48 protein-coding genes and 1 pseudogene (1 of these 49 cut by a window edge) are annotated in these 56,526 nt (G+C 72.4%); 14 read left to right on the top strand and 35 right to left on the bottom strand.

Annotated elements, in window-relative coordinates; translation table 11 throughout:
• Positions 1–226: 226 nt before the first annotated feature.
• Positions 227–2,035: a sulfoacetaldehyde acetyltransferase gene (gene xsc, locus ACIGXO_RS27940; protein WP_399792273.1), complete on the bottom strand. Its 1,809-nt coding sequence runs from the start codon at positions 2,033–2,035 to the stop codon at positions 227–229.
• A 198-nt stretch (positions 2,036–2,233) separates the two neighbouring features.
• Between xsc and ACIGXO_RS27945 the strand changes: the two genes are divergently transcribed.
• From ACIGXO_RS27945 to ACIGXO_RS27955, 3 genes are read left to right on the top strand one after another with little or no spacing between them, the layout of a single operon-like run.
• On the top strand, positions 2,234–3,049 hold the full coding sequence (locus tag ACIGXO_RS27945; protein WP_399792275.1) for an IclR family transcriptional regulator: 816 nt from the start codon (positions 2,234–2,236) through the stop codon (positions 3,047–3,049).
• Between the two features lie 38 nt (positions 3,050–3,087).
• On the top strand, positions 3,088–4,050 hold the full coding sequence (locus ACIGXO_RS27950) for an AAA family ATPase (protein ID WP_399792277.1): 963 nt from the start codon (positions 3,088–3,090) through the stop codon (positions 4,048–4,050).
• Positions 4,047–5,747 carry a cobalt chelatase gene (locus ACIGXO_RS27955; RefSeq protein WP_399792279.1) on the top strand — a complete coding sequence of 567 codons (1,701 nt, stop codon included), beginning with the start codon at positions 4,047–4,049 and terminating at the stop codon, positions 5,745–5,747. Before ACIGXO_RS27950 ends, ACIGXO_RS27955 begins: the two co-directional genes overlap by 4 nt.
• A gap of 6 nt (positions 5,748–5,753) precedes the next feature.
• Here ACIGXO_RS27955 and ACIGXO_RS27960 read toward each other — a convergent pair whose 3' ends face one another.
• Entirely contained in the window at positions 5,754–7,292 is a 1,539-nt protein-coding gene (locus tag ACIGXO_RS27960) for a PLP-dependent aminotransferase family protein (protein ID WP_399792281.1), read from the bottom strand.
• A 331-nt stretch (positions 7,293–7,623) separates the two neighbouring features.
• On the opposite strand from ACIGXO_RS27960, the gene ald reads away from it, so the two are divergent.
• From ald to ACIGXO_RS27975, 3 genes are all read left to right on the top strand, one after another.
• Complete coding sequence (ald, locus tag ACIGXO_RS27965; RefSeq protein ID WP_399792283.1) at positions 7,624–8,739, top strand: alanine dehydrogenase; 1,116 nt, start codon at positions 7,624–7,626, stop codon at positions 8,737–8,739.
• Positions 8,740–8,855: 116 nt separating this feature from the next.
• On the top strand, positions 8,856–10,226 hold the full coding sequence (locus ACIGXO_RS27970; protein ID WP_399792285.1) for an aspartate aminotransferase family protein: 1,371 nt from the start codon (positions 8,856–8,858) through the stop codon (positions 10,224–10,226).
• Positions 10,227–10,755: 529 nt separating this feature from the next.
• A complete protein-coding gene (locus ACIGXO_RS27975) occupies positions 10,756–12,294 on the top strand; it encodes an amino acid permease (RefSeq protein ID WP_399792287.1) in 1,539 nt (512 codons plus the stop codon).
• A gap of 52 nt (positions 12,295–12,346) precedes the next feature.
• Here ACIGXO_RS27975 and secD read toward each other — a convergent pair whose 3' ends face one another.
• Both secD and ACIGXO_RS27985 read right to left on the bottom strand, forming a co-directional pair.
• The gene (secD, locus tag ACIGXO_RS27980; RefSeq protein WP_399792289.1) at positions 12,347–14,707 is read right to left on the bottom strand and encodes a protein translocase subunit SecD; all 2,361 of its coding nucleotides are present in this window, start codon (positions 14,705–14,707) and stop codon (positions 12,347–12,349) included.
• Positions 14,708–14,862: 155 nt separating this feature from the next.
• The gene (locus tag ACIGXO_RS27985) at positions 14,863–15,276 is read right to left on the bottom strand and encodes a hypothetical protein (protein WP_399792291.1); all 414 of its coding nucleotides are present in this window, start codon (positions 15,274–15,276) and stop codon (positions 14,863–14,865) included.
• A 180-nt stretch (positions 15,277–15,456) separates the two neighbouring features.
• Here ACIGXO_RS27985 and ACIGXO_RS27990 point away from each other — a divergent pair, with 180 nt between their 5' ends.
• Entirely contained in the window at positions 15,457–16,041 is a 585-nt protein-coding gene (locus ACIGXO_RS27990) for a pyridoxamine 5'-phosphate oxidase family protein (RefSeq protein WP_399792293.1), read from the top strand.
• A gap of 107 nt (positions 16,042–16,148) precedes the next feature.
• Here the strand turns inward: ACIGXO_RS27990 and ACIGXO_RS27995 are convergent, their stop codons facing one another.
• The 6 genes from ACIGXO_RS27995 to ACIGXO_RS28020 form a co-directional block, all read right to left on the bottom strand.
• A complete protein-coding gene (locus ACIGXO_RS27995; RefSeq protein WP_223733759.1) occupies positions 16,149–16,688 on the bottom strand; it encodes an arginine repressor in 540 nt (179 codons plus the stop codon).
• 8 nt (positions 16,689–16,696) lie between these two features.
• Positions 16,697–17,917 (bottom strand): acetylornithine transaminase, encoded by a 1,221-nt coding sequence (locus ACIGXO_RS28000; RefSeq protein WP_399792295.1) that lies wholly within the window; start codon positions 17,915–17,917, stop codon positions 16,697–16,699.
• On the bottom strand, positions 17,914–18,837 hold the full coding sequence (gene argB, locus ACIGXO_RS28005) for an acetylglutamate kinase (protein WP_399792297.1): 924 nt from the start codon (positions 18,835–18,837) through the stop codon (positions 17,914–17,916). Before argB ends, ACIGXO_RS28000 begins: the two co-directional genes overlap by 4 nt.
• Positions 18,834–19,985, bottom strand: a complete 1,152-nt coding sequence (gene argJ, locus ACIGXO_RS28010) for a bifunctional glutamate N-acetyltransferase/amino-acid acetyltransferase ArgJ (protein ID WP_399792299.1) — start codon at positions 19,983–19,985, stop codon at positions 18,834–18,836. Before argJ ends, argB begins: the two co-directional genes overlap by 4 nt.
• Entirely contained in the window at positions 19,982–21,010 is a 1,029-nt protein-coding gene (argC, locus tag ACIGXO_RS28015) for an N-acetyl-gamma-glutamyl-phosphate reductase (RefSeq protein WP_399792301.1), read from the bottom strand. The genes argJ and argC overlap by 4 nt, the downstream gene beginning before the upstream one ends.
• A 121-nt stretch (positions 21,011–21,131) precedes the next feature.
• On the bottom strand, positions 21,132–21,707 hold the full coding sequence (locus tag ACIGXO_RS28020) for a CGNR zinc finger domain-containing protein (protein ID WP_399792303.1): 576 nt from the start codon (positions 21,705–21,707) through the stop codon (positions 21,132–21,134).
• 103 nt (positions 21,708–21,810) lie between these two features.
• Here ACIGXO_RS28020 and ACIGXO_RS28025 point away from each other — a divergent pair, with 103 nt between their 5' ends.
• Positions 21,811–22,983, top strand: a complete 1,173-nt coding sequence (locus ACIGXO_RS28025; RefSeq protein ID WP_399792305.1) for an epoxide hydrolase — start codon at positions 21,811–21,813, stop codon at positions 22,981–22,983.
• Between the two features lie 137 nt (positions 22,984–23,120).
• Here the strand turns inward: ACIGXO_RS28025 and ACIGXO_RS28030 are convergent, their stop codons facing one another.
• Together ACIGXO_RS28030 and ACIGXO_RS28035 are read right to left on the bottom strand one after the other, a co-directional pair.
• The gene (locus tag ACIGXO_RS28030) at positions 23,121–23,678 is read right to left on the bottom strand and encodes a GNAT family N-acetyltransferase (protein ID WP_399792307.1); all 558 of its coding nucleotides are present in this window, start codon (positions 23,676–23,678) and stop codon (positions 23,121–23,123) included.
• Between the two features lie 89 nt (positions 23,679–23,767).
• Positions 23,768–24,991 (bottom strand): beta-ketoacyl-[acyl-carrier-protein] synthase family protein, encoded by a 1,224-nt coding sequence (locus ACIGXO_RS28035; RefSeq protein ID WP_399792309.1) that lies wholly within the window; start codon positions 24,989–24,991, stop codon positions 23,768–23,770.
• Between the two features lie 196 nt (positions 24,992–25,187).
• On the opposite strand from ACIGXO_RS28035, the gene ACIGXO_RS28040 reads away from it, so the two are divergent.
• Both ACIGXO_RS28040 and valS read left to right on the top strand, forming a co-directional pair.
• Positions 25,188–26,147 carry a D-2-hydroxyacid dehydrogenase family protein gene (locus ACIGXO_RS28040; RefSeq protein WP_399792311.1) on the top strand — a complete coding sequence of 320 codons (960 nt, stop codon included), beginning with the start codon at positions 25,188–25,190 and terminating at the stop codon, positions 26,145–26,147.
• A 63-nt stretch (positions 26,148–26,210) separates the two neighbouring features.
• Positions 26,211–28,808, top strand: a complete 2,598-nt coding sequence (gene valS / locus ACIGXO_RS28045; RefSeq protein WP_399792313.1) for a valine--tRNA ligase — start codon at positions 26,211–26,213, stop codon at positions 28,806–28,808.
• A 48-nt stretch (positions 28,809–28,856) separates the two neighbouring features.
• On the opposite strand, the gene ACIGXO_RS28050 is transcribed toward valS, so the two are convergent.
• From ACIGXO_RS28050 to ACIGXO_RS28065, 4 genes and pseudogenes are all read right to left on the bottom strand, one after another.
• Complete coding sequence (locus tag ACIGXO_RS28050) at positions 28,857–29,426, bottom strand: histidine phosphatase family protein (protein ID WP_399792315.1); 570 nt, start codon at positions 29,424–29,426, stop codon at positions 28,857–28,859.
• A 180-nt stretch (positions 29,427–29,606) separates the two neighbouring features.
• Positions 29,607–30,017 (bottom strand): annotated as a pseudogene (locus tag ACIGXO_RS28055) (GNAT family N-acetyltransferase); the annotation flags it as partial.
• Positions 30,018–30,154: 137 nt separating this feature from the next.
• The gene (locus tag ACIGXO_RS28060) at positions 30,155–30,352 is read right to left on the bottom strand and encodes a DUF1918 domain-containing protein (protein WP_399792317.1); all 198 of its coding nucleotides are present in this window, start codon (positions 30,350–30,352) and stop codon (positions 30,155–30,157) included.
• A 192-nt stretch (positions 30,353–30,544) separates the two neighbouring features.
• Positions 30,545–31,855 carry a glycoside hydrolase family 10 protein gene (locus ACIGXO_RS28065; RefSeq protein ID WP_399792319.1) on the bottom strand — a complete coding sequence of 437 codons (1,311 nt, stop codon included), beginning with the start codon at positions 31,853–31,855 and terminating at the stop codon, positions 30,545–30,547.
• Between the two features lie 157 nt (positions 31,856–32,012).
• Here ACIGXO_RS28065 and ACIGXO_RS28070 point away from each other — a divergent pair, with 157 nt between their 5' ends.
• On the top strand, positions 32,013–32,870 hold the full coding sequence (locus tag ACIGXO_RS28070) for a 3-hydroxybutyryl-CoA dehydrogenase (protein ID WP_399792321.1): 858 nt from the start codon (positions 32,013–32,015) through the stop codon (positions 32,868–32,870).
• Positions 32,871–33,313: 443 nt separating this feature from the next.
• A complete protein-coding gene (locus ACIGXO_RS28075) occupies positions 33,314–33,571 on the top strand; it encodes a hypothetical protein (RefSeq protein WP_399792323.1) in 258 nt (85 codons plus the stop codon).
• 105 nt (positions 33,572–33,676) lie between these two features.
• Here the strand turns inward: ACIGXO_RS28075 and ACIGXO_RS28080 are convergent, their stop codons facing one another.
• From ACIGXO_RS28080 to infC, 10 genes are all read right to left on the bottom strand, one after another.
• The gene (locus ACIGXO_RS28080; RefSeq protein WP_399792325.1) at positions 33,677–34,189 is read right to left on the bottom strand and encodes an NUDIX hydrolase; all 513 of its coding nucleotides are present in this window, start codon (positions 34,187–34,189) and stop codon (positions 33,677–33,679) included.
• A gap of 68 nt (positions 34,190–34,257) precedes the next feature.
• Positions 34,258–35,595, bottom strand: a complete 1,338-nt coding sequence (locus ACIGXO_RS28085; RefSeq protein WP_399792327.1) for a transcriptional regulator — start codon at positions 35,593–35,595, stop codon at positions 34,258–34,260.
• A 91-nt stretch (positions 35,596–35,686) separates the two neighbouring features.
• Positions 35,687–36,847, bottom strand: coding sequence for a PP2C family protein-serine/threonine phosphatase (locus tag ACIGXO_RS28090; RefSeq protein ID WP_399792329.1), 1,161 nt, complete (start codon positions 36,845–36,847; stop codon positions 35,687–35,689).
• Positions 36,848–37,079: 232 nt separating this feature from the next.
• Complete coding sequence (pheT, locus tag ACIGXO_RS28095) at positions 37,080–39,587, bottom strand: phenylalanine--tRNA ligase subunit beta (protein WP_399792331.1); 2,508 nt, start codon at positions 39,585–39,587, stop codon at positions 37,080–37,082.
• Positions 39,587–40,714 carry a phenylalanine--tRNA ligase subunit alpha gene (gene pheS, locus ACIGXO_RS28100; protein WP_399792333.1) on the bottom strand — a complete coding sequence of 376 codons (1,128 nt, stop codon included), beginning with the start codon at positions 40,712–40,714 and terminating at the stop codon, positions 39,587–39,589. Before pheS ends, pheT begins: the two co-directional genes overlap by 1 nt.
• Positions 40,715–40,853: 139 nt before the next feature.
• Positions 40,854–42,005 carry an ATP-binding protein gene (locus tag ACIGXO_RS28105; RefSeq protein ID WP_399792335.1) on the bottom strand — a complete coding sequence of 384 codons (1,152 nt, stop codon included), beginning with the start codon at positions 42,003–42,005 and terminating at the stop codon, positions 40,854–40,856.
• Between the two features lie 36 nt (positions 42,006–42,041).
• Entirely contained in the window at positions 42,042–42,896 is an 855-nt protein-coding gene (locus ACIGXO_RS28110) for a TrmH family RNA methyltransferase (protein WP_399792337.1), read from the bottom strand.
• A 115-nt stretch (positions 42,897–43,011) separates the two neighbouring features.
• Complete coding sequence (rplT, locus tag ACIGXO_RS28115; protein ID WP_030251930.1) at positions 43,012–43,395, bottom strand: 50S ribosomal protein L20; 384 nt, start codon at positions 43,393–43,395, stop codon at positions 43,012–43,014.
• Between the two features lie 101 nt (positions 43,396–43,496).
• Positions 43,497–43,691 (bottom strand): 50S ribosomal protein L35, encoded by a 195-nt coding sequence (gene rpmI, locus ACIGXO_RS28120; protein WP_030251934.1) that lies wholly within the window; start codon positions 43,689–43,691, stop codon positions 43,497–43,499.
• A 122-nt stretch (positions 43,692–43,813) separates the two neighbouring features.
• Positions 43,814–44,461 (bottom strand): translation initiation factor IF-3, encoded by a 648-nt coding sequence (gene infC, locus ACIGXO_RS28125; RefSeq protein ID WP_399792339.1) that lies wholly within the window; start codon positions 44,459–44,461, stop codon positions 43,814–43,816.
• 410 nt (positions 44,462–44,871) lie between these two features.
• On the opposite strand from infC, the gene ACIGXO_RS28130 reads away from it, so the two are divergent.
• A complete protein-coding gene (locus ACIGXO_RS28130; RefSeq protein ID WP_351601721.1) occupies positions 44,872–45,261 on the top strand; it encodes a DUF1844 domain-containing protein in 390 nt (129 codons plus the stop codon).
• Positions 45,262–45,338: 77 nt separating this feature from the next.
• Here ACIGXO_RS28130 and ACIGXO_RS28135 read toward each other — a convergent pair whose 3' ends face one another.
• From ACIGXO_RS28135 to ACIGXO_RS28150, 4 genes are all read right to left on the bottom strand, one after another.
• Positions 45,339–46,085 (bottom strand): MIP family channel protein, encoded by a 747-nt coding sequence (locus ACIGXO_RS28135; RefSeq protein WP_399792724.1) that lies wholly within the window; start codon positions 46,083–46,085, stop codon positions 45,339–45,341.
• 103 nt (positions 46,086–46,188) lie between these two features.
• Entirely contained in the window at positions 46,189–46,923 is a 735-nt protein-coding gene (locus tag ACIGXO_RS28140; RefSeq protein WP_399792341.1) for an SseB family protein, read from the bottom strand.
• A gap of 112 nt (positions 46,924–47,035) precedes the next feature.
• Complete coding sequence (gene mycP / locus ACIGXO_RS28145; protein WP_399792343.1) at positions 47,036–48,187, bottom strand: type VII secretion-associated serine protease mycosin; 1,152 nt, start codon at positions 48,185–48,187, stop codon at positions 47,036–47,038.
• Complete coding sequence (locus ACIGXO_RS28150) at positions 48,184–49,449, bottom strand: hypothetical protein (RefSeq protein WP_399792345.1); 1,266 nt, start codon at positions 49,447–49,449, stop codon at positions 48,184–48,186. Before ACIGXO_RS28150 ends, mycP begins: the two co-directional genes overlap by 4 nt.
• A gap of 226 nt (positions 49,450–49,675) precedes the next feature.
• Here ACIGXO_RS28150 and ACIGXO_RS28155 point away from each other — a divergent pair, with 226 nt between their 5' ends.
• Entirely contained in the window at positions 49,676–50,890 is a 1,215-nt protein-coding gene (locus ACIGXO_RS28155) for an amino acid deaminase/aldolase (RefSeq protein ID WP_399792347.1), read from the top strand.
• A gap of 45 nt (positions 50,891–50,935) precedes the next feature.
• On the opposite strand, the gene ACIGXO_RS28160 is transcribed toward ACIGXO_RS28155, so the two are convergent.
• The 5 genes from ACIGXO_RS28160 to ACIGXO_RS28180 all read right to left on the bottom strand — a co-directional run.
• Positions 50,936–51,931 (bottom strand): DUF2510 domain-containing protein, encoded by a 996-nt coding sequence (locus tag ACIGXO_RS28160; RefSeq protein ID WP_399792726.1) that lies wholly within the window; start codon positions 51,929–51,931, stop codon positions 50,936–50,938.
• 28 nt (positions 51,932–51,959) lie between these two features.
• A complete protein-coding gene (locus ACIGXO_RS28165) occupies positions 51,960–53,267 on the bottom strand; it encodes a haloacid dehalogenase-like hydrolase (RefSeq protein ID WP_399792349.1) in 1,308 nt (435 codons plus the stop codon).
• Positions 53,268–53,367: 100 nt separating this feature from the next.
• On the bottom strand, positions 53,368–54,165 hold the full coding sequence (locus ACIGXO_RS28170; protein WP_399792351.1) for a 3-oxoacyl-ACP reductase: 798 nt from the start codon (positions 54,163–54,165) through the stop codon (positions 53,368–53,370).
• Position 54,166: 1 nt separating this feature from the next.
• Positions 54,167–55,546, bottom strand: coding sequence for an aldehyde dehydrogenase family protein (locus tag ACIGXO_RS28175; RefSeq protein WP_399792353.1), 1,380 nt, complete (start codon positions 55,544–55,546; stop codon positions 54,167–54,169).
• Between the two features lie 11 nt (positions 55,547–55,557).
• Positions 55,558–56,526: the 3' portion of a glutamine synthetase family protein gene (locus tag ACIGXO_RS28180; protein ID WP_399792355.1), read on the bottom strand. The gene runs 399 nt beyond the window's last position; 969 of the gene's 1,368 nt are visible here — the last part of the coding sequence; its start codon lies beyond the right edge, outside the window; it ends in the stop codon at positions 55,558–55,560.

The following is a 56,526-nucleotide window of genomic DNA, read 5'->3' on the forward strand; positions in this document are numbered from 1 at the left end:
CGCGCCCGCGCCGGCGCCCCCCCCCCCCCCCCGCCGCGCGCCCCCCCCCCCCCCCCCGGCGCCCCGCCCCCCCCCCCCCCCCCCCCCCCGCCGGGGGGGGCCCCCCCCCCCCCCCCCCCCCCCCCCGGCCGGGCCGTACCGGATGCGGCCGGTACGAGCAGGGGCCCCGTACGGGCACGGGCCCGTACGAGCAGGGGCCCGGTCGGACAACCGGTCGGGCAACCGATCAGACGTAGTCCTGGTACTTCTCCAGGTACCGGACCGGCTTCTGCAGCGCGTCACGGCGGAACGGGTCACCGAGTTCACGCGTGCACATGATCTCGATGACGGTGGTCTTCCCGTCGTTCATCTGCGCGTCCACCGCCCGCTGCAGCGCCGGGCCGACGTCCTCCAGCTTCTCGACGACGACGCCCTCGGCGCCCATCGCCTGCGCGATGCCGGCGAAGGACTCGCTCTCCAGCTCGCCCGCGACGAACCGGCGGTTGTAGAAGTCGACCTGGTTCTTCTTCTCGGCACCCCACTGGCGGTTGTGGAAGACGACGGCCGTGACCGGGATGTCGTGCCGTACGGCCGTCATGATCTCGACCATGGACATGCCCCACGCACCGTCACCCGCGTACGCGATCGCCGGGCGGTCCATCGCCGCGGCCTTCGCGCCGATGATGGTGGGGAGGGCATAGCCACAGTTGCCGAAGGACATCGGCGCGAAGAAGGAGCGCGGCTCCTCGAAGCGCAGGTAGCTGTGGGCGACGGAGTTGATGTTGCCGATGTCGGTGGAGACCATCACCCGCGGCGGCATGGCCTTCTCCAGCTCGCGCAGGACCTGGCGCGGGTGCAGCCAGTTGCCGTCCTCCTGCTCCTGCTCGGCGATCATGTCCAGGGAGTAGGGGTCCTTCTCGTGGGTCCACTCGGACAGCTCCTGCTCCCACGCGTCCTTCTCCGCCTTGGTGCGCGCGGCACGCTCCTCGCGGGTGGCGTCGCAGGCGAGGGTGCGGTCCGCCAGCCGGTCGGTCAGCGCCGCGGCCGCGGCCTTCGCGTCGCCGCAGATGCCGACGGTGATCTTCTTGACCAGGCCGAGCATCTTGTGGTCGGCGTCGATCTGGATGATCTTCGCGTTCTTGGGCCAGTAGTCCATGCCGTGCTGCGGCAGGGTGCCGAAGGGGCCGAGCCGGGTACCGAGCGCGATCACCACGTCCGCCTGCGAGATGAGCTTCATCGCGGCCTTGGAGCCCTGGTAACCGAGCGGGCCGCACCACTGCGGGTGGCTGGCGGGGAAGCTGTCGTTGTGCTGGTAGCTGTTGACGACCGGCGCGCCGAGGCGCTCGGCGAGCGCCTTGCACTCGTCCACGCCGTCGGCCATCACGACACCGCCACCCGAGATGATCACCGGGAATTCGGCGGTGGCGAGCAGCTCGGCGGCCTCGGCCAGGCTCTTCTCGCCGCCGGGGCCGCGGTCCAGCCGCTGCGGGGCGGGGATCTCGGTCTCGATCTCGCCGTAGAAGTGGTCGCGCGGGATGTTCAGCTGGGTCGGGCCGATCTCGGAGAGGGCCCGGTCGAAGGCGCGCGCGGTGTACTCGGCCATCCGCTTGGGGTTGTTCACATGCGCCTGGTACTTGGTGAACTCCTGGAACATCGGGAGCTGGTTGGCCTCCTGGAAGCCGCCCAGGCCCGTGCCCATGGTCCCCGCCTCGGGGGTGATCATCACGACCGGGCTGTGCGCCCAGTACGCGGCGGCGATCGCGGTGACGCAGTTGCTGATGCCGGGGCCGTTCTGGCCGATGACGACGCCGTGCCGGCCGCTGACCCGGGCGTATCCGTCGGCCATGTGGGCCGCGCCCTGCTCGTGGACCACCGGGACCAGGCGGATGCCGGCCGGCGCGAAGATGTCCATGGCGTCCATGAACGCGGAGCCCATGATGCCGAAGATGTCGGTCACCCCGTTGGCCACGAGGGTCTCGACGAAAGCCTCCGAGGGCGTCATCTTCTGCTGCCCGCTGACGACGGTACGGCCGTCACCCGTCTGCTTCTCGCTCATCGTTCCACTCCTTCGACATGCCCGCCATTGAGAATTGCGGAAATCGGTACGCCGCGTTCCTGAAATCAGGATCTGGCTGGACCATAGAGGGGGCGATCGACGCCGTCAACGGATCGTTCAGGAAAACGAGACGGTGATAGCTTGTTTCTGGAATCCGACCCGGATTGAGACTGGTACACGCACAGCCCTGGAGGTACCGTGATCCCGCCACGCGAGCCCGATCCCGGCGCGGTGAACGGCGATACGCCGACCATGCGCCTCTTCTCCCTGCTCGAACTGATCGCCGCCAAGGACCAGTTGGTCTCACTCCAGGGCCTGGTCGAGGAGACCGGGATGCCCAAGCCCACGCTGCATCGCATGCTCCAGCAGCTGGAGAGTGCCGGGCTGCTCGTACGGCAGAGCGACGGGCGGCACTACGGCACCGGCAACCGGCTCCGCAGGCTCGCCGAGAACCTGCTGCTCAACGCCACCCACCACGGGGCGCGCCACACCGTGCTGCGCAGCCTCGTCGAGGAGCTCGGCGAGAGCTGCAACATCACCACGCTCTCCGGCAACGAGGTGGTGTATCTGGACCGCGTGGAGACGCCCGAGCCGCTCCGGTTCTACCTCCGCCCCGGCTCGCGCGTCCCCACGCACTGCTCCGCCAGCGGCAAGATGATCATGTCCCAGATGAGCCCGGCCCAGCGCCGCAAGCTGCTCGCGCACGCCCCGCTCAAGCAGTACACGCCCAGCACCATCACCGATCTCGACGCCCTCGAAGAGGAGTTCAAGCGGATCCGCCGGGACGGCTTCGCGCTGGACGACGAGGAGTTCCTGCCGGGCCTGGTGTGCGTCGCGGTGCTGGTACCGGCCGTGGGCGGCGGGCGCTCCAACATGTGCGTCGCGGTCCAGGCGCCGGTCATGCGGCTGACCGCGGACAAGGCGCTGTCGCTGCTGCCCGCGCTGCAGCGCGCCGCGGAGGCGATCGGCCGCATCGAGGCGGAGGGCACGCCGGAGGACGCCGCGGCGTCCTGACCACCGCAAGAGGCGTCTCACCAGAGGAGTTCCCGCACATGACGACAGAGCCCGACACCACCGTCGCCGTCAAGGACGTCTTCGGCATCGACTCGCACCTCACGGTCCCCGCGTTCAGTGAGCCCACCGAGCACGTCCCCGAGGTGGACACCGCGTACCGCTTCCAGCCCGACGTCACGCTGGCCCTGCTCGCCGGCTTCGCGCGGGGCCGCCGCGTGCTGGTCCAGGGCCTGCACGGCACCGGAAAGTCCACCCATGTCGAGCAGGTGGCCGCGCGGCTCAACTGGCCCTGCGTACGCGTCAATCTGGACGGTCACCTCAGCCGCCTGGACCTGATCGGCAAGGACGCGGTGGTGCTGCGCGACGGGCAGCAGGTGACGGAGTTCCAGGAGGGCGTGCTGCCCTGGGCGCTGCAGCGGCCGGTCGCGCTGATCCTGGACGAGTACGACGCCGGGCGCCCGGACGTCATGTTCGTCCTCCAGCGCATGCTCGAACGCGACGGCAGGCTGACGCTCATGGACCAGAACCGGGTGCTGCGCCCGCACCCGGCGTTCCGGCTCTTCGCCACCGCCAACACCGTCGGCCTGGGCAATCTCAACGGCCTCTACCACGGGGCGCAGCGCCTCAATCACGCCCAGATGGACCGCTGGAACATCGTCGCCTCGCTCGACTACCTGCCCGCCCGGGAAGAGGCGGCGATCGTCCGCTCGCGCGTCCCCTCGTTCGAGGACGAGCGCGGGCGCGCAACGGTGGACGCGATGGTGGCGGTCGCCGAGCTGACCCGGCAGGGCTTCCGGGCCGGCGACCTCTCGACGCTGATGTCGCCGCGTACGGTCATCACCTGGGCCGAGAACACCGAGATATTCGGCGACCCGGCGCCCGCCTTCCGGCTCTCCTTCCTCAACAAGTGCGACGAGGCCGAACGGCCGCTGGTCGCCGAGTACTTCCAGCGGTGCTTCGGCCGCGAGCTCGCCGAGTCCTACGCGTCGGCGGCGGCATGAGGCCGCAGCACGCCGTCCGCCACCGGCAGCAGGCCGAGGAGCTGTGCGCGGCGGCCGTACGGGCGCTGAGCGCGCGGCCCGATGTGCACTACCGCGGCGGCCGCCCGTACCGCGACAGCCGCCCGCTCCCTCTCCATGCCCCGCACGCCCGCGTTGCCCCGGACGATTCCGACTTCGCTTCCCTGCGCGGCGCCTCGGACGGCCTGGCGCTGCGGCTGCGCGGCTCGGACCCCCGCCTGCACGCCGAGCTGTGCCCTGCGGACGATCCGGCGGCGCGCCTGGTCTTCGAGCTGCTGGAACAGTTCCGTACGGAGGCCACCGTCCCGGACTCGCTGCCCGGCGTCCGCGCCAATCTGCGGTACCGCTTCGAACGCTGGTCCGCGGAGTGCGGGCGGTCCGGGCTGACCGAGACGGCACGCGGGCTGCTGCTGTTCACCGTCGCGCACATGTGCCGCGCCCGGATCACGGCGGAGCCGGTGCCCGCGCACGCCGAGGACCCCATCGAGGCCACCCGTGCCGCGCTCGCCCCGCTGACCGGGCACGATCTGGCCGGGCTCCGCCGGCACCGCACCGACCAGCGGGCCTTCGCCCGGTACGCGCTGTCGCTCGCCCGTACGGTGGCGGAGCTGCTCGCCACGGCGGAGGGCCCGGACGACGGCACTACGGGCGAGGACGCCGACCAGGACGACCGGTACGTGGCGGCCCTGCTGGCACTCGACACCGAGACGGTCGAGGAGACCGTCACCGCGGGCTCCGGCGAGAGCCGGGTCCTCACCGAAGACGCCGACGGATACCGCGTCTTCACCACCGCCTACGACCGCGAGCGCCCCGCCGCCGCCCTCGTACGCCCCGAGCTCCTCAAGGACTTCCGCGACCGGCTGGACCGGCGCATCGCCGACCAGGGCGTGAACGTGCCCCGGCTGGCCCGCGAGCTGCAGCTGCTGCTCGCCGCCCCGGCCCGGGACGGCTGGGACGGCGGCCAGGAGGCGGGGTACGTCGACGGGCGCCTGCTGCCGCGGCTGATCACCTCCCCCACCGAACGGCGCCTCTTCCGTACCGAACGCACGGCTCCGGTGGCCGACGCGCTGGTCACCTTCCTCATCGACTGCTCGGGCTCGATGAAGGCGCACGCCGAGTCCGTGGCGATGCTGGTCGACGTCTTCGCCCGCGCCCTGGACCAGGCGGGCGCGGCCTGCGAGATCCTCGGCTTCACCACCGGCGCCTGGAACGGCGGCCGGGCCCGCCGCGACTGGCTCCGAGCGGGCCGCCCGCCCCACCCCGGCCGCCTCAACGAACGCTCCCACCTGGTCTTCAAGGACGCGGCCACCCCCTGGCGCCGCGCCCGCCGCGACATCGCGGCCCTCCTCAAGCCCGACCTCTTCCGCGAGGGCATCGACGGCGAGGCCGTGGACTGGGCCTGCACCCGAGCCGCCGCCCGCCCGGAAGGCCGCAGACTCCTCCTCGTCATCTCCGACGGCAGCCCCATGGACACCGCCACCAACCTCGCCAACGACCGCCACTACCTCGACCACCACCTCCGCGACGTGATCACCCGCCAGAGCACTGCAACGGAGATCCACGGCATCGGCGTCGGCCTGGACCTGAGCCCGTACTACCGCCACTCCCGCATCCTGGACCTCGCGGCCGATACCGGAAACGGGATCTTCCGCGAGGTGCTGGGGCTACTGGCCCGCTAGCCGGCGCTACTGGCCCGCCAGCTGGCGCTCCACCAGGCGGCCGAGGATCCGGATGCCCGGGTCGATGGCGTGCAGCGGCGGCGCGGCGAAGCCGATGCGGAAGTTGTTCAGGGGCGGCTCGTCGCCGAGGTGGTAGATGTCGCCGCGCTCGATGAGGACGCCGTGCCGCTGCGCGCGCTCCACCAGCCGCCGGCAGTCGAGCTGCTCCGGGCCGCTCATCCACAGACTCACCCCGCCCGGAGAGGGCGTCGTGTGCCACGGCAGGTACGTGTTGACCGCCGTGCAGGCCGCTTCCCACTTGCGCATGAGCTGGCCTCGGTAGCGGCGGACGGCGCGGTGGTACTCGCCGGACTGGATCAGGAGGGCCAGTGCGCGCTGGGTGTGGCCGGAGGGGTGGCGGACCGAGTAGCGGCGCAGGTCGCGGAGTTCGCGGACGAGTTCCTTGGCGCCGACGAGGTAGCCCAGGCGGAGGCCGGGGGCCAGGAACTTGGAGAAGGTACCGAGGTAGACGACCTGGTCGGTGGTGTCCAGGCCCTTCAGGGCGGGGGTCGGGCTGCCCTGGTAGCGGAATTCGCTGTCGTAGTCGTCCTCGACGATGACCGTGCCGCTCTCGCGGACGAGGGAGAGCAGTTCGCGGCGGCGGCCGATGCCGAGCGTGACATTGGTGGGGTGGTGGTGACTGGGGGTGACGTGCAGCAGGTCGACGCCGGCGAGGGTGGGCGGCGGGGTGAGCCCGGCGGCGGTGACGGGGAGCGGCATCAGGCGGGCGCCGGCGCGGACGAAGATGTGTCGGGCGTCGAGATAGCCGGGGTCCTCGACGGCGACGACGGAGCCGGTGCCGAGGAGGGCGCGGGTGAGCAGGTCCAGGCCCTGCTGGGAGCCGACGGTGACCAGGACCTCCTCGGGGGTGGCCTCGACGCCGCGGGCCGGGAGGAGGCGGCTGCAGACCATCTCGACCAGCAGCGGGTCGTCGAAGGCGATGCTGTCCTGGAGGCTGTAGCGGGCGTGCGGCTGGTAGAGCGCCTCGTTGAGCGCGCGGGACCAGTCACGGGCGGGGAAGGCCCGCAGGTCCACCTGGCCGGCGAGGAAGGGGTACGGATACTCCGCCCAGTCGGCGCGCTTCTCGATGTGCGGGAGGGTGTCCTCGGGGTGGCCGCGCAGCCGTGAGCTCCAGTCGAAGGGCTCGTGCGCGGGGCGCTGTTCGGCCGCGCAGTACGGCCGCATGTCGCGGTTGACGAAGATGCCCTGTCGCACCCGGCTCTCGACGAAGCCCTCGGCGACCAGCTCCTGGTAGGCGGCGTTCACGGTGTTCCGGGAAAGGCCCAGCTCACGGGCCAGTTCGCGGGACGAGGGCAGCCGGTTGCTGGCGTCGATGGTGCCGACGGCTATGCCGTGCTCGATGGCCTTGCGGATCTGTCGGTACAGCGGCTCGGCGGAGTCCCGGTCGATCTCGATCAGTGTGCGTGGAATGCCTGCCTCCTGCGATAGCGGACGGCGGGGGACGTGCTGCACCGACGCGTGCGGGCGGGCGGGGAGGGCCGGCATGAGGAGGCGGCACTGCCCCCATCGGATTGACCGGATTCGCCTTGTCGTGGGGTGCCAGCTGACGGGATCGTAACCGCGTCCGAGCCCCCGCCCAAGAGGCCGGACAGGAGAAATTGCCCGGCCCGGTCGGTTTCGGGGCTCCCGGCCCTGGACCCATCAGAAGCCGGAGAACTGGCGCTTACCCCCGGACCAGTTGGCCCCGCACGCTAGCGCCACAACGCATCACGGCAGCACGAATGCCACCACGCAGCACGACGGAGCGCCGCCGCCCCGGACACCGCATGTCACCGGGCGCCCTGCCCGCGCCCGCCCCTACCGATGGGAGTTCTTCGTGAAGATCGGAATCCCGCGCGAGATCAAGAACCACGAGTACCGGGTGGCCATCACCCCCTCGGGCGTCCACGAGCTGGTCCGCCACGGCCACTCCGTGTACATCGAGGAGGGCGCCGGCACCGGCTCCTCGATCCCGGACGCCGAATACGCAGCGGCCGGTGCCACCCTCCTGCGGGACGCCGATCAGGTCTGGGCCACCGCCGACATGATCCTCAAGGTCAAGGAGCCGATCGCCGAGGAGTATCACCGCATGCGCGAGGGGCAGCTGCTCTTCACGTATCTGCACCTCGCGGCCTCCAAGGAGTGCACGCAGGCGATGCTGGAGTCCGGGATCACCGGCGTCGCATACGAGACGGTGCAGCCCGCCGACGGCTCGCTGCCGCTGCTGTTCCCGATGTCGGAGGTCGCGGGCCGGCTCGCGCCGCAGGTCGGCGCGTACCACCTGATGCGTGCGGCAGGCGGCCGCGGCGTCCTGATGGGCGGCGTCTCCGGCACCTCCCCGGCCAAGGTCGTGGTCGTCGGCGCCGGCGTATCCGGCATGAACGCGGTGGCCGTGGCCACCGGCATGTGGGCCGACGTCACGCTGCTCGACCTGAACATCGAGAAGCTGCGCGCCGCCGACCGGATGTACCAGGGCCGGATCCGGACCGTCGCGTCCAACGCCTTCGAGCTGGAGCGGGCGGTACTGGAGGCCGATCTGGTCATCGGCGCGGTGCTGGTGCCCGGCGCCCGCGCCCCCAAGCTGATCAGCAACGACCTGGTCTCCCGGATGAAGGAGGGCTCGGTCCTGGTCGACATCGCCATCGACCAGGGCGGCTGCTTCGAGGACTCCCGCCCGACCACGCACGCCGACCCGACGTACCAGGTCCACGACTCGGTCTTCTACTGCGTCGCGAACATGCCGGGCGCGGTCCCGAACACCTCCACGTACGCGCTGACCAACGTGACCCTGCCGTACGTCCTGGCCATCGCAGACAACGGCCTCGCGGCCGCCGCCGAAGCCGACCCCGCCGTCAAGCGCGGCATCAACGTGGTGGGCGGCCAGCTCACCTACCGGCCGGTGGCCGAAGCGCACGACCTGAAGTACGTCGACGTCGACGAGGTCCTCGTCTGAGACGCGCGCCGGGCCCGCCCGCCCCACCACGGCGCGGGCCCGGACGGCGGCGCCGGCCGCCGGCCCGCCGCCTCCCGCACCTCCGCCCCACCCGCTCCCCCTCCGGAAGGATCACCGTGAGCACCGACTCCTCCCTCCGCGCCAAGGCGCAGGCCCACCTCGGCCAGCACTTCACCCGTCACGACGTCTGGCAGGACGAGGGCCTGCCGGTCTTCGTCCGCAGCGAGGGCTGCCACCTCTACGACGAGCGGGGCCGCCGCTTCCTCGACGGCCTGGCCGGGCTGTTCTGCGTCAACATGGGCCACGGCCGCGGCGACATCGTGACCGCCGCCACGAAGCAGATGGAGACGCTGCCGTACGCCACGAACTGGGGCGCGGCGCACCCGCCGGCCGTCGAGGCGGCGAGCCTGATAGCCGACCTGGCGCCCGGCGACCTGAGCGTCACCTGGTTCGTCAACTCCGGTTCGGAGGCCGTGGAGACGGCCATCAAATTCGCCCGGCAGTACCACAAGAGCCAGGGCGCGACGGAGCGTACGAAGATCATCAGCCGCAGCATGGCGTACCACGGCGTCACGCTCGGCGCGTTGTCGGTGACGGGCCTTCCGAAGATCCGCGACCCCTTCCTGCCGTTGTTGCCGGGTATCCGCCACGTCCCCAACACCCTTGGTTTCACGGGCGATTGCGGCCCGGCGGACCAGCTGGACTGCGTACGCGCCATCGAGCAGGCCATCGTCGAGGAGGGCCCGGAGACGGTCGCCGCGGTCTTCGCGGAGCCGGTGCAGAACGGGCGGGGCGCGCTGGTCCCGCCGGACGGGTACTGGCGCGAGCTGCGCCGCATCTGCGACAAGTACGGCGTGCTGCTCGTCGCCGACGAGGTCATCTGCTCCTTCGGGCGGCTCGGCGAATGGTTCGGCAGCGGGTACTTCGGGGTCGTACCGGACATGATCACCTTCGCCAAGGGGTCCACGTCCGGGTACGCGCCGCTGGGCGGCATGATCGCCCGGGAGCCGCTGGTGCGCGGCCTGTTCGAGTCGCCGAAGGGCGGTACGTTCACGCACGGCGCGACCTGGGGCGGCCACCCGGTCTCCACCGCGGTCGCGGTCGCCAACATCACCGCCATGCGGGACGAGAACGTCCTCGGCAACGTCCGCACCCTCGGCCCCGAGCTGCGGGCCGGGCTGGAGAGCCTCAAGGACCGCTACCGCGTCGTGAAGGACGTGCGCGGCATGGGCTTCTTCTACGCGGTGGAGCTGATGGCCGACAGCGAGACCGGCCGCGAGCTGACCGAGGAGGAGTCGACGAAGGTGCTGCGCGAGGTGCTGCCGACCGCCTTCAAGCGCACCGGCGTCATCCTGCGCCCCGACGACCGGGGCGCGACGATGCTGATGATCTCGCCGCCGCTGGTGGCCGACCGCGAGGTACTGGGCGAACTGCTGTCGGGCGTGGACGTGATGATCGCGGACGTACAGAGGAGCGTGCTGGGCTGAGGCGGCCGGGCGGCGGGCGGCCGCGCGCCGGGCGGGCGCCGGGCGGCGGCGGGCGGCGGGCGGCCCTGGCTGACGCCGGCGCTGCACATACGTGGCGGCTCGAACAAGCCCGTCCCCCCACCGGGGGGTTACCCAGCGGAGCCGGCGCGGACACGCTCGCTCCCCCGACGCCACTCCTCAAGCCACGCCACGCCTCAAGCCACGCCCCGGATCAAGCCATGCCCCCGAAGCCGCTGCGTATACGGGGCGGCTCGAACACCCCCGTCCCCCCAGCAGGGGGTTACCCAAGGGAGGCGGTGCGGACACGCCCGCCTTCCTTGGCGTAGCCGAAACCTGGGCGCACTCGAGCCCCTCTCGACGTACCCGAAATCCTGGCGCACCCGAGACGTGCCGCGCCCGGAAACGATCATCGTGCAATAAGTGTGCAACACCCACTTAACGTCCGCGTATTAGGCTCTCTCTGGTACCGCGATATCGCTGCTTTCTGGCGCTTTCTCAGGAGTTCACCGGACGGCCATCATCCCGGGCAATGCCGATTACCCAACGAAATGGGGAACCCGTGGGAGAGAATAACAAGGAAGCCGTCGAAGGGGCCGGCCTGCGCGGCGAACTCAAACAGCGCCATATGCGGCTCATCGCCCTCGGCGGAGTCATCGGCGCGGGACTCTTCGTCGGCAGCGGCGTGGTCATCGAGGACGCCGGGCCGGCCGCCATCATCTCGTTCCTGCTGGCCGGCGGGCTGGTCATCCTCGTGATGCGAATGCTGGGCGAAATGGCGGTGGCCCGCCCCTCGGTGGGTTCCTTCTACGCGTACGCCCGCCTCGCCCTGGGCAATTGGGGCGGATTCACCATCGGCTGGCTCTACTGGTATTTCTGGGTGAATGTCGTCGCGCTGGAAGCCGTGGCCGGCGCGAGCCAGCTGCACGTCTGGCTGCCCGGTATTCCGCTGTGGGTCATCAGCCTCTGCCTGATGGTCATCCTCACCGCGGTCAACATGTTCTCGGTGAAGTCCTTCGGGGAGTTCGAGTACTGGTTCTCCTCCATCAAGGTCGCCGCCATCACCGTATTTCTCGTCGTCGGCCTGGTATTCGTCCTGGGGATGTGGCCCGGCGCCCATGAGGCGGACGTCTCGAACCTGACCGCGCACCAGGGATTCGCGCCGCACGGCATCGGCCCGGTGCTCGCCGCCGTCATTCCGGCCGTCGGCTTCTTCACCGGCGCCGAGATCGCCGCGCTGGCCGCCTCGGAGTCCAGCGAGCCGCGCCGCAACGTCGCCAAAGCCACCAACTCCGTCGTCCTGCGCGTGCTCCTCTTCTACGTCGGCTCGATCTTCCTGGTCATCGCGATCGTGCCGTGGAACAAGCCGGACGTCGCCGAGGGCCCGTACGTCGCAGCCCTCCAGGAGATCGGTATTCCCGCCGCCGGCACGCTGATGCGGATTCTCGTGCTGGTCGCCGTGCTCTCCTCGCTGAACGCCGGGCTCTACAGCGCCTCCCGCATCGTCTTCGCGCTCACCAGGAATGGCGACGCACCGCGCGGCCTCACCAAGCTCAGCAAGCGCGGCGTGCCGCGCCGCGCGATCCTCCTCGCGACGACCCTCGGCTATGTCTCGGTGATCATCGCGTATGTCTCGCCGGACGCGGTCTTCTCCTTCATCGTGCACTCCTACGGCGCGGTGGCCCTCTTCGTGTACCTGCTCGTCGCCCTCTCCCAGCTGCGGCTGCGCCGCCGCCTGGAGCGCGAGGACCCGGGCGCGCTGCAGCTGAAGATGTGGTGGTACCCGTACCTGAGCTGGTTCACGGTGGCCGCGATGGCGGTCGTGATCGTCACGATGGCCGTACTGCCGTCCACCCGCATGGACTTCGCGGCCAGCGCGGTCACGCTCCTGGTGGTGCTCGCGGCGTACGGGGTGCGCGCGTACCGGAAGTGGGGGCCGGGCGGGGCCGCCGCCGAGGCGCCGGCGGAGGCGCCCGTCGGCCTGCCGGGCACGGGAGCCACGGCGGTGTCGGCGCTGGAGGCGGAGGAGAAGGCGGCGACGGAGACAAAGGCGAAGGCTCCCCGCGCCTGACCGGAGCGCGGGCCGTATCGCGTACGGCCCGCACCCCCGGCTGTCCGGCCCGTCAGACCACCGCCCCTGAGTCACCGGCCCGCCGGGCCCCCGCCCGGCGCCGGGGCCCGGTCGGTGACGGCGCCGACTTGGCCCGTCCGGCCGGCCGGGGCGGCGGCGCCGTGCTGCGTGCCTCCAGCGAGATCGCCAGCGGCATCGCCGTGAAGAGCGAGGAGTACGTGCCCACGCCGATGCCGATCAGCAGCGCCACCGCGAAGTCGGTGAGCGTGTCGCCGCCCAGGAACGCCAGCGCGGCCAGGATCAGGACGGCGCCGATGCCGGTGTTCACCGTGCGCGGCAGGGTCTGCAGGATCGCGGAGTTGGCGATCCGGTCGAACGGCGCCTTGCGGTTTGCGCCCCACAGCTCGCGCACCCGGTCGAAGACCACGACGGAGTCGTTGACGGAGTACCCGATGACGGTGAGCAGCGCCGCCAGGAACACCCCGTCCACGGGCTTGCCCAGCCAGGCGAAGACGCCGACCAGGATCAGCACGTCGTGGGCCATCGCGGCGACCGCCGAGACCCCGAAGGTCCAGCGGAAGCGGGCGGCCAGGTAGGCGAGCTGGGCGAGGAGCGCCACGCCGAGGGCGATGAGGGCGTTGCGGCGCAGTTCGTCGCCGAGGCTCGGGCCGATCAGTTCGTCCCGTACCTTCTCGGTCCTGCCGCCCAGTCCGGCGACGGTCTCGCGGACCTCGCTCTCCTGCGCGGCGGTCAGCTTCTCGGTGCGTACGGTGAGGTCGCCGTCGCCCGAGGAGTTGACCACGGCGCGCGGGAAGCCGGCGTCGGCGAGCGCCTTGCGGGCCGCGCCGGGTTCCACCTCGGTGGCGGTGGCGTACTCGACCATCCGGCCGCCGGTGAACTCCACGCCGAAGTCCAGGCCGCGCAGCCCGATCCCGCCCGCGGCCAGGGCGAGGACGAGCGCGGAGGCGGCGAGCCAGCGGCGCCGGTGGCGCATCAGGTCGTGGCCGCGGCGGGCGAGCCAGGTGCGGACCCGGCCCTCGTCGGCCAGTCCGGTGAGACGCGGCGTCGCCCGTACGAGGTCCCGGGCGAGGGCGAATTCGGCGAGGACCCGGGTGACGACCAGGGCGCTGATCATCGAGGCGAGGACGCCGATGGAGAGGGTGACGCCGAAGCCGCGGACCGGCCCGGAGGCGAAGAAGAACAGCAGTCCGGCGGCGAGCAGGGTGGTGATGTTGGAGTCCGCGACGGCGCTGAAGGCGTTGCGGAAGCCGGCGGTCAGGGCGGTGCGGACGTCCGTCCGCGCGCCGTTGGCCGCGCCGCCGCGCCGCTTCTTCTTGCGCCCGGCCGCGTACTCCTCCCTGGCGCGTTCGAAGACGAGGACGTTGGCGTCCACCGCCATCCCGATGGCCAGCACGAAGCCGGCCAGGCCCGGGAGAGTGAGGGTGGCGCCGAGCGCGAGCAGCGCGGCGTAGGAGATCAGCGCGTAACAGGCCAGGGCCAGCGCAGCGAGGCCGCCGAGCAGCCGGTAGACGACGGTGATGAAGAGCGCGGTGAGGGTGATGCCGATGACCGCGGCCTCGGCGCTGGCCTCGATGGCGTCGGCGCCCAGTGTCGGCCCGACGGTCCGCTGCTCGATCAGCTCGACCGGTACGGGCAGCGCGCCGCCCTTGATGAGCAGCGCGAGGTCCTGGGCCTCCTGCTGGGTGAAGTTGCCGGTGATCTGGGTGGCGCCGCCGGTGATGCCGGTGCCGCAGGCCACCGACTCGTTCACCTGCGGCGAGGAGATGACCTTGTCGTCCAGGACGATGGCGGCGCGGCGGGCCGGGTCGCCCAACGGCTTGCAGGCGGCGTCGCCGGTGAGCTTCGCCCACTTCTGTTCGCCGCTGCCGCGCAGGTCGACGGAGACGTACCAGCCGCTGCCGCGTTCGGCGTCGAAGCCGGCCTCGGCGCCGTCGACCTGTTCACCGGTGAGCGCGGCCGGGCCGACGCGCAGCGGCTGTCCGGATTCGTCGCGCAGGGTGCGCTTGTCCTTGGGTCCGGGGTTGCCGGGGCCCTGCGGGTCCGCGCCGAGCACGGGGTGGAAGGCGAGCTGGGCGGTGCGGCCGAGGACTTCGGCGGCCTCGCGGGGGTCTTGTACGCCGGGCAGTTCGACGACGATGCGGTTCTCGCCGGAGCGGGCGAGGTTCGGTTCGGAGACGCCGAGGCCGTCGACGCGGCGGCGCAGTACTTCGAGGGTGCGTTCCGTGGCCGCGCGGTCGGCCTTCGTGGTGGGCGAGTCCCGGGTCTCCAGGACGAGTTGGGTGCCGCCGCGCAGGTCGAGTCCGAGGCGAGGGGACTGGGTGAGGGAGAGGTAGAGCGAGAGGGCGAGGACGGCGAGCGCGAGCAGCGCGCGCAGCCTCGAAGCGCGTTTCATGGGAAGGGGCCTCCAGCAGGCGGTGCCGCGCGACGCGTTGCGTACGGGCGCGGCGGAGATCCGTGCCGGCACGCGCGGGCGTGCGGGCACGGCGGGAAGCACGGCGGACGCCCCCGCGGCCGGTGGCCGGGCCGGGGGTGCCGTGGTGGGACGTGTTACCTGCTGGAGAGCGGCGGGGCGCGGGCCGGCCGGAGGCCCGCGGAGAACTGCTGCCGGCCGGTGGTGTCCCGGCACACGGGAAGCCGGGACAAGGCGGGTGGCCGGGGTGCGTGGCGGTCGGCCGGGCCGAGGCCCGGGGCCGGGTGGGCCACGTGCTGTTCGGCCGGCGCGGTGCGGCCGCCGGTACGGAGGACGGCGTGCAGGTCCGCGGGGTGCGCGGAGCCGTCGTGCGCGCGCGGGGCGCCCGCCGGGCCCGGGGAGCCGTACGACACCCCGCCCTCGTACGCCACACCGCACCCGTACGGGCCCGTGGCGGCGGCCGCGGCCGTGGGCGTCAGCCCACTGACGACGAGCACGAAGACCGCGAGCAGCGCCCGTAGGGCGTCCGCCGGCCGCATCCGCCGGTCCATGCCGCTGCCTCCTCGTCCGGCTCGTCGCCGGATGTGCCGGCCTCATTGCCGCCACCCGGACGGGTGTCCGGCACACTCTGCCACGGCCGGGAGGTTTTGGAGAGCCTCGGGTGGCGGGCGTTTCCGGAGCGAAAGACCTCGGCCGCCCAACTCCGTTGTACCGGGCGGATACTGGCCCGTATGGGAAAGGTTCATGAACGCATCGACGGCAGGCTGCGCACGTTCATCGAAGCGCAGAAGATCTTCTTCACCGCGACCGCACCGCTCGCGGGGGACGGCACGGTCAACCTCTCACCCAAGGGCATGACGGGCTCGTTCGCGGTCCTCGACGAGCACACCGTCGGGTACCTCGACTTCGCCGGCAGCAACGCCGAGACCATCGCCCACCTGCGCGAGAACGGCCGCATCACGCTGATGTGGTGCGCCTTCGAGGGCCCGCCGAACATCGTGCGCGTACACGGCAGGGGCGAGCCCGTCTTCCGCGACGACCCGCGGTGGGGCGAGCTGCTCGCGCATTTCCCGGACATCGACGGGTCCGCGCACGGCCTGCGCGCGATCATCCTCGTGACGGCCGAGCTGATCCGGGACACCTGCGGCTACGGCGTGCCGTTCATGACGTACGACGAGGACCGGCCGCTGCACCGCTCGCGCTTCGAGCGCGAGACGGACGAGAGCCTGGACGCGTACTTCCGCAAGAAGGAGCACATCGCGCGGAGCATCGACGGGCTGCCGGGGCTTCCCTTGCCGCTGCCGCCGCTGCCGTAAAACCGCCCAGTGCTGCAAAGCCGTCCACTGCTGTAAAGCCGCCCTCTTGCCGTAAAGCGCACGGGCCCCGCCTCCCCCAGGGGAAGCGGGGCCCGTCCGTACCGGGGTCAGCCGTTGCGCTGTGCCAGCCGCAGCAGGTGGTCGGCGAGCGCCTGGCCGCCGTCCGGGTCGCGGCTGATCAGCAGCAGCGTGTCGTCACCGGCGATGGTGCCGAGGATGACGTGCAGCTCGGCCTGGTCGATGGCCGAGGCCAGGAACTGCGCCGCGCCGGGCGGCGTACGCAGCACCACCAGGTTCGCCGACGCCTCGGCCGAGATCAGCAGCTCGCTGGAGAGGCGGCGCATCCGCTCCTCCTTGGCGGACTCGCCCAGCGGCGCCTTCGGGGTGCGGAAGCCGCCCTCGCTCGGTACCGCGTAGATCAGCTCGCCGTTGGTGTTGCGGATCTTCACCGCGCCCAGCTCGTCCAGGTCCCGGGAGAGCGTCGCCTGGGTGACGCTCAGCCCGTCGTCGGCCAGCAGCTTGGCCAGCTGGCTCTGGGACCTGACCGGCTCGCGGTTGAGGATGTCCACGATCCGGCGGTGCCGGGCGGTCCGTGTCTGCGGTACGGCAGGGCCGTGCAGCGAATCGTTGTCCTGCGCCTCGGTCATCGTTCTGCTCAGTCTCCGGATCGTCGTTCCCCGTCGGCCGCCTCCTGGGCCGCGTCGAGGACACCGGGCAGCTTCTGGAGGAACACCTCCACCTCAGCGTCCGAGACGATCAGCGGCGGCGCGAGCCGGACCACGTCCGGCACGCAGGCGTTCACCAGGAGACCAGCGTCCTGAGCGGCCTGCTGCACCTTCGGCGCGTGCGGCCCCGTCAAGACGATACCCAGCAGCAGGCCGGCGCCGCGGACCGAGCCGACAAGCGGGTGCTCCAGCGCCCCGATCCCGTCCCGCAGCCGCTCCCCGGCCCGCTTCACGTGGTCGAGCAGCCCGTCCGCCTCGATGGTGTCCAGGACGGCCAGCGCGGCGGCGCAGACGACCGGGTTTCCGCTGAAGGTGGAGCCGTGCGCGCCGGGCGTGAGCAGCTCGGCGGCCTTCCCGTACGCGAGGGTCGCGCCGATCGGCAGTCCGCCGCCCAGCCCCTTGGCGAGCGTGACGATGTCCGCCTCGACGCCCTGGGCCTGTGCCTCCAGCCAGTGCCCGGTCCGGCCGATGCCGGTCTGGATCTCGTCCAGGACGAGCAGGGTGCCGGTGGCGTGGGTGATCTCGCGCGCTGCCTGGAGGTACCCGGCGGGCGGCACGATGACGCCGTTCTCGCCCTGCAGCGGCTCCAGGATCACGAACGCGGTCTCGTCGGTGACGGCCGCGCGCAGCGCCTCGGTGTCGCCGTACGGTACGTACGTCACGTCGCCGGGCAGCGGCCGGAACGGGTCCTGCTTGGCGGGCTGGCCCGTCAGCGCGAGGGAGCCCATGGTCCGGCCGTGGAAGCCGCCGACGGTGGAGACGATGTGGGTGCGGCCGGTCAGCCGGCCGATCTTGAAGGCGGCCTCGTTGGCCTCGGCGCCGGAGTTGGAGAAGTACACCCGGCCCGGGCGGCCGCCGGCGATCCGCAGCAGCCGCTCGGCGAGCGCGACGGTCGGCTCGGTGACGAAGAAGTTGGAGACGTGGCCGAGGGTGGCGACCTGGTCGGAGACGGCGCGGACGACGGCCGGGTGGGCGTGGCCGAGCGCGTTGACCGCGATGCCGCCGAGGAAGTCGAGGTACTCGTTGCCGTCGGCGTCCCAGACCTTGGCGCCCTCGCCGCGTACCAGCGGGACGCGGGGCGTGCCGAAGTTGTCCATCATGGCGCCCTGCCAGCGCTCCGTGAGGCCCTTGTTGCTCACGCCGTTCGTCATGCCGCCCCCTCGTCGTCCTCGTCCGCATCCGGCACGACCATCGTGCCGATGCCTTCGTCCGTGAAGATCTCCAGCAGGATCGAGTGCTGGACCCGCCCGTCGATCACCCGGGCGTTGTGCACTCCGTTCCGTACGGCGTGCAGGCAGCCCTGCATCTTGGGCACCATGCCGCTCGCGAGATCCGGCAGCAGCTTCTCCAGCTGCTTGGCGGTGAGCCGGGAGATGACCTCGTCGCTGTTGGGCCAGTCCTCGTAGAGGCCCTCGACGTCGGTGAGGACCATCAGGGTCTCGGCGTTCAGCGCGGCGGCGAGGGCCGCGGCGGCGGTGTCGGCGTTCACGTTGTACACGTGTCCGTCGTCCGCGCTCCGGGCGATCGAGGAGATCACCGGGATGCGGCCGTCGTCCAGCAGGGCCTGGACGGCTCCCGGGTCGATGGCGGAGATCTCGCCGACCCGGCCGATGTCCACCCGCTCGCCGTCGATGTCCGCGTAGTGCTTGGTGGCGGTCATCAGGTGGGCGTCCTCGCCGGTCATGCCGACGGCGAGCGGCCCGTGCTGGTTGAGCAGCCCGACCAGCTCCCGCTGGACCTGCCCGGCCAGCACCATCCGTACGACGTCCATGGCCTCGGGCGTGGTGACCCGCAGTCCGGCCTTGAACTCGGACTCGATGCCAAGAGTGGCGAGCTGCTTGCTGATCTGCGGGCCGCCGCCGTGCACGACGACCGGGCGGAGCCCGGCGTGCCGCAGGAACACGACGTCCTGCGCGAAGGCGGCCTTCAGCTCATCGTCGATCATGGCGTTGCCGCCGAACTTGATGACGACGGTCTTGCCGTGGTGCCGGGTGAGCCAGGGCAGCGCCTCGATGAGGATCCGGGCCTTGGGCAGCGCGGTGTGCTTGCGTGCGGTGGTCGGTTCGCTCATGAGGAGTACGCGCTGTTCTCGTGGACGTAGTCGGCGGTGAGGTCGTTGGCCCAGATGACCGCGGACTCGGCACCGGCGGCGAGGTCGGCGGTGATCCGGACCTCCCGGTACCGCATGTCGACCAGGTCGCGGTCCTCCCCCACCGAGCCGTTCTTGCAGACCCACACGCCGTTGATCGCGACGTTCAGCTGGTCGGGCTCGAAGGCGGCGGAGGTCGTACCGATCGCCGAGAGCACCCGGCCCCAGTTCGGGTCCTCACCATGAATGGCGCACTTCAGGAGGTTGTTCCGGGCGATGGACCGGCCCACCTCGACGGCGTCGTCCTCGCTCGCCGCGTTGATCACCTCGATGCGGATGTCCTTACTGGCACCCTCGGCGTCGCCGATGAGCTGCCGTGCGAGGTCGTCGCAGACCTCGGTGACGGCCGCGGCGAACTCCGCCGCGTCCGGGGTCACGCCGGAGGCGCCCGAGGCGAGTAGCAGCACGGTGTCGTTGGTCGACATACAGCCGTCGGAGTCGACCCGGTCGAAGGTCGTACGGGTCGCGGCCCGCAGCGCCGTGTCCAGCTCCTCGGCCGGGACATCGGCATCCGTGGTCAGCACGACGAGCATGGTGGCCAGCCCCGGCGCGAGCATGCCCGCACCCTTGGCCATGCCGCCGACGACCCAGCCGTTCTTCTCCGTGACCGCGGTCTTGTGCACGCTGTCGGTGGTCTTGATCGCGATGGCGGCCTTCTCGCCGCCGTGCGGGCTCAGCTCACCGGCCGCCTTCTCGACGCCGCTCAGCACCTTGTCCATCGGCAGCAGCTCGCCGATCAGCCCGGTCGAGCAGACCGCGACCTCGCCGGCGTTCTGGCCCAGCACCTCGGCGACCTTCTCGGCGGTCGCGTGGGTGTCCTGGAAGCCCTTCGGCCCGGTGCAGGCGTTCGCCCCGCCGGAGTTCAGCACGACGGCGCTGACCTGCCCGGCCTTGAGCACCTGCTGGGACCACAGGACCGGCGCCGCCTTGACGCGGTTGGCGGTGAAGACGCCGGCGGCGGCCAGTCGCGGACCGGTGTTCACCACGAGGGCGAGGTCCGCGTTCCCGTTCTCCTTGATCCCGGCGGCGATGCCCGCCGCCGTGAATCCCTTGGCTGCCGTAACCGTCACGGCGCGACTCCGATCGTGGAAAGTCCCGTGTCCTCGGGGAGCCCGAGGGCGATGTTCATGCTCTGTACGGCGCCACCGGCCGTACCCTTCGCGAGGTTGTCGATCGCGCAGATCACGATGATCCGCCCGGCGGCCGCGTCGTACGCGACCTGGACGTGCACCGCGTTCGACCCGTAGACGGCCGCGGTGGCCGGCCACTGGCCCTCGGGCAGCAGCTGTACGAAGGGCTCGTCGCCGAACGCCTTCTCGTACGCGGCCCGCAGGTCCTCCCCCGTCAGCCCCGGCTTCGCCTTGGCCGTGCAGGTCGCGAGGATGCCGCGCGGCATGGGCGCGAGCGTCGGCGTGAAGGAGACGCTGACGGGCTCGCCGGCCGCGGCGCTCAGGTTCTGGATCATCTCGGGGGTGTGCCGGTGCACGCCGCCGACGCCGTACGGGCTCATCGACCCCATGACCTCGGAGCCGAGCAGGTGCGGCTTGGCCGCCTTGCCCGCGCCCGAGGTGCCGGACGCCGCGACGATCACGGCCTCCGGCTCGGCCAGCCCCGCCGCGTACGCCGGGAACAGCGCGAGCGAGACGGCGGTCGGGTAACAGCCCGGGACGGCGATGCGCTTGGACCCCTCCAGCGCGGCGCGCGCCCCGGGAAGCTCGGGAAGCCCGTACGGCCAGGTGCCGGCGTGCGGGGAGCCGTAGAACTTCTCCCAGTCCCCCGCGTCCTTCAGCCGGAAGTCGGCGCCGCAGTCCACGACCAGCACGTCCGGCCCGAGCTCCTCCGCCACGGCGGCGGACTGCCCGTGCGGCAGCGCGAGAAAGACGACGTCGTGCCCGGCCAGCACCTCGGTGGTGGTCGGCTCCAGCACCCGGTCCGCCAGCGGCAGCAGGTGCGGCTGGAGCGCGCCGAGACGCTGTCCCGCGTTGGAGTTCCCGGTCAGCGCCCCGATCTCGACCTCGGGGTGCGCCAGCAGGAGACGCAGGACTTCCCCGCCCGCGTACCCACTGGCCCCGGCCACCGCCGCTCGTACAGTCATCGAACCCTCCTCATCGATGGCATGACTATACGGACGGCAGCACTTTTATGCAACGCGGTATGCGGAGGTCACACCCTCCCGGTCCACCCCGAGAGCCCGCTCGGATGCACCGAGGTAACGGCTACTCCGCCGATCCGGGGGTTTTACGCCGGCTGGCGTGGAAGCGTGCCTTCTTCTGGCGATTTCCGCAGGTGTTCATGTCACACCATTTGCGGGTGCGGTTCCGACTGGTGTCGAAGAAGGCGGCTCGGCAGGTCGGTGATGCGCACAAGGCCAGCTTTCCGTCCCGTTCGCCCGCGATGATGCTGATCGCGTCGGCGGCGATCACACCGAGGGCGTCTGCCACGCAGGAAGCCGAGCCGAGCTGCCATCGCCGCTTGCCGTCGGGCGTCAGGACCGCCGCGGCCCGGCCCTGAGCGCTGCAGTCATTGATGACTCGGACAGCAGCCGCGGGCAGAGCGTCCTGGAGCGCGGCCGCTGTCGCGGCGGCGTGAATCGCCTCCCTCAGCTCCCGGGCGCGGTCGAGCTGGGCAGGGGTGCAGGAATCCACGGCGAGGCCGTTCACCGCCAGCCAGTCGGCGAATCGGTGCGGCGTGGGAATGCGCTCCACAGCGTCGCCATGACGCTCCGACAGCGTCCCCGTGAAGCTGGTCGCCAGCACATTACCGAGGCGGAAATCAGGGAACGCGGCACGCATGGAACCACCTTAGCCGGTTGCCGCGTGGCTCGGAGGGCTGCTAGAACCGTCTTAGCCGGTTCGCGATGGGTCGTAGCCGGTTCCACGATGGCGAGGAGGTCTCATGCCCCGTCCGACCAGCGACGTGCAAGCGTGTGAAGCCCACGCGACCGACGCCGACCTCGACGATCTGCGCGCGCGGCTGGCCGCGGCTCGGCTTCCGGAGGCCGAGACGGTCCAGCGCGCCGCGCCCGGCCCCCGCCGTTGGGAGCAGGGCGTTCCGCTCGCCGACCTCGTCGATGTCGTGAACTACTGGCGCACCGGGTACAACTGGCGGGCCTTCGAAGAGCGGCTCAACGGCATCGGTCAGTTCCGTACGACCATCGACGGGCTGGGAATCCACTTCCTGCACCGCCGGTCCGCGCGCGCGGATGCCACTCCGCTGATCCTGACGCACGGGTGGCCGGACAGCATCGCCCGGTTCGTCGATGTGGTGGACGAGCTGGCCGATCCGGAAGACGCGGACGCGCCGGCGTTCCACGTCGTGGTTCCGTCGCTGCCGGGCTTTGGTTACAGCGACAGGCCGGCCACCACCGGGTGGGGAACCGAAAAGATCGCGGCCGCCTGGGTGGAGCTGATGGGACGGCTCGGCTACAGCAGGTTCGCAGCCCACGGCGGTGACTGGGGAGGCAATATCACCACGGTCCTCGGCGGCAGGTTCCCGGCGCACGTTCTCGGCATCCACACCACCTTCGCGGAGGGGCCGCCCGGGCTGACGACGGACGGGCTGACGGCGGCCGAGCGCGAGTGGGCCGAGGAGACCCGCGATTTCTGGCGCCACCGCGCGGCGTACGCGAAACAGCAGGCGACCCGGCCGCAGACCATCGGCTACTCGCTCGTCGACTCGCCGGTCGGGCTTCTCGCCTGGATCCTCGACAAGTTCGCCGAGTGGTCGGACACCGAAGACAGCCCGTTCGAGAGGATTTCCAGGGACCGCGTTCTGGACAACGTGACCCTGTACTGGCTGACGCGGACCGGCGCATCGGCGGCCCGCATTTACTACGAAAGCCACAACTCGCTGGACCCCGAACTCCGGGTCGACGTCCCGTCGGCGATCACCGCCTATCCCCGCGACGTCGAGAAGTGTCCGCGCCCCTGGGCAGAGCAGCGGTACCGGCAGATCGTCCGATGGGGGACGCCCGAAGTCGGGGGACATTTCGCGGCGCTGGAGGTTCCCGAAGTATTCGTCAAGGACCTGCGAGAGGGCCTCGCGGCAGTGCTGGCCGCTCATCGGTGAACGCGGCTCGGCGGCCGGCGCTTCCCGCCGCCTCTGTTGCGGGATCCGGGAGGCGATCGCCCGGCCCGCGGTGGTCCGCAGCCCGGAGACGTCCGCGGGACGGCGGCCACGGTCGTGCCGGCGCAGCGCCGGCTCCCTCAGAGACCGAAAGCCGCCGCGTACTGGATCACCCCCGCCGGGACCGGACGTGCGGGTTCCGTGTCGGGTGCGTCCAGGGGGAGGGCCATCAGCGCCTCGTCGGGGACCTCCATGGGGGCGCTGATGTTCCAGCGGGAGGCCGGGCGGAAGCCGAAGCGGGGGTAGTAGGTGGGGTGGCCGAGTACCACTACGAGGCGCTCGCCCCGGCCCCGGGCGGCGTCGAGGGCCGCGCGGATGGCCGCCGATCCGGCCCCGCGGCGCTGGTACGCGGGCAGCACCGCGCACGGGCCGAGCGCCAGGGCGGGCTGCCCGCCGATGTGGCAGCGGCTGAGCAGCGCGTACGCGGTCACCGTGCCGTCCGGGGCCTCGGCCACCCACGACAGGCCGTCGAGCCACGCGTCCCGGTCGGCGCGCAGCGCGTCGACGAGATCGGCCTCCTCGGCGAGGGGGAACGCGGCGAGGTTGACCTCCCGGACGGCGGCGGTGTCACCGGGCGCCTCGGGACGGGTGCGCCAGGAGAGGGAGGAGGCGGAGGTCGTGGGGGTGCGGGTCGTCATGGCCGCCATTCTTGGTGATGGGGGCCCCGGAGGCCACGGAGATTACGGGCGCGGCGCGGCTCCGCCGCCGCGCCGGTCCGGGGCGGGGATCAGGGCGCCGGGGTGAAGACCAGCGACGCGTTGTGGCCGCCGAAGCCGAAGGAGTTGGTGAGGGCGGCCGGGACGGCGGTCCGGCGCGGGGCGCCGGTGACGACGTCGAGCTTCACCTCCGGGTCGAGCGTCTCGAGGTTCGCGGTGGCGGGCACGACGCCGTCGCGTACCGCCAGGATCGTCGCGAGCGCGCCGAGGGAGCCCGCCGCGCCGAAGAGGTGGCCGGTCATCGACTTGGTCGCGGTGACGGCCGGGTGGGTGCCGATGGCCTCGGTGACCGACTGCGCCTCGGCGAGGTCGCCCTTGGGCGTGGAGGTCGCGTGGGCGTGCACGAGCCCGATGTCCTGCGGGCTGAGCCCGGCGGCGGCCAGCGCCCGGCGCATGGCCCGGACCTGGCCCTCCGGGTGCGCGGCCGTGATGTGGAAGGCGTCGGAGGTGACGCCGGCCCCCGCGAGGGTGGCGTGGGCGCGGGCCGCCCGGGCGGCGGCGAACTCCGCGCGTTCCAGCACCACCACGGCCGCGCCCTCGCCGATGACGAAGCCGTCCCGGTCCACGTCGAAGGGGCGGGACGCCCGCTGCGGCTCGTCGTTGCGCGTCGAGTGGGCCTTGGCCTGCGCGAATCCCGCCATCGTCAGCGCGCAGACGCACGCCTCGGCGCCGCCCGCGACGACCACGTCGGCGCGGCCGAGCCGGATCAGGTCCAGGCCCATCGCGATCGCCTCGGCCCCGGACGCGCAGGCGCTGACGGGGGTGTGGGCGCCGCCGCGGGCGCCGAGTTCGATGCTGACCCAGGCGGCCGGGCCGTTCGCCATCAGCATGGGGACGGTGTGCGGCGACACCCGGCGCACACCGGACGCCTCCAGCACGTCGTCCTGGCCCAGCATGGTGAGCGCGCCGCCGGTGCCCGTGCCGATCACCACGGCCAGCCGCTCCGGGTCGACCTCGGGCGTGCCCGCGTCGGCCCACGCCTCGCGCGCCGCGACGAGCGCGACCTGTTCGCAGCGGTCCATGCGGCGGGCCTGCACCCGGTCCAGTACCTCGGTCGGTTCGACGGCGAGCCGGCCCGCGATCCGGCCGGGCAGCGCGGCCGCCCACTCCTCCTCCAGCGGGCCGATGCCGGACTGCCCGGCCAGCAGCGCGCTCCAGGTCGACGCGGCGTCCCCGCCGAGCGGCGTGGTGGCGCCCAGGCCGGTGACCACGACGTTGTCGGTGTTCATGCTCATGGGCGAGTCTCCTTTGTAGTAGAGATACAACTCCCCGTGCGGCCGATGGGCCCAAGGACGGGGCGAGCCGTCGACTCATCAGCAACTCTGCCAAGTGAATTACGGAGCAACAGGTGGCGTGATCAACGGAGTCCCACGACGAGATGTTGTAGAGTCTCCACACAACCAAAAGCAAGATCGACATGGCGGGGGCGGGATGGGACTGCGGTGTGCGGTGCTCGACGACTACCAGGGCGTCGCGCTGTCCATGGCGGACTGGAGCGCGGTGGCCGAGGACGTCGACGTACGGGTGGTACGGGAGTACATCGGCGACCGGGAACGGCTGGTGGAGGCCGTCGGGGACTGCGAGATCCTCGTCGCGATGCGGGAGCGCACCCCGTTCCCCGAGGAGCTGTTCGCGCGGCTGCCCCGGCTGCGGCTGCTGATCACCTCCGGTATGCGCAACGCCGCGATCGACCTGGAAGCGGCGGCCCGGCACGGCGTGACCGTGTGCGGTACGGCCAGCAACACGGAGCCGCCGGTCGAGCTGACCTGGGCGCTGCTGCTCGGCCTGGCCCGCGGCCTCGTCCAGGAGAACACCGCGCTGCGGGAGGGCGGACCGTGGCAGAGCACGGTGGGCGCCGACCTCCACGGACGGCGGCTCGGTCTGCTGGGGCTGGGGAAGACCGGTACGCGAGTGGCAGCCGTCGGCCAGGCGTTCGGGATGGACGTGGTCGCCTGGAGTCAGCACCTCACGGACGAGCGGGCCGCCGCGGCGGGCGTCCGGCGCCTGCACACGAAGGAGGAGCTGCTGGAGAGCAGCGACTTCGTCTCCGTGCACCTGGTGCTCGGGGAGCGGACGCGGGGGCTGCTCGGCGCCGCGGAACTGCGGCGGATGCGGCCTACGGCGTACCTCGTCAACACCTCGCGGGCCGCGATCGTCGACCAGGACGCGCTCGCGGAGGCACTGCGCGGCGGGTGGATCGCGGGCGCGGGGGTCGACGTGTTCGACCAGGAGCCGCTGCCGGCCGACCATCCATACAGGTCGCTGCCCAATCTGCTGGCCACGCCGCATCTGGGCTATGTGACGCGGCGCAATTACGAGGGGTACTTCCAGCAGGCGGTGGAGGACATCGCGGCGTTCGTGGCGGGGACGCCGGTGCGGCAGCTGGGCTGAGTGCCAGGAGGGGGCGGAAAATGCCGGGCGGCGGGCGCGGGGCCGTCACTAGCATGGACCCGCATGACGCCCCCTCAGCTCCCCGAGCGCCCGCCGCATCCGCGCGGCATCCCCGAGCGGCCCGTCCTCGACGGGCTGGAAGAGAAGTGGTCCTCCCGCTGGGAGGAGTCGGGTGTCTATGCATTCGACCGGTCCGCCGAGCGCGGCCGGGTCTTCTCGATCGACACCCCGCCGCCCACGGTCAGCGGCTCGCTCCACATCGGCCACGTCTTCTCGTACACGCACACCGACGCGGTCGCCCGCTACCAGCGGATGCGCGGCCGGGAGGTCTTCTACCCGATGGGGTGGGACGACAACGGGCTGCCGACCGAGCGGCGGGTGCAGAATCACTTCGGGGTGCGGTGCGACCCGTCGCTGCCGTACGACCCGGACTTCACCCCGCCCGAGAAGCCCGGCAAGCGTCAACTCCCCATTTCCCGGCGGAACTTCATCGAGCTGTGCGAGCGGCTGACCGCCGTCGACGAGCAGGCTTTCGAGGAGCTGTGGCGGCGCCTGGGCCTGTCGGTCGACTGGACGCGGACGTATCGCACGATCGGGGACACGGCGCGGAGGGTCTCCCAGTACGCCTTCCTCCGGAACCTCGCGCGCGGCGAGGCGTACCTCGCCGAGGCGCCCACGCTGTGGGACGTCACGTTCCGCACGGCGGTCGCCCAGGCCGAACTGGAGGACCGGGAGCGGCCCGCCGCGTACCACCGGCTGGCGTTCGCCGGTACGGGCGAGGCCGCCGGCGCCCCGCTCCTCGTCGAGACCACGCGTCCCGAGCTGCTGCCCGCCTGTGTCGCGGTCGTCGCGCATCCGGACGACGCGCGCTATCAGGAGCTGTTCGGGAAGACCGTGCGCACCCCGCTCTTCGGAGTCGAGGTGCCCGTCCTCGCGCACCGGCTCGCCGACCCGGAGAAGGGCACCGGCGCCGCCATGATCTGCACCTTCGGCGACACCACGGACGTGACGTGGTGGCGCGAACTGGCGCTGCCGACCCGCCCGGTCATCGGCTGGGACGGCCGCTTCGCCGCGGAACCGCCGACCGCGCTGGAGAGCGAGCGGGCCCGGGCGGCGTACGCGGAACTGGCCGGGGCCACCGCCTTCACCGCCCGCGAGCGCGTCGTCGCCATGCTGCGCGAGAGCGGCGAGCTGATCGGCGAGCCGCGTCCAGTCAGCCACCCCGTGAAGTTCTACGAGAAGGGCGACAAGCCGCTGGAGATCGTCACCACCCGCCAGTGGTACCTCCGCAACGGCGGCCGCGACCGGGAGCTGCGCGAGGAACTGCTGCGGCGCGGCGCGGAGCTGCACTGGCACCCGGACCGGATGCGCGTCCGGTACGAGAACTGGGTCGGCGGCCTGAACGGCGACTGGCTGATCAGCCGGCAGCGGTTCTTCGGCGTGCCGATTCCCGTCTGGTACCCGCTGGACGGCACGGGCGCGCCGGACTACGACAAGCCCATCGTCCCGGACACCGCGGCGCTGCCCGTCGACCCGAGCGCCGAGGCGCCGCCCGGGTACACGGAGGCGCAGCGCGGCGCTCCGGGCGGCTTCACCGGCGACCCGGACGTCATGGACACCTGGGCGACCTCCTCCCTCACCCCGCAGATCGCGGCCGGCTGGCCCGCCGACCCGGACCTCTTCGAGCGGGTCTTCCCGATGGACGTCCGGCCGCAGGCGCACGAGATCATCCGTACCTGGCTGTTCTCCACCGTCGTCCGCGCGCACGCCGAGCACGGCACGCTGCCCTGGCGGCACGCCACGATCTCCGGCTGGATCCTCGACCCGGACCGCAAGAAGATGTCGAAGTCGAAGGGGAACACGGTCACCCCGCTGGACCTGCTGGCGCGGCACGGCTCCGACGCGGTGCGGTACTGGGCGGCGAGCGGGCGCCCCGGTACGGACACCGCGTTCGACACCGGGCAGATGAAGATCGGCCGCCGGCTGGCCACCAAAATCCTCAACGCGAGCCGGTTCGTGCTGGCGTTCCCGCCGGTCCCGGAGGGCAAGCCGGTCACCGAGCCGCTGGACCGGGCGCTGCTCGCCGCCCTGGCCACCACGGTCGGGGAAGCCACCGACGCCTTCGAGGACTTCGACTACTCCCGCGCCCTGGACCACACCGAACGGTTCTTCTGGCGTTTCTGCGACGACTACCTGGAGCTGGTGAAGGACCGGGCGTACGGGACGGCGGACGGTTTCCAGGGCGACGCGGGCGCCGGGGCGGCCTCGGCCCGGGCCGCGCTCACCCTCGCGCTGGACGCCCTCCTGCGCCTCTTCGCGCCGGTGCTGCCGTTCGTCACGGAGGAGGTCTGGTCGTGGTGGGCCGCCGGCTCGGTGCACCGCGCGTCCTGGCCGGAAGCCGGTCCGCTGCGCGCGCTCGCGGACGGCGCGGACCCCGCGCTGCTCGACACGGCGACGGAGGTCCTCACGGCGGTCCGCCGGGCGAAGTCCGCGGCCAAGGTGTCCATGCGGACGGCGGCGGCGGGCGCGGTGATCACCGGGCCGGCCCCGGCGCTGGAGGCGTTCGCCCTGGTCGCCGCGGATGTCCGCGCGGCGGGACGGATCACGCGTACCGAAGAACGCCCCGGACCGGCACCGCTCGCGGTCGACGTCACGCTCTGAGGCCGGACACCGGCTCGCAGGGCGACAGGGCTCTCAGGGTGACAGGGCTCAGGACGACAGGACGAGGGTCCAGGAGCCCGGGTGGCCGTGGAGGGCCGTGACGGAGAGCGGGAGGACGTCGAGGCGCCAGTAGGCGTGCGGCGGGACCTTCAGTGCGTAGATGAGGGCGGCGCGGATCACGCCCGGGTCGGCGACGGCGAGGGCGCTGCCGCCGTCGCCGACCGGGCGGGTGTCGAGCCAGTTGCCGACCCGGATGATGAACGAGAGCAGGGACTCGCCGCCGTGCGGGGCCGTGCGCGGGTCGGCCAGCCAGGCGTCCACGGCCTGCGGCTCGGCGGCCGCCACGTCGCGCAGGGTGCGCCCGCGCCACCGGCCCATGTCGCAGTCGCGCAGCGCGGGCTGCACCAGTGGGGTGAGGCCGAGCAGCTCGCCGGTCTCGCGGCTGCGGGCCGAGGGCGAGCAGTAGCGGAGCTCGGCGGCGGCCAGCGGGTTCAGCGCCGGCGCCGCCCGCTCGACCTCGTGCCACCCCATCGCGTCCAGCGGCCGGTCGTCGTCGAAGCGCGCTTCGAGTAACGAGGAGCTGCGCCCGGCGGCGACCAGCGTGAGGCGAACAGTCATTCGGTGATGGTAAGAGCGCTCTCGCCGCCGGGAACCCCTGAAGTCACATATTTACGGGGCATGTTCGGCATTGGCGGCCGGAGCGTGATGTTCCGCCCCGCGAGCGGGCTCTCCGGAGGAGGCGGACCGGCCGGAGGCCGCGGGCGGGCCGGATGCCGCGGGCTGCGCCCCTTCCGGCGCCCCGAGCGTCATCCACATCCCCGTGTCCGCGACCCGCCGGAAGCCGACGCGCTCATAGACGCCGTGCGCGTCCTCCGTGGCGAGCATGATCCGGCGCAGCCCGCTGGGCGCCAGGTGGTCGCGGACGGCGGCGGCCAGCGCGCCGCCCAGCCCCTTGCCGCGCGCGGCGCGGTCGATGTAGACGTCGCAGAGCCAGGCGAAGGTGGCGTGGTCGGTGACCACCCGGGCGTACCCGACCTGGCGGCCCGAAGCCGTCTCGTACACCCCGAAGTTCAGCGAACCGGCGAATGCCCGGTCCTGCTTCTCACGGGACCGGCCCAGCGCCCAGTACGCGTCCGTGGCCAGCCAGTGGTGGACCAGATCGCGGTCCAGGCGCGCGGGATCGGTGGAGATGACATAGCCCTCGATCATGGCCGGAGCCTGGCACACGGCCACCGGACCGTCGAGCGCATTTCCGGCGCCGCGGGGACATGCGCAGAGCCCGGCGGCCTCCCGCCGGGCCCTTCGCTCAGTCGCTATCGGTCCCTGTCAGTCGCTGTCGGTCGCTGTCAGCCGTCCGCCATCTTCTCGTGCTGTACGACGGTGTCGGGGCCTGGGGACATGATCGTTTCGTGGCCGTCCTGGAAGCGGACGCGGTACGGCGGGGTCCCACGTTCCCCGAGTACTTCGACGACCTCGGCGACCCGGTCGTGCTGGCCGACGATCCTGCCGTGCATCAGCAACCGGTCGCCTTTCTGGGCCTCCATCAGAGATGACCTCCGTCCGGATGGTCGGGATGCGCCCGGACACGCCGGCACGCAGTCGTCGCGGGCGCTGAGCCGTGCCGCTGGGGGGAGCCGCGCGCCCTTACGGCCAGTTTAGGCCCGGCGGCCGTTCCGGGCGCCGCCTGCGATCGGCCATCGGCGTACCGGCCGCCGGGCCGACCGGGTCCGGTCCGGTCAGCGCGGCGGCCGCACCCGTGACGGATAGTGGTCGGCCACCACCCGCGCCATCGCCCCCGTACGGTCCGTGGCCACCTCCTTGGCGGAGAAGTAGACGTTGCCGCGCACCTGCCGGTAGCCGGCGTCGAAGGTGAGATGGCGGGAGAGCTCTTTCGGGTTCTGCCAGGGGGCCGGCTGGGCCGGGTCGCCGGCCTTGTAGAGCGCCTCGCCGATGTAGAGGTGCACGCGGGTGCCGTCCACGGTCCGGGCCCACCAGGGCACGAGCTTGGCGTAGTCGGCGGCGGCGAAGCCGATGTTCCAGTAGACCTGCGGGACGACGTAGTCCAGCCACTCCTCGCGGACCCACTTCCGGGTGTCGGCGTACAGATCGTCATACGTCTGTACGCCCGCTCGGGTGTCGGAGCCCGTCGGGTCGGTGGCCTGATTGCGCCAGACCCCGAACGGGCTGACGCCGAAGCGGGCCGTGCGCCGGGTGGTGCGGACCCGCTCCCCCAGCTCGCGCACCAGCTGGTCGATGTTGTCGCGGCGCCAGCTCGCCCGGTCCGGGAAGCCGTCCCCGTACTCCTCGTACGCCGCGTCGTCGTCGAAGACCTGGCCCGCGACCGGATAGGGGTAGAAGTAGTCGTCGAAGTGGACGCCGTCCACGGGGTAGCGGCGCACCGCGTCCATGATCGCGTCGAGGACGAATGCGCGGACCTCCGGCAGGCCGGGGTTGTAGTAGAGCTTGCCGCCGTAGGGCAGCACCCAGTCCGGGTGGAGCCGGGCGGGGTGGGTGGGGACGAGCTTGGTGGGATCGGTGTGGTTGGCGACGCGGTACGGGTTGAACCACGCGTGCAGCTCCAGGTCGCGCGCGTGGGCCTCGCGGACGGCGAAGTCCAGCGGGTCCCAGCCGGGGTCGCGGCCCTGGACGCCGGTGAGGTACTGCGACCACGGCTCGTACGGGGAGGGCCACAGCGCGTCGGCGGTGGGGCGCACCTGGAAGATCACCGCGTTCAGCCGGGCCGCGGCCGCCTTGTCGAGGTAGGCCACCAGCTCGGCCTGCTGCTGGGCGGCGGTCAGGCCCGGCTTGGAGGGCCAGTCGCGGTTGGCCACGGTCGCCAGCCACATCCCCCGGAACTCCGGCCGGCGTCCGGCCGCGTCGCCCCTCCCCTGACCGTGACCTGCGCTTTCGACGGGGTCCCCGGCCCCGCCCGGGGTGCTCGCCGCCGCGCCCGGCGTCCACAGCAGCGAGGACGCCGCCCCGAGCGCCGCCACCGTGAAACCTCTCCGCGTGGCACCTCTCCGGGTGATTCTCCCTATTCGTCGCATACCACCACCCCTTCCGTCCGGTGCGTCCGGCTCTCCACGCTCAGAATGCCCGCCCCGCCCGCCCGTGCGCACCAGCGCGCGGAGTAACGTCGGGGCCGAGGCGGGCGTCGCACCCTTACGGCCCCCGCCGGTCCCGAAGATCAGCGAAAGGCACGATGTGACCGACATCGAACGCGTCGGAGTGGTCGGCTGCGGCCAGATGGGCGCCGGCATCGCCGAGGTATGCGCGCGGGCCGGCCTGGAGGTCATGGTCGCCGAGACCACCGGCGAGGCCCTGGAAATCGGCCGCACCCGCCTGACCAATTCCCTCGGCAAGGCGGCCGAGCGCGGCAAGATCACCAGCGCGGAGCGCGACGCGACGCTCGACCGGCTCAGCTTCACCACCGACCTCGGCGAATTCGCAGACCGCGACCTCGTCATCGAGGCGGTCGTGGAGAACGAGCAGGTCAAGACCGAGATCTTCCAGGTGCTCGACCAGGTCGTCACGCGACCCGACGCGATCCTGGCCTCCAACACCTCCTCCATCCCGCTGGTGAAGCTCGCCGTCGCGACCTCCCGCCCGGAGCAGGTCATCGGCATCCACTTCTTCAACCCGGCACCGGTGCAGAAGCTGGTCGAGATCATCCCGGCGCTCACCACCGGCGAGGAGACCATCAAGCGCGCCGAGGCGCTGGTCCACGACCACCTGGGCAAGCACGCCATCCGCGCCCAGGACCGCTCCGGCTTCGTCGTCAACGCGCTGCTGATCCCCTACCTGCTCTCCGCGATCCGGATGTTCGAGCAGGGCACGGCGAACCGCGAGGACATCGACAACGGCATGGAGCTGGGCTGCGCCCACCCGATGGGTCCGCTGAAGCTGGCCGACCTGATCGGCCTGGACACCGTCGCCTCGGTCGCGGCCTCGATGTACGAGGAGTTCAAGGAGCCGCTGTACGCCGCTCCCCCGCTGCTGCAGCGGATGGTCGACGCGGGCCGACTGGGCCGCAAGACGGGCTCGGGCTTCTACCCGTACTGAGCGCCGGGCTTGGGCTTGTGCCCGAGCTGAGCGCCCGGCTCGGGCTTTCGCCCGGGCTGAGCGCCTGATCCACGGGGGCGCCGGACGGCATCTGAAGGCGTGGGCCGTCCGGCCGTCCGCCGCCGCTCGGGGGGAAAGACGGCGGTCGGACACCGCCGGCGGGCGCCCGTTCCGCCGGCTGTCGCCCCCGTGGCCCTGCTGAGTCAACTCCTCGGCCGCCTTGGTCGGCACCGTGTGAAACGGCCCGGTTCGGGTGCGCGGTTCGCACCCCGTGTGAAGTCCGCGCACACCCCGCCGCGACAGCGACCGCACTCAATTCACACGGGGTGTGCGGCGTTGACACGCATATTCCTCCCGCACACTCTCCCGCCTTTCCCCACAAAGCAGTTCACTGTCTGTAGTACGAAAAACACCGAGTTTCCGAGAGGAATGAGGAGCGGACAGTGACCGCCCACCCTGATACCGAACTGGTCGCGACCGATGTGGCGGAGCTGCGGCGCTGCTGCGACGTGCGCACCGCACGCGTCGACGGCCAGCTCGCCCTGCTCGCGCAGCGCACCGAGAGTTACGAGCGGGACGCGGAGGAGCTCGCCAGCAGGCTCACGCGCATCGAACACGGACGGTGGCCACTGCCGTCCGTCGCCGCGCTCACCGGGCTCGCGGCCCTGGCGGTGGCCGTGTGGCAGGTGCTGACGAACTGACCGGTGCCCCGCGCCACCAGAACTGACCGGTGACCGTCGCCACCGGAACCGACCGGCGCCGGGCGGCGCCCGCCCAGGACCCTGACGGGCGCGCCCGGCCGGGGGTCAGCCCAAACGGAGGTGGTGCAGCATCAGCAGCGCCGCCGCCATGTTGGCGGCCGGCACCTCACCCCGCGCCACCATGTCCGGCACGAGCTTGAGCGGTACCCACTCCCGGCGGTCGGACTCGAAGTCGTCCTCGGGATGGCCGACGTACTCGGCCCGGTCGGTCCAGTAGATGTGGTGCACGGCGTCCGTGAGGCCGTTGGACGGCTCCACGGACATCAGGTGCTGGAGGGTGCCGGGCCGCCAGCCGGTCTCCTCCTCCATCTCGCGGGCGGCCGCGACGGCGACGTCCTCGCCGTCCTCGACCACCCCGGCGGCCAGCTCCCAGCCCCAGGTGTCGGTGATGAAACGGTGCCGCCACAGCAGCAGCACCTCGTTCGCCTCGTTGACCACCGTCGCCACCGCTACGGCCCGCATACGGATCAGGTAGTGGTCGAGGTGCCGCCCGTCCGGGAGTTCCACGTCAGCGAGGTTGACCCGGAACCAGCGGTTCTCGTACACGGTCTGCTCCATGAGATTTTTCCATCGCACGTGCCTGCCACCTTCCGCCGAAGAGATGGCACGTGGACACGAGCCATCCGTCAGAGCGGAACGCGCAGCGCCTCATCGATCAAGTCGGCCGCGGCGTCGGTGGCGCTGCTTCCGGTGCCGGCAAGGAGCTCGCGTACCGCCCGCAGGCGGTCCCGTAACCGCTGCGACTCCATGCCCCGTGCCTGTTCCGCCATTTGCGTCGCGCTGGCCACGGCCTTTTCGGCCTCTCCCTGTCTCAGCTCGATGTGCGCGAGCATGGCGAGCCGGTGCACCCTGCCGCGGTCGTGCGCGGGGGTGTCGACGGCGGCGGTGGCCTGTTCCTGTGCGGCCCGCAGGTCGCCCAGGCTGAGCAGCGCCTCCGCCACCTGTACGTTGACCAGGCCCGGCTGGACGTAGCCGGTCTCGTCCGGCTCCAGGCCCGGCCGGATCCGCTCCGCCGCGGCCTCGGCACGGCGGATGCAGGACAGCGCGCCGGCGCCGTCGCCCAGCCGCGCGTACGCCTTCGCCTGCATCGCGTACAGATCGGCGGCCAGCGCCGCGGTGATGTGCGGGCCCGCGGCGCGCAGCGCCGCCTCGGCGAAGGCCACCGCCTGGCGGTACTCGCGGGTGAACAGCGACTGGTTCACCAGCAGCGCGATGATGTACGCGCCGAGCCCCCGGTCGCCGCTCGCCTTGGCCAGCCGCAGCGCCTGGTGGAAGTAGCGCTGCGCGAGCCCGAAGGCGTCCGAGTCGTACGCGCAGATGCCGGCGACGGCCACCAGGCCGCCGGTGGCGCGGTGCAGCTGACGCCCCGTGGCGTCGGTGTAGCTGCCGCGCAGCAGCGGCGCCGCCTCGGTGTTGAGGAAGCCGACGATGCGCGCTCTGGTCGCGACGCCGCCGGCCTTGCGGTACATCTGCTCGTAGTGCGTGCGCGCCGAGCGCAGCATCTCGATGTCGGCCATGGACACCCGGGTCAGGCCGCTCCGCGAGACGTCGGAGTCCTCCGGTGGGTTCTCCCACTCCCATACGGGCATGACCGCCGACGTCCCGGTCAGCGCGGGCGCGCTGAGGACGTGCGGGCGCTGCTGCTCGTCGGAGCGCCACAGCGCCGTGGCGCGCTCGACGAAGCCGGAGAGCGGGGTGTCGGCGGCGCGGCGGGTGCCGGGCCGGCTCAGCCCGATGTCGTCCAGGCCGACCGGGCGGTGCAGCCGGTCGCTGAGGATCTCGCAGATCAGGTCGGGGACCTGGCCGCGCGGCCGCTGGCCCTTCAGCCAGCGGGCCACGGCGGTGTGTTCGTACCGCAGGGACAGGCCGCGCCGGCGGCCGAGCTGGTTGATGTGCGCGGCCAGCCCGGCGTGCGAGATGCCCGCCTCGTCCAGGATCGCATCGAGCAGGGTGTTGGGCTCCATGGCCCCCTCCTGATCCGCGCCCTCGCCCGTCGCGGGCGCGCTTCGCCTCATCATCAGCGTAATCAGGGGAAGTTCACACGGGGTGTGAACGTTACCGGGCCCCTGCGGCGTGCGCGAGGGCCAGCAGGGCCACGTCGTCGGTGAGCCGGCCGCCCGCGTGCCGGGCGATCCGGTCGCGGACGGCGGCGACGAGGACGCGAGGCGCGGGCGGGGCCGCGCCGGAGAGGCAGGTGAGCAGTTCCGTGTGGAGCGGGAAGAACGCCCCGTGCGCGTCGCGGGCGTCCTCGGCGCCGTCCGTGTAGCACAGCAGCCCCTCGTCCTGCCCCAACGGGCGCCCGTGCAGGGGCTGGAGGTGGGCGGGCAGGGGGAACAGGCCCAGCGGGGGCAGCGGTTCGGTGTCGGAGAGCGGGGCTGCCGTACCGCTGCTGAACCGATACGGCCAGGGGTGACCGCAGTTGAGGGCGGTGTACTCGCCGCCCTGGCCCAGTTGGAGCAGCAGTACGGTGACGAACTCCTCCGCCGTTCCCGCGTCTTCGGCGTCCGAAGCCCAGGACCGCTCTGCCAGGTGCCGGGCCAGCGCGCGGTCCAGGCGGCGTAACACCCCGGACAGCTCCGGCTCGTCGTGCGCGGCCTCGCGGAAGCAGCCGAGCATGGCGGAGACCGTGCCGACGGCCGCCAGTCCGTGGCCGCGCACATCGCCGATGACGACCCGCAGGCCGTACCGCGTCGCCACCGCGTCGTACAGGTCGCCGCCGATGAGCGCGCCCTCACCCGCCGACAGGTGCCCGGCGGCGACCCGGACGGAGCCGATCCGCTCCGGGAGCGGGCGCAGCACGAGCCGCTGCGCCGCCTCGGCCACGTCCCGGGTTCGCGCGAGCTCCCGGAGCAGCCGCGCCCGCCGCCCCGCCGTCAGATAGCTGGCCGCGACCACGACGAGGATGGCGGCGCAGGTGCCCAGCCGGGTCGCGGGAGCGGTGTCCTGGCCGGCGGCGCCGAGCGGCACGAGGGCGAGCAGCGCGCACAGGCCGCCGAGCACGACGCACTCCCGGCGGCCGGTGCCGGCGCAGGCGATCGCCGGTGCCGCCGCGAGCAGTTGGAGCGGCTGGGCGTGGCCGGTACCGGCCAGTTCCCAGGCGAGGATCGCGGCCACCCAGATGCCGGGGAGGACGAGGACGAAGAGCCGGCGGGCGAAACCGCCGGACGTTTCTCCCGCCACGGGCGGCAGCGGGCGCCACGCCCATGTGCGGTTCATCCGGATGGTCTCCCTCGGCCGTACCCTCGCGTGGTCGGGTGCCGACGCATAAATGCTCCACGGCGTGATCGATTCTGTCGATGCGCGGTGGTGCGCCTGCCGCCCACCGCCGCCATCTCACCCCATCGAGTGACATACGGAGTTGACGCCTCCGCGGCCTGAAAGCAGCCAGGAAAACACGAGGGCGGTGGCTCGACCGAGGTCGAGCCACCGCCCTTGCGGTGCCGCGTCGTTACGCGCGCAGGCTCGCGCCGGTCCGCTCGACGGCCGCCGCGACCGCCGCGTCACGGGCGGCGGACGCCTCGTCGGCGGTCAGCGTGCGGTCGGCCGCGCGGAAGCGCAGCGCGTACGCCAGGGACTTCTTGCCCTCGCCGACCTGCTCGCCGGTGAAGACGTCGAACAGCCGCAGGGATTCGAGGAGTTCGCCCGCGCCGGAGCGCAGGGCGGCCTCGACGTCCGCCGCGGGGACCGCCGAGTCCACGATCAGCGCGACGTCCTGGGTCGCGACCGGGAAGGTCGAGATCCGCGGCGCGGGCACCACGCCCGCACCGGCCCGCTCCAGGCGGTCCAGGTCGATCTCCATGGCGGCGGTCCGCTCCGGCAGGCCGAGCGCCTTGATGACGCGCGGGTGCAGCTCACCGGCGTTGCCGACGAGCACCTCCTCGCCCTCGACGACCGCGAGCAGCGCGGCGCAGCGGCCCGGGTGCCAGGGCGCCTGCTGGTCCTGGCGGACGATCAGCTCGACACCGGCCTCACGGGCCACCAGGCGGCCCGCCTCGACGGCGTCGGCCCAGGTCGCCGGGCGGCCCTTGCCCCACCAGCCGGCCTGCTCGCGGGCGCCCGCGAGGACCACGGCGGCGCGGCGCGGCTGCTCGGGCAGCGCGGCGTTCAGCGCGGCGATCTCCGCGTCGGTCGGGCGGCGGTCGACGGGCAGCCGGGCGGCCGGCTTCTCGTCACCGGTCGGCCGGAAGACCAGGCCGGTCTCGAAGAGCGCCAGGTCGTGCGTGCCCCGGCCGTCGTTGCGGCGCAGCGCGGACAGCAGGCCCGGCAGCAGCGTCGTACGGAGCGAGGGCTCCTCGTCCGAGAGCGGGTTGACCAGCTTCACCGTGCGGCGGCGCGGGTCGTCCGCCTCGATGCCGAGGTGGTCCAGGACCGCCTCGCCGATGAACGGGTAGTTCAGCGCCTCGACGTACCCGGCGCCGGCCAGCGCGCGGCCGACCCGGCGGTGCAGCCGCTGCCGCTCGGTCAGGCCGGTGCCCGCGGGCGGCGTCGGCAGCGTGGAGGGCAGGTTCTCGTAGCCCTCCAGCCGGATGACCTCTTCGGCGAGGTCGTTCGGGTCGGTGAGGTCCGGGCGCCACGACGGCACCGTGACCATCAGCTCGTCCTGGCCGTACACGTCGCAGCCGACCTGCTGGAGGCGGCGGACGACGGTCTCGCGGCCGTACGTCACGCCCGCGACCTTGTCCGGGTGGTCCGCCGGGATGGTGATCGTGTGCGGCCCGCTGGGCGCGATGATCTCCGTCACGCCGGCCTCGGCGGTGCCGCCCGCGAGCAGCACGAGCAGGTCGACGGTCCGCTGGGCCGCGGCGGACGCGGCCTCGGGGTCGACGCCGCGCTCGAAGCGCTTGGACGCCTCGGAGGACAGCTTGTGGCGGCGGGCCGTGCGCGCGATGGTCAGCGCGTTGAAGTGCGCGGCCTCGATGACGACCTCGGTGGTGCCCGCACCCTCCGCGTGGTCGGCGATCTCGGTGTTGGCACCGCCCATGACGCCCGCCAGGCCGATCGGCCCGCGGCTGTCCGTGATGACCAGGTCCTCGGCGTCCAGGACGCGCTTCGTCCCGTCCAGCGTCGTGATCTTCTCGCCGGGCTCGGCGCGGCGGACCCCGATCGGGCCCTCGATGAGGGAGCGGTCGTAGGCGTGCAGCGGCTGGCCCAGCTCGAGCATCACGTAGTTGGTGACGTCGACGGCGAGCGAGATCGGCCGCATGCCGGCCTTCTGCAGGCGGCGCTGCAGCCAGATCGGCGAGCGGGCCTCGGGCTGGAGGCCCACGACCGTACGGGCGGTGAAGCGGTCGCAGCCGATCGGGTCGGTGACCTTGACCGGGTAGCCGTAGCTGTTCGGCGGCGGCACGTCCAGCAGCGCCGGGTCGCGCAGCGGCAGGCCGTACGCGGTGGCGGTCTCGCGGGCGACGCCGCGCATGGACAGGCAGTAGCCGCGGTCCGGGGTGACGGCGATGTCCAGCACCTCGTCGACCAGTTGCAGCAGCTCGATCGCGTCGGTGCCGACCTCGTACTCCGGCGGCAGCACGATGATGCCGCCGCTGCCGTCGTCGCCCATGCCCAGCTCGTCGCCGGAGCAGATCATGCCGTGCGACTTCTTGCCGTACGTCTTGCGCGCGGAGATCTTGAAGCCGCCGGGCAGCGTGGCGCCCGGGAGGACCACGACGACCTTGTCGCCGACGGCGAAGTTGCGCGCGCCGCAGACGATCTCCTGCGGCTCACCGGTGCCGTTGGCCTGGCCGACGTCGACCGTGCAGAAGCGGATCGGCTTCTTGAAGCCCTCCAGCTCCTCGATCGTCAGCACCTGGCCGACGACCAGCGGACCCTCGATGCCGGCGCCCAGCTGCTCGACGGTCTCCACCTCCAGACCGGAGGCAATCAGCTTGGTCTGCACGTCACGACCGGACTCACCGGCCGGCAGGTCGACGTACTCCCGCAGCCAAGAAAGCGGGACCCGCATCAGATCTCCATCCCGAAAGGCCGGGTGAAGCGCACGTCACCCTCGACCATGTCTCGCATGTCCTCGACGTTGTGGCGGAACATCAGCATCCGCTCGATGCCGAACCCGAAGGCGAATCCGCTGTACTTCTCCGGGTCGACGCCGCAGGCGGTCAGCACCCGCGGGTTGACCATGCCGCAGCCGCCCAGCTCGATCCAGCCCTCGCTGGAGCAGGTGCGGCAGGGCGCGTCCGGATTGCCCACGGACGCGCCGCGGCACACGTAGCACACCATGTCCATCTCGGCGGACGGCTCGGTGAACGGGAAGTAGTTCGGGCGCAGCCGGGTCTCCATGCCCTCACCGAAGAGCGCCTGCACCATGTGGTCCAGCGTGCCCTTGAGGTCGGCCATGGTCAGGCCCTCGTCGATGGCGAGCAGCTCGACCTGGTTGAAGACCGGGGTGTGCGTGGCGTCCAGCTCGTCGGTGCGGTAGACGCGGCCCGGACAGATCACGTACAGCGGGGGCTCGCGGTCCAGCATCGAGCGGATCTGCACCGGCGAGGTGTGCGTGCGCAGCACCACACCGGTCTGCTTCTCGTCGCCGTCGGCGGCCGACTCGACGAAGAAGGTGTCCTGCATCGTGCGGGCCGGGTGGTCCGGGGCGATGTTCAGCGCGTCGAAGTTCAGCCACTCCGACTCCACCTCGGGGCCCTCGGCCACCGCGTAGCCCATGGCCACGAAGATGTCCTCGATGCGCTCCGAGAGGGTGGTGAGCGGGTGCCGGGCGCCGGCCTGCACGCGGTCGTACGGCAGCGTGACGTCCACCGCCTCCTCGACCAGCACGCGGGCGTCCCGCTCGGCCTCCAGCTCTTCCTGGCGGGCCTTGAGGGCCTGGTTCACGCGGCCGCGGGCCTGGCCGACGCGCTTGCCGGCGTCCGCCTTGGCGTGCGGGGGCAGGGCACCGATCTCCCGGTTGGCGAGCGCGAGGGGCGAGGTGCCGCCGGTGTGGGCGGTCTTCGCGTGGGCGAGCTCGTCGAGGTCGGTCGCGGCGGCGAACGCGGCGAGCGCCTCGCTCGTCATGCGTTCGATCTCTTCCGGTTTCAGGGCCTCGACCTCAACAGGGTCGTACGACTTATTGGGTGCGGACATCTCTTCCCGTGCTTCCGGTGGTCTTGGCGCGCGGCTTGCCCCCGACGCGTGAGTGCCAAAGGTGCCAAAGGTCAAGTCTAAGGGGCATCGCGGCCACGCCTCACCGACGCCCCAGGCAGGAGGCGCCCGTCGGTCCCGCTCAGGCCATGAAGGCCGGGGTGCCGACGGGCAGGGTAAATCGGAACTGCGCGCCGCCGGCCGGGGCCCGGCCGACCGTGATCGTGCCGCCGTGGGCCTCGACGATGCCCTTGACGATGTACAGGCCCAGGCCCGTGCCGCCGCGTTTGCTGCCCCGCCAGAAGCGGGTGAAGACGCGGCTCATCGACTCCTCGGGGATGCCGGGGCCCTCGTCGCTCACGGTGACGGTCGTTCCCTCCGTGCCGGTCGTCATGGGTGTCGGTGCCACCTCGATGGTGACCGTTCCCTCGCCGTGCCGCACCGCATTTTCCAGCAGGTTGCCCAGTACCTGATCGACCTTGTCCGGATCGGCCCACATCTCGGGGAGCGGTTCCAGCATGCGGATCAGGAAGCGGTCCGGGCGCTGGCCCGCCGTGGTCTGCGCCTGGACGTGCCGCCGCACCGCCGAGGCCATGTCGACCCGCTGCCGGCGCACCTCCAGCCGTCCCGAGTCGATCCGCGAGATGTCCAGCAGCTCGGCGATCAGCCGCGTCACGCGGTTCGCGTCCGCGTCCACGGTCTCCAGCATCAGCCGCTTCTGGTCGTCGGTGAAGCGCTCCCACTTCTGCAGCAGGGTCGCGGTGAAGCCCTTCACGGAGGTCAGCGGCGAGCGCAGCTCGTGCGCGACGGTGGCGATCAGCTCGGCGTGGCTCAGCTCCGTACGGCGCCGCGCCTCGGTGCCGCGCAGCGTGATGACCAGACGCCGCACCGGGCCCAGCGGCCGCTCGCGTACGTACCGTGCGGAGACCAGCAGCTCCCGGCCGCCGAGCAGCAGATTGCGCTCCGGCTGGCCGGTGCGGATGGCCAGCCCGCCGTACGGGTCGGTCAGCTGCCACCAGCGGCGGCCCTCCATGTCCTGCAGCGGCAGCGCGCGCTCCAGGGGCAGCCCGAGTGCGTCGCCGGGGTCGACGGCCGTCAGCCGCGCGGCGGCGGCGTTGAAGCACACCACCCGGCCGCTCTCGTCGGCCACCACCAGGCCGTCGGGGAGCTCGTCCGGATCCAGCCCGGCGGCCGGGCCGGCCGCGTCGTACGGCAGCGGAGGGTTCTCGCCGGGGTCGCCCGAGAGACAGATGTCCACCACGGACGCGCGTGTGCCGGAAGTCCGCACATTCATCCCGCTACCCCCTTCCGGTGTGGGCACGCCACCCTACTAGCCCGCGGCGGCGGAGCGGCACCCTCCGGGCGTGCGCTGGGCGCGCGCGGAGGCGTACAGGCACACCGCGGCCGCGGTCGCGAGGTTCAGGCTCTCGGCCTTGCCGTGGATGGGCACCCGCACGACCGCGTCGGCCAGCGCCCGGGTCTCCTCCGGGAGCCCCCACGCCTCATTGCCGAAGATCCAGGCCGACGGGGAGCCCATGGTGCCCGCGTCCAGCTCGGCGTCCAGGTCGTCCTCCCCCGCGCCGTCCGCCGCCAGGATGCGCACGCCCGCGCCCTTGAGCCCGTCGACCACCCGCTCGACCGGCACGCCGACGGCGACCGGCAGGTGGAAGATCGAGCCGACGGAGGCCCGTACCGACTTGGGGTTGTACAGGTCGACGGAGGCGTCCGTCAGCACCACGGCGTCGGCGCCCGCGGCGTCCGCGCAGCGCAGTACCGTACCGGCGTTCCCGGGGTCGCGGACGTTGGCCAGCACCGCGACCAGCTTGGGCCGGGCGGCCAGGATCTCCTCGAAGGGCGAGTCCAGGAAGCGGCAGACGCCGACCAGGCCCTGCGGGGTCACGGTCTGCGAGAGGTCGGCGATGGTGTCGTCGTCGGCGAGCAGGACCCGCACCCCGGCCTCCCGGGCCGCGGCCACGATGGCCTCGTGCCGCTCGGCGGCTTCGGGCGTGGCGAAGACCTCGATCAGCGTCGGCTCGCCGCCGCTGCTGTGCCGGACGGCCTCTCTGACCGCCTGCGGGCCCTCGGCGATGAACCGGCGCTCCTTGCCGCGGAAATTGCGGCGGGCCAGCCGCCGGGCGGCGGCGACGCGTGCGGAACGCGGGGAGATCAGCTCGGGGGTGCCCATGGGCGGCGGCTCACTTCGTCGTAAGGGGGTGTGGTGCGAAACGGTGGCGCAAAACGGCGGCGGACCCGCAGGCCGGGGCCAGCGGGTCCGCTCGACGACTTCCTCAGGCTGAGGTTCAGGCAGCCTTGGGAGCGTTCACGTCGCTCGGCAGCGCCTTCTGCGCCACCTCGACCAGCGCGGCGAACGCGTTCTGGTCGTTGACCGCGAGGTCGGCCAGGATCTTGCGGTCCACCTCGATGTTGGCGGCCTTCAGACCCTGGATGAAGCGGTTGTAGGTCATGCCGTTGGCGCGGGCAGCGGCGTTGATGCGCTGGATCCACAGCTGACGGAAGTCGCCCTTGCGCTTCTTGCGGTCGTTGTAGTTGTAGACGAAGGAGTGGGTGACCTGCTCCTTGGCCTTGCGGTACAGGCGCGACCGCTGGCCGCGGTAGCCGCTGGCCTGCTCGAGGATCGCCCGGCGCTTCTTGTGGGCGTTGACTGCCCGCTTGACGCGTGCCACTTGTTAACTCCTTGTAGCGGGGCCGTGGTGGTCGGCACACGGCCCGGTTCGAAATAGGTCCCGGTCCAGGTCCCGCGCCGCCTTCACAGGGGCGCGGCGACTCACTTGCCGAGAAGCTTCTTGATCTTCTTGGCGTCGCCCGGGGCCATCTCGGCGTTGCCGGTGAGGCGACGCGTCAGCTTGGACGACTTGTGCTCGAGCAGGTGGCGCTTGCCGGCGCGCTCGCGGAGCACCTTGCCGGAGCCCGTGATCTTGAAGCGCTTGCTGGAGCCGCTGTGCGTCTTGTTCTTCGGCATGCGCCGTTCTCTCCTCGTCAGTGGCGCTCCCGCCGGCCGGTGGGCCGGCATACGGGAGCGTCAGTTGTTTCGATCGGTGTCCGGGGCGATGACCCCGGCGCTCTCCGGGGCGCGCCCCTGGATCACGCCTCGGCGGGCTCCTCGGCGGCCTGCTCCTGCTCGGCAGGGGCAGTGCCCTGGCGCTCCGCCTTGCGGGCGGCCTGCGCCTCGCGGGCCTCGGCCATCGCCTCGGTCTTCTTCTTGTGCGGACCGAGGACCATGATCATGTTCCGGCCGTCCTGCTTCGGGTTCGACTCGACGAAACCGAGGTCCTGGACATCCTCCGCGAGCCGCTGCAGCAGCCGGAAACCGAGCTCCGGACGGGACTGCTCGCGACCACGGAACATGATCGTGATCTTGACCTTGTCACCCTGCTTGAGGAACCGGACGACGTGACCCTTCTTGGTGTCATAGTCGTGCGGGTCGATCTTCGGCCGGAGCTTCATCTCCTTGATGACCGTGTGCGCCTGGTTCTTGCGCGCTTCACGGGCCTTCATGGCCGACTCGTACTTGAACTTTCCGTAGTCCATGAGCTTGCAGACCGGCGGACGGGCGTTCGCCGCCACCTCGACCAGGTCGAGGTCGTACTCCTGCGCAAGCTCCAGGGCCTTGGCAAGCGGCACAATGCCGACCTGCTCGCCACTGGGACCGACGAGTCGCACCTCGGGGACGCGAATCCGGTCGTTGATGCGGGGCTCGGCGCTGATGGATCCTCCTCGGTTTAGCACCACGCGACCGCCTGGCGGACAGCCGCGTAACGTCTGTTCGGTGTGACCATCTCGCCGGAACACGCAAAAACGCCCCGGACGGGACACACGCGGGGCTCCTCAAAAAGATCGGGGAGCACCGCCGCGATGTCACCGCGGGGCGCAGCCTGACCGTGACCCGCCTGCCCTGGGGGCTGGAATCGGGTGGGAGATCGGAGCCTCCACTTGTGGGCCGGACACATAGGTGACCGGCCGGTCGAAGTCAATGGTACATGACCCGGACGGTGCGTGTACCGGCCTCCGCTCTTACGGCCTCCGGCGGGCACGCGGGCCGGCGCCCCACGCGCGGGCGCGGGCGCGCCGGGGCCTACTCTGAGGGCAGCGCACCGGCCGCACGGAGCGGGCGCACCGATCGTACGGACAGATAGAGAGCCATGAGCGACGCCACCCCTCCCTCCTCCGACCCCGCAGCCGCCCAGGACGCGCAGCCCGCGGACTTCGACGCGATGACCCGCGACATCGCGGACGTGCCGGCCGTCGAGGTGATCACGACGGTCGCGGTGCACCTGATGAGCTCGGCCGCGGTCAACCTCGGCCTCGCCGAGGAAGGCGAGCAGCACAAGGACCTGGACGAGGCGCGCAAGCTGATCCACGCGCTGGCCGGGCTGGTCACCGCGAGCGCCACGGAGATCGGCTCGTACCACGCGGCGCCGCTCCGGGACGGGCTGAAGTCGCTGCAGCTGGCCTTCCGCGAGGCGTCGGTGGTGCCGGACGAGCCGGGCCAGGGGCCGGGCGAGAAGTACACGGGCCCGGTGTTCGGCTGAGCGGCCCGCGCCGGAAACGTCATGACGGTGGCCCCCTGATCCGCGGATCGGGGGGCCACCGTCATGTCATGGGGCGCTCAGAGGGCCGAGCGTTCGTCGGCCGGCGGTTCCCTGTCGGCCGGGGGACGCAGTGGGCTGTACGGGGTGTGGGTGAGCCGGTGGGCCAGGGCCGCCAGCACGCCGCCGATCAGCGGCGCGACGATGAACAGCCACAGCTGGGAGAGCGCGCCGCCGCCCGCGAAGAGCGCCGGGCCGAAGCTCCGCGCCGGGTTCACGGACGTACCGGTGAGCGGGATGCCGATGAGGTGGATGGTGGCCAGCGCGATGCCGATGGCCAGGCCGTCGAAGCCGACCAGGGCCACCTTGTGGGTGACCGCGAGGACCACGAAGACCAGCAGGAACGTGAGCACGATCTCGGCGACGAACGCGCCGCCGAGATTGATGTGCACCGCCGAGCGGTCTTCGAAGCCGTTGCTGCCGAAGGCGCCGTCGGTCTTCAGGCCCGGCACCTGCTTGGCCACCAGGAAGAGCAGCGCGGCGCCGACGATGCCGCCCAGCAGCTGGGCGATCCAGTACTCGACGGCCGTACGGACGGTGATGCGGTGGGCCACCAGCATCCCGAGCGTCACCGCGGGATTGACGTGGCAGCCGGAGATGGGGCCGAGCGCGTAGGCCAGGGCCAGCAGTGTGAAGCCGAAGGACAGGGCGATGCCGAAGGTCCCGATGTACTCCCCGGCCAGCACGGCAGCGCCGACCGCGAAGAACACCAGGAGCAGCGTGCCGAGGAACTCGGCTACGACCGAGCGGGTCTCCGGGGTGTCCATGGAGGGGCCTTCCTCGAAGGGATCTTGCACCTGCTGCGATTGTGCGTCCGTCCCGAGGTCCCCGCCTGTTGAAGCGCCGCCCGAAGCGCCTGGTGGCGGCCGGTCAGCGGCTGAAGAGCGGCTCGCCCCGCGGGGCCGCGTCCGGCGCCAGGAGGGCCAGGTCGAGGCCCTTCACCAGGCGCTCGCGCAGCACGTCGTCCGAGGCCAGAGCGGTGGCCAGGCGCTGCGCGACCTCCCCGGCGGGGGCGTCGGGGGCGAGTCCGAGGGCGAGCGTGGCATCGGTGTCGGCGGACGGCGCCAGATGGGCGACCCGCACCCCCGGCTCGTTCGCGAGGACCGCGCGCAGCGCCTCGGTGACGGCGGGGTCGGCGAGCGGGTCGACGGTGGTCCGGCCCTCGGCGAGGGCGCGCAGGGCCGCGCCGGTCAGCGGGTACGTCACGGGGCCCGCGACGTCCACGACGATCGTGTCGGCCTTCTCGTGGGAGGCGGCGAGCAGCGCCTGCTGGAGCGGTACGGCGACGGGGCGGGCGTCCGGGCGCCAGCGGTGCAGGGACTCGATGGACGTGAAGGCGGGGAGCGCGCGGCGGCCGTCCGGGGCCTGCAGTGTCGGCACGGCCATGTCGCTGGTCTTCTCGCGCTGGAGCCCGTCCGGGCCGGTCTCCACCTCTCCCAGCAGGGCCACCACCGGTACGAGCAGCCGGGCGCCGCGGAGGGCCGCGAGCAGGCGCGGCTCGGCGGCGCGGTCGGCGGACCAGGCGGCGAGGGCCGCGGTCAGCTCGGGGTCGGCGGTGCCGTCGTCGTCGGAGAAGCCGGGGTCCGGGATGTTCTTCAGCGTCACGCTTTGAGCCTATCGGCAGGGGGCGGGCGGGCTTGGGCGGGTGCCCAGCGGTTCTGTGCGTCGGGGTGCGCCCCGGTGACGGTGTCCTCAATCGCCGGACGGGCTGGGTTTGTCAGGTGCGGCGCCGCCACAGGATCACTGCAGCCGCCACCAGGGCCGCGCCCGCGGCCGTGGCCGTCCAGGGGAGCCAGGAGCCGCCGGGGCCGCCGGGGGAATCGGTCGGGCCGGAGCCGAAGTAGCGCTTGCTGTACGTGGCGCGGTTGTCGGTCACGGGCTCGGCGGGGGCGCCCTTCTTGATGGCCGCCGCGGGGTCCACAAGGCCGGCGCCGAGGTCGTCGTTGCGGCCGTGGGCGGGGCTGTCCTGGGCGGTCTCGGTGAGGAGCTGCTTGATCTCGGCGGGCCGGAGGCCGGGGTGGGCAGCGCGTACCAGGGCGACCGCGCCCGAGACGTACGCGGCGGCGGCGCTCGTGCCCCAGCCCTCGTAGTACTTGCGGTCCGGGTTGGCGATGACGACGTCGACGCCGGGGGCGCTGACCGTGGCGTACCAGCGGCGGGTGGAGAAGCGGGCGCGGGTGCCGTAGCGGTCCACCGCGGTCACGGCGATCACGCCGGGGTAGGCCGCCGGGTAGGAGACGTGGTCGCCCTGCTGGCCGCCGTTGCCCGCCGAGGCGACGACCGGGACGCCCTTGCTCAGCGCGTACTGGACGGCGGCGTCCTCGCGCGGCTCCGGGTGCGCCGAGTCGCTGTCGTCGCCGAGGGAGAGGTTGATGACGTCGGCGCCGTGGTCGACGGCCCAGCGGATGCCGTCGGCGAGGGCGTTGGCGCGCTCGGTGCGGGCCCTCTTCCGCTCCGGGTCGGCGTCTTCGAGGATCACGCGGACGGGGAGGATCTTCGCCTCGGGCGCGATGCCGAGCACGCCGTCGGAGTGGCCGTGGCCGTGCCCGGCGATGATCCCGGACATCGCCGTGCCGTGGTCCGCCCAGGTCTTGTCGCCGCGCTCGGCGCCGAAGCCGATCAGGTCCTTGCCGGGGAGCACCTGGCCTTCGAGGTCGGGGTGGGTGGCGTCCACGCCGGTGTCGAGGACGGCGACCGTGATGCCGTCCCCCTTGGTGGTCCCCCAGGCATCCTCGACGTGCAGGGCGTCCAGCGCCCATTCCTGCGTGCGGATGCCGTCGGCCTGCGCGGGCGGGGCCGTGAGGGCCACCACGGCGGCGGTCAGGGCGACGGCGAGCGCGCGGGGCGTGTGACGGGAGGCGCGCGTCATCCGTCCGCCTCGCTGACCTTGGCCAGCTGCGTGCGGAAGGCGCGTTCGATGCCGTCCGCGACCCCGGCGGCGTCGTGGCCGAGCCCCGCCTGGGCGGGCGCCGAGGTGGCGCCGGTACGGGTGGCCTCGTCGGCCGGCCGCGGGTCGGGCACCGCGCGGCCGTCGGCGAAGCCGGCGACCGCGTAGACGACGAAGGGCGCGTCGGCCAGTACCTGGACGCTCCAGCTGGCGCGCTGGTCCGGCCCGAACTCCGCGGCGGGGGTGCCGGGGACGGTGTACGGGCGGGGCATCAGGTCGCGGCGGCCGGCCAGCCGCTCGGTGCTGAACCGCTTGTTCAGGGCGCGCATCCCGGTGAGGTCGGTCCTGGTGGTGACCACCCCGACGGTGATCACGCTGCTGTGGGTCGCGTCCACGTAGTCCGCGCGCAGCAGGCGCTTGCAGCCGGCCGGGGCCAGCGCCTTGGCCAGCAGCGGGTCGAACGCCTTGGTGCAGCCGCTGTCGGGCGCGACCGCGATCCGGTGCCAGGTGCGGTCGGCGCCGCCCGGACCGGCGGCCGTGCCGTGCAGCGTCTGAGGGAAGAGGGTGCGCACGGGGACGCTGTGCCACAGGTCGCGGGCGTCGGTGAACGCGGCGGCCGCCGCCTGGTCCCCGCCCGGTCCCCCGGCGAGCCAGCTGCCGGCCGCCGCCCCGCCGATGAGGCCGAGCCCGAGGACGAGGCAGGCAGCGGCGGCGGCCGTCCGCAGCGTGTGACGGCGCGACGTGGCGGGCACGGGCTGCCCGGGGACGGTCGGTGCCGCGGCGGGCTGCCCGGCGACGGGCTGCGGCGCGGCGGCCGGCGCGGGGACCCCGAGCGGCCCCTTCTCCGGGGGCAGCGGCGTGCGCGATGCGGCGCGCTGCTTCTGGGGGGACGTTTCCGCCGGCGACGGTCCGGCCGGCCGCGCGGTCGGTGCGGCCTTCTTGGCCGGTGCCTTGGCGCCCTTCGCCCCGTGCCAGCTGGCCGCGCCCTGGGCGAGATGGAAGGAGGCGGTGTCCCGGTAGCCGGGCGGCGCCGGACGGCTGGGCTTCGGCGGGACCGCGGGCCGGGGCGGGATGGCAGTGGTGTCGCTGTCCGGTGCGGATGCTCCGCGGGTGTCCGGTGCGGACTCTTCGCGGGCGGCGCCCGGAGCGGTGGTGCCCGAAGCGGCGACGGCCGGCCGGTACGGCGGTGGCGGAGGTATCGGGGGCAGGCGGCGCGGGCCGGCGTAGTTCGCTTCGGTGCTCACCCGCGCTCCCCCTCGCGCAGTTCGGCCCCGTGCCCGGGCGGCGTGCGGGGCGGGACGTATGTGGATCAGACCTGGTGCCGCGGGTTTGCGGGCCGCAGCCTGCGCCACTTTACGGGCACTCGCGCCCCAGGCCGCAACTCGTGTCCGGTACCTGCCCCCTCGGTGTGTCCGGTCTGTCGCGATCTCTCCCCTACCCTGCGGTAATGCGGTCTGGCAGGCTGCCGTCATGCACCGGCTGACCTCCGAACCCCATGCTCTCGGGGCCCGTTACGACCGGGCCACCGCTCATCTCGACGCACCGCTCGCCGTCGTGGACCTCGCGGCGTTCGATGCCAACGCCGCGGATCTCGTGCGGCGCGCGCACGGCAAGCCGGTGCGGGTGGCGAGCAAGTCCGTGCGCTGCCGCGCCCTGCTGGAACGCGTACTGGCCCGGGACGGGTTCGCCGGGATCATGAGCTTCACGCTCGCGGAGTCGCTCTGGCTGGCCCGCTCCGGCTTCCACGACGTCCTGCTGGCCTATCCGTCGGCGGACCGGGCCGCGTTCGCCGAGCTGGCGGACGATCCGAAGCTGGCCGCCGCGGTGACGGTACTGGTCGACGACGTGGCGCAACTGGAGTTGATCGACGCAGCGCGGGCCGGCGGCCGGGCGGAGATCCGGGTGTGCCTGGAGCTGGACACGTCCTTCCGGACGGGCGGCGGCCGGGTACGGGTGGGGGCGCGCCGCTCGCCGCTCCGCGACCCCGCACAACTGGCTGAATTCGCACGGCTGGTGGCGCGCCGACCGGGCTTCAAGGTCGTCGGCCTGATGGCGTACGAGGGGCATGTGGCGGGCGTGGGGGACGCGGTGGCGGGGCGGCCGCTCTTCTCCCGTTCGGTGCGCGTGATGCAGGCCGCGGCGCGCAAGGAGCTGGCGCGGCGGCGCTGGGAGGCGGTGCGCGCCGTCCGGGCCGAGGCGCCGGACCTGGAGTTCGTCAACGGCGGCGGGACGGGCAGCGTGCAGCACACCGCGGCGGAGGCGGCGGTGACGGAGGTCGCGGCCGGTTCGGGGCTGTACGTGCCGCGGCTGTTCGACAACTTCCGTTCGTTCAGCGGGCGCCCCGCTGCGCTGTTCGCGATGCCGGTCGTCCGGCGGCCGGGGCCCGGCGTGGTGACCGTACTGGGCGGCGGCTATCCCGCGTCCGGCGCGGCGGGCCCCGACCGGCTGCCGGAGCCGTACCTGCCGGAAGGGCTGGCGTACGACCCGCAGGAAGGGGCCGGCGAGGTGCAGACACCGCTGCTGGGCGCGGCCGCCGACCGGCTGCGGATCGGCGACAAGGTGTGGTTCCGGCACGCCAAGGCCGGTGAGCTGTGCGAGCGTTTCGACGCGCTGCGGCTGGTGGACGGTGACCGGGTGGTCGCGACCGTACCGACGTACCGGGGCGAGGGGCAGACGTTCCTGTAAGGCGCGGTACGGGGCGGTACCCGGAGACGGGCCGCCCCGTGCGCGTCACACCGTCGGCTTGATGCCGTCGAGGATCTTGTCCATGGCGGCGAGCGGCGGGGCCTCGCCGCCGACGTCGAAGTTGAAGCGGAGGACGACCATCGAGCCGGAGCCGCCGGGCGAGGGGAAGGCGACGGACTGGGCGATGCCGTCCGGGCCCTTCTTGTTGGTGACCTTCCAGCGCACCAGGTAGCCCTGCTGCCCCGCGACGGTCACCTTCTCCGACTTCAGCTCCTCGTGGTGCTCGATGCCGCCGTAGCGGTCCTTGTCGCCGTACGAGCCCTTGCCGTACGTCGCCTCGATGTTCTTCTCGATGTCGGCCTTGGCGACGCCCCGGGCCGTGGTCTCGGAGAAGCCGGCCGCGGTCTCGGAGAGGACCCTGCCGCGCAGGCACTGCTTGGACTCCTCGCCCTTGCAGTTGTAGGGCCCGGTGTAGAAGTCGGTCTCCCGGCTGAAGTCGTCCTTGTGCCAGCCGTCCGGCACCGGGATGGCGATGCTGTTCAGGGCGTCGAGGAGGGTGTTCTCGTCCTCGGTGGGGGCCGGCTCGGGCGCCGCCGAGGTGGTGGCGGGCTCGGGCGACGGCGTGTCGCTCGCCTTCGACGTCGGGGCGGGCTTCGGGTCGTCGTGCGGCGCGCCGCCGCCCGTGACGAGGGCGATGCCGACGACGGCGGCGGCCACGACGACCGCGGCACCGGCGATCGCGGCGATCATCGGGCCGCGCTTCCTGCCACCGCCGTCCTGGCCGGGACCGCCGGACTGTACGGGCCCGAACCCGCCCGGCGCGCCCTGCGGGTACCCGTAGCCGGGCTGCTGCTGCGCCTGCTGCGGATACCCGTAGGCGCCGGGCGTCGTGTCCTGTTGCGGATAGCCGTACGCCGCCGGTCCCGCGGCCTGTGCCGCGCGGGTGTGGTCGGTCCACGCCGAGCCGTCCCACCAGCGTTCGGGCGCGGGACCGTTGCCTGTGTGCCCCGGGTCTGGATACCAGCCCGGCGGTGTCGTCATGCTCACGCCGGACACTGTATGGCCGGAATCAGCCGCCGTACACACGGTCCCGCTGGTCGGACACCACGCTGCCGTCGGCGCGGCGCACCGGTCCGAAACCGCCCTCGGGCTTGTTGTACGCCGCGGTGGAGCACGGGTACGCACCGGACTTGCGCGGCAGCGGCTCGATGAACATGGGGTTGACCACCCAGCGTCCGTCGGCGTTGTCGTAGGCCCGGCACATGACCTCGTTCTTGTTGCGGTTCAGCACGAGGTGCGCGCCGGTGGCGTCGCCGACGAAGGTGACGTCGGTGTCCGCGTCGCCGCCGCCGAGCGCGATGCGGTGCGTGAAGTCCTGCTGCTGCCACGCCTTGGGGCCCTTGACGCCGAAGATGTCCTGGTTGACCCAGCAGCGCTTGCCGTCGATGTACGGGATGGCCTCGCCCTTGTTGTCACCGACGCCGCCGCAGCCCTCGTTCTCGTACGTGATGCGGCCCTGCTCGTCGAGGACGCTGCGGATGGCGATGGTGTGCTTCCTGTCGACGCCGATGCCCTTCGACCAGACCTCGGTGACCGGCTCGGACCCGGCGGAGACGATGTACACGTCGAAGCCGGCGCGCTGGAGGGTGCGGACCAGGTCGCGCTGCTGGTCGTAGTAGCGCACGTAACCGGGGACGGTGTGGCTGCCGACCTTGTCCTCGCTGCCGACCGGCGCGGCGAGGACGTGCTTGCGCGCGGCCGCGGCGTAGGAGCTCAGCTCGGCGACGGTGTGGCCGGCGAACAGCTGCGGGATCCAGGCGTACTGGGGCACGGTGCGCCGGTGGTTCCAGGTGCCCGCGAAGGCCGCGGCGCCGTCGTGGGTCTTCGCCTCGTCGCGGATGGCGAAGATCTCGTCGGCGCAGGCGGTGTTGGTGGAGGTGGGCAGCGGCGCGCCGACGGGGACGTCGGTGCCGCACGCCTTGGTCAGGGCGCGGTCGGCGGCCGGGGTGAGCCACTTGCTGGTGTCGCGCCAGTGCGCCGGGCGGAGGATCTTGTCGTGGTTCAGGGACCAGACGAGCGTCGCGTCCGTGACGTCGTTCTTGGTGATCGTGTTGTCCCAGTCGAAGGCGGCGACCGGGCGCTGTCCGCGGCCGTTGCCGTGGGCGAGCTCCGGGTGCGAGCAGACGCCGCGTTCGTCGATGGTGCGCTGGAGCTTGTCGCGGTTGGTGCCGTACCACTTCAGGCTCTGCGACAGCTGCGGGCAGCCGGCCTGCGGGGTCTTCGGGGCGGCCGGGGTGGCGGTCGCGGGCGCGGCGGCCGCCAGGGCCGCGGTGACGGCCAGGGCCAGGGCCGGTGCGAGGGTGTGCCGGATGCGCATACGTCCTCCTTGACGGGTGCGGGCCGGAGCGCTGAACGACGCCGGGGCCGACAGCCCGCGCTGCCGGCCCCGGCCATGATCGGGACCTTACCCGTGGTGCTTACACAGGGGTGACATACGCTCCGGCGATGCCGCCGTCGACCAGGAATTCGGACGCGTTGACGAAGGACGAGTCGTCGCTGGCGAGGAAGGCGACCGCGGCGGCCATCTCCTCGGGCTCGGCGAACCGGCCCACGGGCACGTGCACCAGTCGGCGCGCCGCGCGCTCCGGGTCCTTGGCGAACAGCTCCTTGAGCAGGGGGGTGTTCACGGGCCCGGGGCAGAGCGCGTTCACCCGGATGCCCTCGCGGGCGAACTGCACGCCCAGCTCGCGGGACATCGACAGCACGCCGCCCTTGGACGCGGTGTAGCTGATCTGGGAGGTGGCGGCGCCCATGACGGCGACGAAGGAGGCGGTGTTGATGATGGAGCCCTTGCCCTGGCGCTGCATGTACGGGAGGGCGTACTTGCAGCACAGGTAGACCGAGGTGAGGTTGACCTCCTGGACCCGCTTCCAGGCGTCCAGCCCGGTGGTGAGGATGGAGTCGTCGTCGGGCGGCGAGATGCCGGCGTTGTTGAAGGCGACGTCGACCGAGCCGTAGGTGTCGTACGCGGTCTTGAACAGCGCCTCGACCTGACCCTCGTCGGTGACGTCGACCTGGACGAAGAGCCCGCCGACCTCGGCCGCCGCGGCCTTGCCCGCACTCTCGTCGATGTCGGCGCAGACGACGTTGGCGCCTTCGGAGGCGAGGCGGCGGGCGGTGGCCAGGCCGATGCCGCTGCCGGCACCGGTGATCACGGCGGTACGGCCGACCAGTCGGCGGCACACGGCGGTCGTCTCGGCGTTCTGGTCGGTCATGTCACTGCTCCTCGGAACTGATCTCGGTGCTGATGAAGACGTTCTTGGTCTCGGTGAAGGCGGCGAGCGCGTCGGGGCCCAGCTCCCGGCCCAGCCCTGACTGCTTGTAGCCGCCGAACGGGGTCCAGTAGCGGACGCTGCTGTGCGAGTTGACGGAGAGGTTCCCGGCGGCGACCGCACCGGAGACGCGCAGCGCCCGGCCCACGTCGCGGGTCCAGATCGAGCCGGAGAGGCCGTAGTCGGTGGCATTGGCGAGCCGTACGGCCTCGGCCTCGTCCTCGAAGGGCAGGACGACGGCGACCGGGCCGAAGATCTCCTCGACGGCGGCGCGGTCGTCCGGGCGGCCCTCCAGGACGGTCGCCGGGTACCAGAAGCCCTTGCCCGCGGGCGCCTCGCCGCGGATGGCGACCGGGGCGCCGTCGGGGACGTAGGACCGTACGCGCTCGCGCTGGGCCGCGGAGATCAGCGGGCCCATGCCGGTGGCGGGGTCGGCCGGGTCGCCGACGGTGACGGCCTTGACCGCGGGCTCCAGCAGTTCCAGGAACCGGTCGTACACGGACCGCTGGACGAGGATGCGGCTGCGGGCGCAGCAGTCCTGTCCGGTGTTGTCGAGGAAGGAGCCGGGCGCGGCGGCCGCGGCCTTCTCGATGTCGGCGTCGGCGAAGACGATGTTGGGGCTCTTGCCGCCGAGTTCGAGGGTCACCCGCTTCACGCTGTCGGCGCACTTGGCCATGATCTGCTTGCCGACGCCGGTGGAGCCGGTGAAGACGACCTTGGCGACGCCGGGGTGCTCGACCAGCGCGCTGCCCGCGACGGGGCCGGCGCCGGGGAGTACCTGGAAGAGGCCCTCGGGGAGGCCCGCCGCGAGGCCCAGCTCGGCGAGGCGGAGGGCGGTGAGCGGGGTGGTCTCGGCGGGCTTGAGGAGGACGGCGTTGCCCGCGGCGAGCGCGGGTGCGGTGCCCCAGGCCGCGATGGGCATCGGGAAGTTCCACGGCGCGATGACGGCGACGACGCCGAGCGGCTCGTGGAGCGTGAGGTTGAGGCCGCCGGCGACCGGGATCTGCGCGCCGGTCAGCCGCTCGATGCCGCCGGCCGCGTATTCGAGCAGGTCGCGGGCGTTGCCGGCCTCCCAGCGCGCGTTGCCGACCGGGTGGCCCGCCTCCCGTACCTCCAGCTGGGCGAGCTCTTCGAGGTGGGTGTCGACGGTGGCGGCGAAGCGGCGCAGCAGCCGGGCGCGGTCGCCGGGCGCGAGCGCCGCCCACTGCGCCTGGGCCTTGGCGGCCCGTGCGACGGCGGCGTCGACCTCGGCGGGGGTGGTGGCCGGGACGGTCGCGATGACCTCTTCGGTGGCCGGGTTCAGGATCTGGTGCTCGGAGGGCAAGTGACTGGTCCTCACATGCGTTCGAAGGAGCGGAACCGCTCCCAGTCGGTCACGGCGGAGTCGTAGGCGTCGAGTTCCACCCGGGCCATGTGGAGGTAGTGCTCGACGACCTCGTCACCGAAGGCGGCACGCGCGATCGGGCTCTGCTCCCACAGGTCTGCGGCCTCGCGGAGGGTGGTCGGCACGTGCTCCGCGTCGCCGGTGTACGCGTTGCCGGTACAGGCGTCCGGCAGCTCCAGCTTGTGCTCTATGCCGTACAGCCCGGCCGCGACCATGCCGGCCACCGCGAGGTAGGGGTTCACGTCGCCGCCGGGGAGGCGGTTCTCGAAGCGGTGGGCGTGGCCGTGGCCGATGACGCGGAGGGCGCAGGTGCGGTTGTCCGGGCCCCAGGCGACCGCGGTGGGCGCGAAGGAACCGGGCCGGAAGCGCTTGTAGGAGTTGATGTTCGGCGCGTACAGCAGCGTGAAGTCGCGCATCGCGGCGATCTGCCCGGCGAGGAAGTGCCGCATCAGCGGCGACATGCCGTACTCGCCGTCCGCGTCGGCCAGCACGGGGGCGCCGTCCTCGTCGCGCAGCGAGAGGTGGATGTGGCAGGAGTTGCCCTCGCGCTCGTCGTACTTCGCCATGAAGGTGAGCGCCATGCCCTCCTGGGCCGCGATCTCCTTGGCGCCGGTCTTGTAGACGGCGTGCTGGTCGCAGGTGGTGAGCGCCTCGTCGTAGCGGAAGGCGATCTCGTGCTGGCCGAGGTTGCACTCGCCCTTGGCGGACTCCACGGTCATGCCGGCCGCGCCCATCTCGTTGCGGATGCGGCGCAGCAGCGGCTCGACCCGGCTCGTACCGAGGACGGAGTAGTCGACGTTGTAGAGGTTCGCCGGGCTCATGTCCCGGTAGCCGCGCCGCCACGCGTCCTCGTAGGTGTCCTTGAAGACCATGAACTCCAGCTCGGTACCGGCGTACGCGCGCCAGCCGCGCTCGGCGAG

Origin of the sequence: Streptomyces sp. NPDC053542 (genome assembly GCF_044544685.1) — a bacterium.
In the GTDB taxonomy this organism is placed as follows: domain Bacteria; phylum Actinomycetota; class Actinomycetes; order Streptomycetales; family Streptomycetaceae; genus Streptomyces.

Excerpts from the sequence above, each read along its gene's own strand:
- ACIGXO_RS28035 (WP_399792309.1), bottom strand. The coding sequence starts at position 24,991 with ATGAGCATGAACACCGACAACGTCGTGGTCACCGGCCTGGGCGCCACC.
- ACIGXO_RS28020 (WP_399792303.1), bottom strand. The coding sequence starts at position 21,707 with ATGCGTGCCGCGTTCCCTGATTTCCGCCTCGGTAATGTGCTGGCGACC.
- ACIGXO_RS27995 (WP_223733759.1), bottom strand. The coding sequence starts at position 16,688 with ATGACCGAGGCGCAGGACAACGATTCGCTGCACGGCCCTGCCGTACCG.
- ACIGXO_RS27960 (WP_399792281.1), bottom strand. The coding sequence starts at position 7,292 with ATGCCGGCCCTCCCCGCCCGCCCGCACGCGTCGGTGCAGCACGTCCCC.
- ACIGXO_RS27975 (WP_399792287.1), top strand. The coding sequence starts at position 10,756 with ATGCCGATTACCCAACGAAATGGGGAACCCGTGGGAGAGAATAACAAG.
- ACIGXO_RS27990 (WP_399792293.1), top strand. The coding sequence starts at position 15,457 with ATGGGAAAGGTTCATGAACGCATCGACGGCAGGCTGCGCACGTTCATC.
- ACIGXO_RS28130 (WP_351601721.1), top strand. The coding sequence starts at position 44,872 with ATGAGCGACGCCACCCCTCCCTCCTCCGACCCCGCAGCCGCCCAGGAC.
- valS (WP_399792313.1), top strand. The coding sequence starts at position 26,211 with ATGACGCCCCCTCAGCTCCCCGAGCGCCCGCCGCATCCGCGCGGCATC.
- ACIGXO_RS28030 (WP_399792307.1), bottom strand. The coding sequence starts at position 23,678 with ATGACGACCCGCACCCCCACGACCTCCGCCTCCTCCCTCTCCTGGCGC.
- pheS (WP_399792333.1), bottom strand. The coding sequence starts at position 40,714 with ATGTCCGCACCCAATAAGTCGTACGACCCTGTTGAGGTCGAGGCCCTG.
- mycP (WP_399792343.1), bottom strand. The coding sequence starts at position 48,187 with ATGACGCGCGCCTCCCGTCACACGCCCCGCGCGCTCGCCGTCGCCCTG.
- ACIGXO_RS28110 (WP_399792337.1), bottom strand. The coding sequence starts at position 42,896 with ATGGGCACCCCCGAGCTGATCTCCCCGCGTTCCGCACGCGTCGCCGCC.
- ACIGXO_RS28065 (WP_399792319.1), bottom strand. The coding sequence starts at position 31,855 with ATGCGACGAATAGGGAGAATCACCCGGAGAGGTGCCACGCGGAGAGGT.
- ACIGXO_RS28060 (WP_399792317.1), bottom strand. The coding sequence starts at position 30,352 with ATGGAGGCCCAGAAAGGCGACCGGTTGCTGATGCACGGCAGGATCGTC.
- pheT (WP_399792331.1), bottom strand. The coding sequence starts at position 39,587 with ATGCGGGTCCCGCTTTCTTGGCTGCGGGAGTACGTCGACCTGCCGGCC.
- ACIGXO_RS28050 (WP_399792315.1), bottom strand. The coding sequence starts at position 29,426 with ATGACTGTTCGCCTCACGCTGGTCGCCGCCGGGCGCAGCTCCTCGTTA.
- ACIGXO_RS28000 (WP_399792295.1), bottom strand. The coding sequence starts at position 17,917 with ATGACGAACGGCGTGAGCAACAAGGGCCTCACGGAGCGCTGGCAGGGC.
- ACIGXO_RS27950 (WP_399792277.1), top strand. The coding sequence starts at position 3,088 with ATGACGACAGAGCCCGACACCACCGTCGCCGTCAAGGACGTCTTCGGC.
- ACIGXO_RS28135 (WP_399792724.1), bottom strand. The coding sequence starts at position 46,085 with ATGGACACCCCGGAGACCCGCTCGGTCGTAGCCGAGTTCCTCGGCACG.
- ACIGXO_RS28080 (WP_399792325.1), bottom strand. The coding sequence starts at position 34,189 with ATGGAGCAGACCGTGTACGAGAACCGCTGGTTCCGGGTCAACCTCGCT.
- ACIGXO_RS28160 (WP_399792726.1), bottom strand. The coding sequence starts at position 51,931 with ATGACGACACCGCCGGGCTGGTATCCAGACCCGGGGCACACAGGCAAC.
- ACIGXO_RS28105 (WP_399792335.1), bottom strand. The coding sequence starts at position 42,005 with ATGAATGTGCGGACTTCCGGCACACGCGCGTCCGTGGTGGACATCTGT.
- secD (WP_399792289.1), bottom strand. The coding sequence starts at position 14,707 with ATGAAACGCGCTTCGAGGCTGCGCGCGCTGCTCGCGCTCGCCGTCCTC.
- ACIGXO_RS27955 (WP_399792279.1), top strand. The coding sequence starts at position 4,047 with ATGAGGCCGCAGCACGCCGTCCGCCACCGGCAGCAGGCCGAGGAGCTG.
- ACIGXO_RS28090 (WP_399792329.1), bottom strand. The coding sequence starts at position 36,847 with ATGAACCGCACATGGGCGTGGCGCCCGCTGCCGCCCGTGGCGGGAGAA.
- ACIGXO_RS28165 (WP_399792349.1), bottom strand. The coding sequence starts at position 53,267 with ATGCGCATCCGGCACACCCTCGCACCGGCCCTGGCCCTGGCCGTCACC.
- ACIGXO_RS28155 (WP_399792347.1), top strand. The coding sequence starts at position 49,676 with ATGCACCGGCTGACCTCCGAACCCCATGCTCTCGGGGCCCGTTACGAC.
- ACIGXO_RS28085 (WP_399792327.1), bottom strand. The coding sequence starts at position 35,595 with ATGGAGCCCAACACCCTGCTCGATGCGATCCTGGACGAGGCGGGCATC.
- ACIGXO_RS27985 (WP_399792291.1), bottom strand. The coding sequence starts at position 15,276 with ATGGACCGGCGGATGCGGCCGGCGGACGCCCTACGGGCGCTGCTCGCG.
- rpmI (WP_030251934.1), bottom strand. The coding sequence starts at position 43,691 with ATGCCGAAGAACAAGACGCACAGCGGCTCCAGCAAGCGCTTCAAGATC.
- argB (WP_399792297.1), bottom strand. The coding sequence starts at position 18,837 with ATGAGCGAACCGACCACCGCACGCAAGCACACCGCGCTGCCCAAGGCC.
- argC (WP_399792301.1), bottom strand. The coding sequence starts at position 21,010 with ATGACTGTACGAGCGGCGGTGGCCGGGGCCAGTGGGTACGCGGGCGGG.
- ACIGXO_RS28025 (WP_399792305.1), top strand. The coding sequence starts at position 21,811 with ATGCCCCGTCCGACCAGCGACGTGCAAGCGTGTGAAGCCCACGCGACC.
- ACIGXO_RS28170 (WP_399792351.1), bottom strand. The coding sequence starts at position 54,165 with ATGACCGACCAGAACGCCGAGACGACCGCCGTGTGCCGCCGACTGGTC.
- xsc (WP_399792273.1), bottom strand. The coding sequence starts at position 2,035 with ATGAGCGAGAAGCAGACGGGTGACGGCCGTACCGTCGTCAGCGGGCAG.
- ACIGXO_RS28040 (WP_399792311.1), top strand. The coding sequence starts at position 25,188 with ATGGGACTGCGGTGTGCGGTGCTCGACGACTACCAGGGCGTCGCGCTG.